This window comes from Pseudomonas sp. PAGU 2196, from assembly GCF_022179005.1.
GTDB classification, from domain to species: Bacteria; Pseudomonadota; Gammaproteobacteria; order Pseudomonadales; family Pseudomonadaceae; genus Aquipseudomonas; species Aquipseudomonas kermanshahensis.
Window position 1 is genome coordinate 1 of record NZ_BNTL01000030.1, and the last position, 55,491, is coordinate 55,491.

57 protein-coding genes (1 of these 57 only partly in view) are annotated in these 55,491 nt (G+C 63.6%); 25 read left to right on the forward strand and 32 right to left on the reverse strand.

Annotated features, from left to right (window positions below; genetic code table 11):
• Positions 1-180 precede the first annotated feature (180 nt).
• Together gudD and MFF34_RS22870 are read right to left on the reverse strand one after the other, a co-directional pair.
• Positions 181-1,536 carry a glucarate dehydratase gene (gene gudD, locus MFF34_RS22865; protein ID WP_238216618.1) on the reverse strand — a complete coding sequence of 452 codons (1,356 nt, stop codon included), beginning with the start codon at positions 1,534-1,536 and terminating at the stop codon, positions 181-183.
• Positions 1,537-1,554: 18 nt separating this feature from the next.
• Positions 1,555-2,907, reverse strand: a complete 1,353-nt coding sequence (locus tag MFF34_RS22870; protein ID WP_238216619.1) for an MFS transporter — start codon at positions 2,905-2,907, stop codon at positions 1,555-1,557.
• 255 nt (positions 2,908-3,162) lie between these two features.
• Between MFF34_RS22870 and MFF34_RS22875 the strand changes: the two genes are divergently transcribed.
• Positions 3,163-3,864: a FadR/GntR family transcriptional regulator gene (locus MFF34_RS22875; RefSeq protein WP_099430514.1), complete on the forward strand. Its 702-nt coding sequence runs from the start codon at positions 3,163-3,165 to the stop codon at positions 3,862-3,864.
• A 14-nt stretch (positions 3,865-3,878) separates the two neighbouring features.
• Here MFF34_RS22875 and MFF34_RS22880 read toward each other — a convergent pair whose 3' ends face one another.
• From MFF34_RS22880 to MFF34_RS22900, 5 genes are all read right to left on the reverse strand, one after another.
• Positions 3,879-4,889: an NAD(P)-dependent alcohol dehydrogenase gene (locus MFF34_RS22880; protein WP_238216621.1), complete on the reverse strand. Its 1,011-nt coding sequence runs from the start codon at positions 4,887-4,889 to the stop codon at positions 3,879-3,881.
• A 114-nt stretch (positions 4,890-5,003) separates the two neighbouring features.
• On the reverse strand, positions 5,004-5,594 hold the full coding sequence (locus tag MFF34_RS22885; protein ID WP_027595073.1) for an HAD family hydrolase: 591 nt from the start codon (positions 5,592-5,594) through the stop codon (positions 5,004-5,006).
• On the reverse strand, positions 5,591-6,460 hold the full coding sequence (gene tesB, locus MFF34_RS22890; RefSeq protein ID WP_027595074.1) for an acyl-CoA thioesterase II: 870 nt from the start codon (positions 6,458-6,460) through the stop codon (positions 5,591-5,593). The genes MFF34_RS22885 and tesB overlap by 4 nt, the downstream gene beginning before the upstream one ends.
• A 95-nt stretch (positions 6,461-6,555) precedes the next feature.
• Positions 6,556-7,125, reverse strand: a complete 570-nt coding sequence (locus MFF34_RS22895; protein WP_085272361.1) for a GNAT family N-acetyltransferase — start codon at positions 7,123-7,125, stop codon at positions 6,556-6,558.
• A complete protein-coding gene (locus tag MFF34_RS22900) occupies positions 7,122-7,307 on the reverse strand; it encodes a hypothetical protein (protein WP_099430516.1) in 186 nt (61 codons plus the stop codon). Before MFF34_RS22900 ends, MFF34_RS22895 begins: the two co-directional genes overlap by 4 nt.
• On the opposite strand from MFF34_RS22900, the gene MFF34_RS22905 reads away from it, so the two are divergent.
• The 3 genes from MFF34_RS22905 (at position 7,306) to MFF34_RS22915 (ending at position 10,380) form a co-directional block, all read left to right on the forward strand.
• The gene (locus MFF34_RS22905; protein ID WP_238216623.1) at positions 7,306-7,992 is read left to right on the forward strand and encodes a histidine phosphatase family protein; all 687 of its coding nucleotides are present in this window, start codon (positions 7,306-7,308) and stop codon (positions 7,990-7,992) included. The two genes, MFF34_RS22900 and MFF34_RS22905, sit on opposite strands and share 2 nt — an antisense overlap.
• Positions 7,993-8,069: 77 nt before the next feature.
• Positions 8,070-8,984: a histone deacetylase gene (locus MFF34_RS22910; RefSeq protein WP_099455374.1), complete on the forward strand. Its 915-nt coding sequence runs from the start codon at positions 8,070-8,072 to the stop codon at positions 8,982-8,984.
• 148 nt (positions 8,985-9,132) lie between these two features.
• Positions 9,133-10,380, forward strand: a complete 1,248-nt coding sequence (locus tag MFF34_RS22915; protein WP_238216625.1) for a TIGR03862 family flavoprotein — start codon at positions 9,133-9,135, stop codon at positions 10,378-10,380.
• Positions 10,381-10,524: 144 nt separating this feature from the next.
• On the opposite strand, the gene MFF34_RS22920 is transcribed toward MFF34_RS22915, so the two are convergent.
• From MFF34_RS22920 to MFF34_RS22935, 4 genes are all read right to left on the reverse strand, one after another.
• A complete protein-coding gene (locus tag MFF34_RS22920) occupies positions 10,525-11,856 on the reverse strand; it encodes a DEAD/DEAH box helicase (protein WP_085272358.1) in 1,332 nt (443 codons plus the stop codon).
• A 55-nt stretch (positions 11,857-11,911) separates the two neighbouring features.
• A complete protein-coding gene (gene yedA / locus MFF34_RS22925) occupies positions 11,912-12,832 on the reverse strand; it encodes a drug/metabolite exporter YedA (protein ID WP_027595081.1) in 921 nt (306 codons plus the stop codon).
• Positions 12,833-13,012: 180 nt separating this feature from the next.
• The gene (locus MFF34_RS22930) at positions 13,013-13,492 is read right to left on the reverse strand and encodes an NYN domain-containing protein (RefSeq protein ID WP_027595082.1); all 480 of its coding nucleotides are present in this window, start codon (positions 13,490-13,492) and stop codon (positions 13,013-13,015) included.
• 69 nt (positions 13,493-13,561) lie between these two features.
• The gene (locus MFF34_RS22935; protein WP_238216627.1) at positions 13,562-14,329 is read right to left on the reverse strand and encodes a DUF2076 domain-containing protein; all 768 of its coding nucleotides are present in this window, start codon (positions 14,327-14,329) and stop codon (positions 13,562-13,564) included.
• 166 nt (positions 14,330-14,495) lie between these two features.
• Here MFF34_RS22935 and MFF34_RS22940 point away from each other — a divergent pair, with 166 nt between their 5' ends.
• The 4 genes from MFF34_RS22940 to MFF34_RS22955 all read left to right on the forward strand — a co-directional run bounded on the left by MFF34_RS22940 (position 14,496) and on the right by MFF34_RS22955 (position 17,020).
• Positions 14,496-15,152: a YciC family protein gene (locus MFF34_RS22940; RefSeq protein ID WP_238216629.1), complete on the forward strand. Its 657-nt coding sequence runs from the start codon at positions 14,496-14,498 to the stop codon at positions 15,150-15,152.
• A 107-nt stretch (positions 15,153-15,259) separates the two neighbouring features.
• A complete protein-coding gene (locus tag MFF34_RS22945) occupies positions 15,260-15,790 on the forward strand; it encodes a hypothetical protein (protein ID WP_027595085.1) in 531 nt (176 codons plus the stop codon).
• Positions 15,791-15,919: 129 nt separating this feature from the next.
• Positions 15,920-16,411 (forward strand): hypothetical protein, encoded by a 492-nt coding sequence (locus MFF34_RS22950; RefSeq protein ID WP_238216631.1) that lies wholly within the window; start codon positions 15,920-15,922, stop codon positions 16,409-16,411.
• A gap of 120 nt (positions 16,412-16,531) precedes the next feature.
• Positions 16,532-17,020: a hypothetical protein gene (locus MFF34_RS22955; protein ID WP_238216633.1), complete on the forward strand. Its 489-nt coding sequence runs from the start codon at positions 16,532-16,534 to the stop codon at positions 17,018-17,020.
• A 10-nt stretch (positions 17,021-17,030) separates the two neighbouring features.
• On the opposite strand, the gene hrpB is transcribed toward MFF34_RS22955, so the two are convergent.
• Positions 17,031-19,559, reverse strand: coding sequence for an ATP-dependent helicase HrpB (gene hrpB / locus MFF34_RS22960; RefSeq protein WP_238216635.1), 2,529 nt, complete (start codon positions 19,557-19,559; stop codon positions 17,031-17,033).
• A 116-nt stretch (positions 19,560-19,675) separates the two neighbouring features.
• Here hrpB and MFF34_RS22965 point away from each other — a divergent pair, with 116 nt between their 5' ends.
• On the forward strand, positions 19,676-20,095 hold the full coding sequence (locus MFF34_RS22965; protein ID WP_027592641.1) for a hypothetical protein: 420 nt from the start codon (positions 19,676-19,678) through the stop codon (positions 20,093-20,095).
• Between the two features lie 25 nt (positions 20,096-20,120).
• Positions 20,121-20,990 (forward strand): cation diffusion facilitator family transporter, encoded by an 870-nt coding sequence (locus tag MFF34_RS22970; RefSeq protein WP_238216715.1) that lies wholly within the window; start codon positions 20,121-20,123, stop codon positions 20,988-20,990.
• A 124-nt stretch (positions 20,991-21,114) separates the two neighbouring features.
• Here MFF34_RS22970 and MFF34_RS22975 read toward each other — a convergent pair whose 3' ends face one another.
• Positions 21,115-21,966 carry a DUF6515 family protein gene (locus tag MFF34_RS22975; protein ID WP_238216637.1) on the reverse strand — a complete coding sequence of 284 codons (852 nt, stop codon included), beginning with the start codon at positions 21,964-21,966 and terminating at the stop codon, positions 21,115-21,117.
• Between the two features lie 397 nt (positions 21,967-22,363).
• Here MFF34_RS22975 and MFF34_RS22980 point away from each other — a divergent pair, with 397 nt between their 5' ends.
• A complete protein-coding gene (locus MFF34_RS22980) occupies positions 22,364-22,840 on the forward strand; it encodes an Lrp/AsnC family transcriptional regulator (RefSeq protein ID WP_003249795.1) in 477 nt (158 codons plus the stop codon).
• Positions 22,841-22,893: 53 nt separating this feature from the next.
• A complete protein-coding gene (locus tag MFF34_RS22985) occupies positions 22,894-23,097 on the forward strand; it encodes a DUF2788 domain-containing protein (protein WP_027592638.1) in 204 nt (67 codons plus the stop codon).
• Between the two features lie 85 nt (positions 23,098-23,182).
• On the opposite strand, the gene MFF34_RS22990 is transcribed toward MFF34_RS22985, so the two are convergent.
• The 4 genes from MFF34_RS22990 to MFF34_RS23005 all read right to left on the reverse strand — a co-directional run bounded on the left by MFF34_RS22990 (position 23,183) and on the right by MFF34_RS23005 (position 29,291).
• Complete coding sequence (locus MFF34_RS22990; protein ID WP_027592637.1) at positions 23,183-23,818, reverse strand: pseudouridine synthase; 636 nt, start codon at positions 23,816-23,818, stop codon at positions 23,183-23,185.
• Between the two features lie 6 nt (positions 23,819-23,824).
• On the reverse strand, positions 23,825-25,288 hold the full coding sequence (gene amn, locus MFF34_RS22995; RefSeq protein WP_027592636.1) for an AMP nucleosidase: 1,464 nt from the start codon (positions 25,286-25,288) through the stop codon (positions 23,825-23,827).
• A gap of 71 nt (positions 25,289-25,359) precedes the next feature.
• Positions 25,360-27,012 (reverse strand): acyl-CoA dehydrogenase family protein, encoded by a 1,653-nt coding sequence (locus tag MFF34_RS23000; RefSeq protein ID WP_238216639.1) that lies wholly within the window; start codon positions 27,010-27,012, stop codon positions 25,360-25,362.
• Positions 27,013-27,302: 290 nt separating this feature from the next.
• Positions 27,303-29,291, reverse strand: a complete 1,989-nt coding sequence (locus tag MFF34_RS23005; protein ID WP_238216641.1) for a hybrid sensor histidine kinase/response regulator — start codon at positions 29,289-29,291, stop codon at positions 27,303-27,305.
• 265 nt (positions 29,292-29,556) lie between these two features.
• Between MFF34_RS23005 and MFF34_RS23010 the strand changes: the two genes are divergently transcribed.
• The 4 genes from MFF34_RS23010 to MFF34_RS23025 all read left to right on the forward strand — a co-directional run bounded on the left by MFF34_RS23010 (position 29,557) and on the right by MFF34_RS23025 (position 33,027).
• The gene (locus MFF34_RS23010; protein ID WP_085272375.1) at positions 29,557-30,354 is read left to right on the forward strand and encodes a hydroxymethylpyrimidine/phosphomethylpyrimidine kinase; all 798 of its coding nucleotides are present in this window, start codon (positions 29,557-29,559) and stop codon (positions 30,352-30,354) included.
• A gap of 14 nt (positions 30,355-30,368) precedes the next feature.
• Positions 30,369-30,992: a thiamine phosphate synthase gene (gene thiE / locus MFF34_RS23015; protein ID WP_099455386.1), complete on the forward strand. Its 624-nt coding sequence runs from the start codon at positions 30,369-30,371 to the stop codon at positions 30,990-30,992.
• Positions 30,993-31,009: 17 nt separating this feature from the next.
• A complete protein-coding gene (gene hemL / locus MFF34_RS23020) occupies positions 31,010-32,293 on the forward strand; it encodes a glutamate-1-semialdehyde 2,1-aminomutase (RefSeq protein WP_085272346.1) in 1,284 nt (427 codons plus the stop codon).
• A 188-nt stretch (positions 32,294-32,481) separates the two neighbouring features.
• On the forward strand, positions 32,482-33,027 hold the full coding sequence (locus MFF34_RS23025) for a tetratricopeptide repeat protein (protein ID WP_027592628.1): 546 nt from the start codon (positions 32,482-32,484) through the stop codon (positions 33,025-33,027).
• A gap of 6 nt (positions 33,028-33,033) precedes the next feature.
• Here MFF34_RS23025 and MFF34_RS23030 read toward each other — a convergent pair whose 3' ends face one another.
• Complete coding sequence (locus MFF34_RS23030; RefSeq protein ID WP_027592627.1) at positions 33,034-33,360, reverse strand: DUF1820 family protein; 327 nt, start codon at positions 33,358-33,360, stop codon at positions 33,034-33,036.
• Positions 33,361-33,610: 250 nt separating this feature from the next.
• Between MFF34_RS23030 and MFF34_RS23035 the strand changes: the two genes are divergently transcribed.
• The 4 genes from MFF34_RS23035 to lnt are packed head-to-tail and all read left to right on the forward strand — an operon-like array spanning position 33,611 to position 37,466.
• A complete protein-coding gene (locus tag MFF34_RS23035) occupies positions 33,611-34,609 on the forward strand; it encodes a PhoH family protein (protein ID WP_027592626.1) in 999 nt (332 codons plus the stop codon).
• Positions 34,602-35,075, forward strand: coding sequence for an rRNA maturation RNase YbeY (gene ybeY, locus MFF34_RS23040; RefSeq protein ID WP_027592625.1), 474 nt, complete (start codon positions 34,602-34,604; stop codon positions 35,073-35,075). Before MFF34_RS23035 ends, ybeY begins: the two co-directional genes overlap by 8 nt.
• Positions 35,076-35,100: 25 nt before the next feature.
• A complete protein-coding gene (locus MFF34_RS23045) occupies positions 35,101-35,940 on the forward strand; it encodes an HlyC/CorC family transporter (RefSeq protein WP_027592624.1) in 840 nt (279 codons plus the stop codon).
• Between the two features lie 8 nt (positions 35,941-35,948).
• Complete coding sequence (gene lnt / locus MFF34_RS23050) at positions 35,949-37,466, forward strand: apolipoprotein N-acyltransferase (RefSeq protein WP_099430532.1); 1,518 nt, start codon at positions 35,949-35,951, stop codon at positions 37,464-37,466.
• Positions 37,467-37,530: 64 nt separating this feature from the next.
• Here lnt and MFF34_RS23055 read toward each other — a convergent pair whose 3' ends face one another.
• Together MFF34_RS23055 and MFF34_RS23060 are read right to left on the reverse strand one after the other, a co-directional pair.
• Positions 37,531-38,292 carry a YdcF family protein gene (locus MFF34_RS23055; protein WP_238216644.1) on the reverse strand — a complete coding sequence of 254 codons (762 nt, stop codon included), beginning with the start codon at positions 38,290-38,292 and terminating at the stop codon, positions 37,531-37,533.
• A gap of 132 nt (positions 38,293-38,424) precedes the next feature.
• On the reverse strand, positions 38,425-38,739 hold the full coding sequence (locus MFF34_RS23060; protein ID WP_027592621.1) for a hypothetical protein: 315 nt from the start codon (positions 38,737-38,739) through the stop codon (positions 38,425-38,427).
• A gap of 227 nt (positions 38,740-38,966) precedes the next feature.
• Between MFF34_RS23060 and leuS the strand changes: the two genes are divergently transcribed.
• From leuS to MFF34_RS23085, 5 genes are all read left to right on the forward strand, one after another.
• Entirely contained in the window at positions 38,967-41,573 is a 2,607-nt protein-coding gene (gene leuS / locus MFF34_RS23065; protein ID WP_238216646.1) for a leucine--tRNA ligase, read from the forward strand.
• Between the two features lie 60 nt (positions 41,574-41,633).
• On the forward strand, positions 41,634-42,239 hold the full coding sequence (lptE, locus tag MFF34_RS23070; protein ID WP_186677453.1) for an LPS assembly lipoprotein LptE: 606 nt from the start codon (positions 41,634-41,636) through the stop codon (positions 42,237-42,239).
• Between the two features lie 38 nt (positions 42,240-42,277).
• Positions 42,278-43,315 (forward strand): DNA polymerase III subunit delta, encoded by a 1,038-nt coding sequence (gene holA / locus MFF34_RS23075; RefSeq protein WP_027592618.1) that lies wholly within the window; start codon positions 42,278-42,280, stop codon positions 43,313-43,315.
• A gap of 126 nt (positions 43,316-43,441) precedes the next feature.
• Positions 43,442-43,606: an alternative ribosome rescue factor ArfA gene (gene arfA, locus MFF34_RS23080; protein WP_016501800.1), complete on the forward strand. Its 165-nt coding sequence runs from the start codon at positions 43,442-43,444 to the stop codon at positions 43,604-43,606.
• 60 nt (positions 43,607-43,666) lie between these two features.
• A complete protein-coding gene (locus tag MFF34_RS23085) occupies positions 43,667-44,986 on the forward strand; it encodes a lytic murein transglycosylase (protein ID WP_027592617.1) in 1,320 nt (439 codons plus the stop codon).
• An 83-nt stretch (positions 44,987-45,069) separates the two neighbouring features.
• On the opposite strand, the gene MFF34_RS23090 is transcribed toward MFF34_RS23085, so the two are convergent.
• The 12 genes from MFF34_RS23090 to nadD form a co-directional block, all read right to left on the reverse strand.
• The gene (locus MFF34_RS23090; RefSeq protein WP_238216648.1) at positions 45,070-46,008 is read right to left on the reverse strand and encodes an LD-carboxypeptidase; all 939 of its coding nucleotides are present in this window, start codon (positions 46,006-46,008) and stop codon (positions 45,070-45,072) included.
• A gap of 86 nt (positions 46,009-46,094) precedes the next feature.
• Complete coding sequence (gene lipA, locus MFF34_RS23095; protein WP_027592615.1) at positions 46,095-47,111, reverse strand: lipoyl synthase; 1,017 nt, start codon at positions 47,109-47,111, stop codon at positions 46,095-46,097.
• A gap of 2 nt (positions 47,112-47,113) precedes the next feature.
• Positions 47,114-47,761 (reverse strand): lipoyl(octanoyl) transferase LipB, encoded by a 648-nt coding sequence (lipB, locus tag MFF34_RS23100; RefSeq protein WP_027592614.1) that lies wholly within the window; start codon positions 47,759-47,761, stop codon positions 47,114-47,116.
• On the reverse strand, positions 47,761-48,036 hold the full coding sequence (locus MFF34_RS23105; protein WP_012312556.1) for a DUF493 domain-containing protein: 276 nt from the start codon (positions 48,034-48,036) through the stop codon (positions 47,761-47,763). The genes lipB and MFF34_RS23105 overlap by 1 nt, the downstream gene beginning before the upstream one ends.
• A gap of 75 nt (positions 48,037-48,111) precedes the next feature.
• On the reverse strand, positions 48,112-49,272 hold the full coding sequence (locus tag MFF34_RS23110) for a D-alanyl-D-alanine carboxypeptidase family protein (protein ID WP_238216649.1): 1,161 nt from the start codon (positions 49,270-49,272) through the stop codon (positions 48,112-48,114).
• Between the two features lie 194 nt (positions 49,273-49,466).
• Positions 49,467-50,471 carry a septal ring lytic transglycosylase RlpA family protein gene (locus tag MFF34_RS23115; protein ID WP_027592612.1) on the reverse strand — a complete coding sequence of 335 codons (1,005 nt, stop codon included), beginning with the start codon at positions 50,469-50,471 and terminating at the stop codon, positions 49,467-49,469.
• On the reverse strand, positions 50,471-51,481 hold the full coding sequence (gene mltB / locus MFF34_RS23120) for a lytic murein transglycosylase B (RefSeq protein WP_085272343.1): 1,011 nt from the start codon (positions 51,479-51,481) through the stop codon (positions 50,471-50,473). Before mltB ends, MFF34_RS23115 begins: the two co-directional genes overlap by 1 nt.
• 17 nt (positions 51,482-51,498) lie before the next feature.
• Positions 51,499-52,602: a rod shape-determining protein RodA gene (gene rodA / locus MFF34_RS23125; protein WP_050580719.1), complete on the reverse strand. Its 1,104-nt coding sequence runs from the start codon at positions 52,600-52,602 to the stop codon at positions 51,499-51,501.
• A 38-nt stretch (positions 52,603-52,640) separates the two neighbouring features.
• Positions 52,641-54,530, reverse strand: a complete 1,890-nt coding sequence (gene mrdA / locus MFF34_RS23130) for a penicillin-binding protein 2 (RefSeq protein ID WP_027592609.1) — start codon at positions 54,528-54,530, stop codon at positions 52,641-52,643.
• A 16-nt stretch (positions 54,531-54,546) separates the two neighbouring features.
• A complete protein-coding gene (rlmH, locus tag MFF34_RS23135) occupies positions 54,547-55,014 on the reverse strand; it encodes a 23S rRNA (pseudouridine(1915)-N(3))-methyltransferase RlmH (RefSeq protein ID WP_023382530.1) in 468 nt (155 codons plus the stop codon).
• A gap of 9 nt (positions 55,015-55,023) precedes the next feature.
• Positions 55,024-55,443: a ribosome silencing factor gene (gene rsfS / locus MFF34_RS23140; protein ID WP_027592608.1), complete on the reverse strand. Its 420-nt coding sequence runs from the start codon at positions 55,441-55,443 to the stop codon at positions 55,024-55,026.
• Between the two features lie 42 nt (positions 55,444-55,485).
• On the reverse strand, positions 55,486-55,491 hold the 3' end of the coding sequence (nadD, locus tag MFF34_RS23145) for a nicotinate-nucleotide adenylyltransferase (RefSeq protein ID WP_027592607.1). Its footprint extends 654 nt past the window's final position; 6 of the gene's 660 nt are visible here — the last part of the coding sequence; its start codon lies off the right edge, out of view; it ends in the stop codon at positions 55,486-55,488.

The following is a 55,491-nucleotide window of genomic DNA, read 5'->3' on the forward strand; positions in this document are numbered from 1 at the left end:
ATGCGAGGCCTCGAAAGCGTGCTGAGCAGCTTGCGCTGACCCTGTGTAGGAGCAGCCTTGTGCTGCGAAGAGGCCGGTGAGAGCAACCGCGATATGTGCCGTTTGCACTGGCCTCTTCGCAGCACAAGGCTGCTCCTACAGGGAGGGTGTGTTGGGCGCTTGGGCAGCGCTAGAAAGGGCTCAGCGCACCAGGCAAGGGCGCTTGTTGTCGAACTGCCAGCCCGGTATCAGAAACTGCATCGCCACGCTGTCATCCCGCGCCCCAAGGCCCATGTTGCGGTAGCACTCGTGCGCCTTGGCCAGCTGGTCTTCATCGATCTCCACACCCAACCCTGGGCGCGCTGGCACGCGCACATGGCCGTCGACGATACGCAGCGGCTCACGTGTCAGGCGCTGGCCGTCCTGCCAGATCCAGTGGGTGTCGATGGCGGTGATTTCACCCGGTGCGGCGGCAGCCACTTGGGTGAACATGGCCAGGGAGATGTCGAAGTGGTTGTTGGAATGCGAGCCCCAGGTCAGCCCCCAGTCATTGCACATCTGCGCCACCCGCACCGAGCCCTGCAAGGTCCAGAAGTGCGGGTCGGCCAGCGGGATGTCCACCGATTGCAGTTGGATCGCATGGCCCATCTGGCGCCAGTCGGTGGCGATCATGTTGGTGGCGGTGGGCAGCCCCGTGGCACGGCGGAACTCGGCCATCACCTCGCGGCCCGAGTAGCCGTTTTCGGCACCGCAGGGGTCTTCGGCATAGGCCAGCACGTCGTGCTTGTCACGGCACAGGGCGATGGCCTCTTTAAGCGACCAGGCGCCGTTCGGGTCGAGGGTGATGCGCGCATCGGGGAAGCGTTCGGCCAGGGCGGTCACTGCCTCCATCTCTTCCTCACCGCGCAGTACGCCTCCCTTGAGCTTGAAGTCACTGAAGCCATAGCGCTGCCTGGCGGCTTCGGCCAGGCGCACGACCGCTTCCGGGGTCAGGGCCTTCTCGTGGCGCAGGCGGAACCAGTCATCGTCCGCCTCCGCTTCGCTGCGGTAGGCCAGGTCGGTCTGCTGGCGGTCGCCGATGTAGAACAGGTAACCCAGCATCTTCACCGCCTCGCGCTGCTGCCCTTCGCCGAGCAGTGCGGCCATGGGCACGTTCAGGTGCTGGCCAAGCAGGTCGAGCAATGCAGATTCGATGGCTGTCACTGCGTGCACGGTGATGCGCAGGTCGAAGGTCTGCAGGCCGCGGCCGCCGGCATCGCGGTTGGCGAAGGCCTGGCGCATGGCGTTGAGCACGCGCTGGTAATGGCCGATGGGCTGGCCTACGACCAGGCTGCGGGCATCTTCCAAGGTCTGGCGAATCTTCTCGCCACCCGGCACCTCGCCCAGGCCGGTGTTGCCAGCGCTGTCGCGCAGCACTACCACGTTGCGGGTGAAGTACGGGCCATGGGCGCCACTGAGGTTGAGCAGCATGCTGTCGTGGCCAGCCACCGGGATCACGCGCAAATCGGTGACCACGGGGGTGGCGGTGTGAACGGCGGGAGTCGTCTGCATGTTCATGGTTTTATCTCGCAGTCATCAGTGGGTCTGGCCCAGGGCCGAAGGCGCCTTGAGCTCATCGGAAGGAGCGCCCTTTGGGCGAGTGCGTACGAAGAACACGGCGATGGCTGCCAGCACCGAGGTCACCGCCAGGCCATACAAGCCGCCTTGGATCGAGCCGGTCTGCTGCTCGAGCAGGCCGAAGGTGGTGGGGGCCACGAAACCGCCGAGGTTGCCGACCGAGTTGATCAGGGCAATCACTGCCGCCGCGATGCGGGCGTCCAGGTAGCCCTGGGGGATCGGCCAGAACAGCGACGAGGCCGACTTGAAACCGATGGCGGCAAAACAGATGGCGACAAAGGCGAACACCGGCCCACCGGTGGTGGACATGAACATGCCGATGGCGGCGACCACCAGCGCGGCGGCTACCCAGGCCTGCTGGAACTTCCAGCGTGCCGAGCCGGACGCGAAGGCGTACATCGCCAGGATCGAGATCAGCCAGGGGATCGAGTTGAAGAAGCCAACCTGCAGGTCGCTGAGGTCGCCCATGCGCTTGATGATGCTCGGCAGCCAGAAGGTCGCAGCATAAATGGTCAGCTGGATGCAGAAGTAGATCAGGCAGAACAGCACGATCTGGCGGTCTTTGAGCAGGCTCCAGGCCGAGGTCTTGACGCTACCGACAGCCTCCCGCTCACGCTGCTCGCGGTCGATGGTGTGCACCAGCGCATCCTGCTCGGCCTGGCTCAGCCACTTGGCATCCTGCGGCTTGGAGTCGAGCCAGAAGAACACGAAGAAGCACAGCGTTACCGAGGCCATGCCCTCGATGAACAGCATCCACTGCCAGCCATGCAGGCCAAGGCCCTGGATTTGCATCAAGACCCCGGCCAGCGGGCCGGAGATCAGCGACGCCAGTGCCGAGCCGCTGAGAAAAATCGCAATCGCCTTGCCGCGCTCGGCGCCGGGCAGCCAACGGGTGAAGTAGTAGATCACCCCAGGGAAGAACCCGGCCTCGGCGACGCCCAACAAAAACCGCAGCACATAGAACTGGGTTTCGGTCTGGACAAAGGCCATGGCCGTGGCCACCAGCCCCCAAGTGAACATGATGCGGGTCAGCCACAACCGAGCGCCGACACGCTGCAGGAGCATGTTCGAGGGCACTTCGAACAATGCGTAGCCGATGAAGAACAGCCCGGCGCCAAACCCATAGGCAGCAGCACTGATGCCCAGGTCGCTTTCAAGGTGCGGGCGGACGAAGCCGATGTTGACGCGGTCGAGGTAGTTGACGATGAACATGATGACGAACAGCGGCAGGACGTGGCGCTTGACCTTGGCCACGGCACTGGCCAGAGCGTCGCCTTCATTCCCGGCAGACGGAGCGAGGGTGTCGTTCACTTGCGGATCTCCCACTAGTTGTTTTTATGCGGGTTGTCTGACATGACAGTGGGGTGGAGCATAGGCCTCGCGCAGTTGTACGACAAGATCGATAACGTCGACAAAAGTACAAAATACAAGCTGTAAAAATGACTATTTGCTGCGAACGTTCAAAAACAACCGCGCACGAGGCAGCCTTCTCGATCAGAAAAATCAGCGAAAAATATTTTTGTGTTTTAACTTGTCGTACAAGCTATCGATACCACGGAGCACACCATGGACTCAGCACACCCCCGCGTGCGCGGCCACAGCCGCGCCCACGACCTGGTCTCCAGCCTGACGCAGCAGATTTTGCTGGGCACCTTCAAGCCAGGCGACAAGCTGCCCTCGGAAAACACCCTGGTGCGTGAACATGGGGTCAGCCGCACCGTGGTGCGCGAAGCCTTGTCGAAGCTGCAGGCCTCAGGGCTGGTAGAGCCCCGCCACGGGATCGGTACCTTCGTGATAGAGCGCCAGCCCCAGGCGGGACTGCGCGTTGGCGCCGAAAACGCCGCCAGCGTGCGCGACCTGCTGGAGCTGCGCATCGGCCTGGAAGGCCAGGCCGCCGCCCTCGCCGCAGTGCGCCGCGACGACGGGCACGTGGCACGCATGCGCCAGGCGCTGGACGACTATCAAGACTTGGCGGCCGCTGGCGACAGCTGCATAGAGGCCGACCGGCGCTTTCACCTGCTGATCGCCGAGGCCACCGGCAACCTGTATTTCAGCGAAATGATGGCCCAGCTCGGCAGCGGCCTGATCCCCCGCAACCGCATGGCCCTGGCCGAACGCGCCGGCGCCAAGCTGGCCAGGCATGCGTACCTGGCCAATTTGGAGCATGAGGCGATACTCAATGCCATCCGCCGCCAGGACCCGGATGCGGCACGGGCGGCGATGTGCCTGCACCTGTCCAATAGCCGCGACAGATTACTGCCTGAGTGAGCCTGTAACGGCGATTACCAGGTCAGGCAGATCTTGCCGAAATGCCGATTGCTCTCCTGGTAGCGGAACGCGTCGACGATCTGCTCCAGTTCGAAGTGCTTGTCCACCACCGGCCGCAGGCCATTGGCATCGATCGCTCGCACCATCGCCTGCTGCTGCGCACGGCTGCCGACCAGCACGCCCTGCAGGCGGATCTGCCGCACCAGGGCCTGGACCAACGGCAACTGCCCCGCTACCCCGGTGAGAATGCCGATCAACGACACATGCCCGCCGATGCGCGTGGCAATCATCGACTGCTCCAGGGTCGCCGGCCCGCCCACTTCGATCACATGGTCGACCCCGCGGTTGTGGGTCAGCTCACGCACCTTCTCACCCCAGGCCGGGGTGCTTTTGTAGTTGATCAGGTGGTCGGCGCCGAGGGCCTTGAGGCGCTCGAGTTTGGCATCGCTGGACGAGGTCGCGATCACCGTGGCACCCGCCAGCTTGGCGAACTGCAAGGCGAAGATCGACACCCCGCCCGTGCCCTGCACCAGCACGGTATCGCCGGGCTTGAGGTGGTCATCGCTCATCAAGGCACGCCAGGCCGTCAGCCCTGCGGTGGTCAGCGTGGCTGCCTCGGCGTGGCTGTAGCCCTTGGGCGCCAGGGTGAAGGCGGTGGCGCGGGCAGTGACCTGTTCACGGGCGTAGCCGTCGAGGCCATCACCGGGCACCCGGGCAAACCCTTCGACATTGGCCTGGCCGTCGAGCCAGTCTGGGAAGAAGGTGCTGACGACGTTGTCGCCCACCTGAAACTCGCTGACACCCGGCCCCACTGCCGTGACTTCGCCGGCACCGTCGGCCATGGGGATACGCCGCTCGCTCGGCCCCCACATGCCGCTGACCACGGCGAAGTCGTGGTAGTTGAGGGAACTGGCGTGCAGACGCACAGTGATTTCGCCGGCCTGTGGCGCAGGCGCCTCGCAGGTGCCGACCTGGACTTTGTCGTAGCCGCCGCCAGGTTGGACGTAGATGGCCTTGCTGCTCATGGCTGGGTCTCCATTCAGGGAAAAACTGCGGTTCAGCATAGCCACTGCAGGCTGCCTCCTCCCGTGTGGGAGCGGGTTTACCCGCGAAGAGGCCCGCACTGCCAATACAAAAAATCAGCCAAGCATCGCGCGCAACGCTCGGCAATCCGCCGCATGCCAATCCACCAGATGCGGCCACGGGTTATCCGGCAAGTTGACCAATACGGTACGCGCCCCGGCCGCACGCCCACAATCCAGGTCAAAGCGATAGTCACCCACCATCACCAGTTCGCTGGGCGCCACACCCCACGCCTCTGCAATCTTCAGCAGGCCATCCGGGCTAGGCTTGGGTTCGGCCTCATCACGGCCAAGCACATGCTCCACCGGGAAGCAGTCAGCCAGGCCGATGGCCTCCAGGGTGACATGCGCCAACTCCCGGGCATTGCGGGTCAGGATCGCCAGCCGGCAGCCACGCCCGGCCAGTTCGCGCACCAGCTCCACCGCCCCCGTCGCGGCCGTCGACGCCAGCGCCAGGTCGCGCTCATGCTCCAGCAGCCAGGCGTGCTTGGCCGCCGCTTGCGCCGCCGGCAAGGCCGCCAGGTGGGTCAGTATGTCGTCTTCAGGCGGTATCTCCAGCGCTTCGCGAATCGCCGCAAAGTCATGCACCGCCACGGTCAGGGTGCCGTCCATGTCGAACACCCAGTTACGTACCTCGCCCAGGCTCATGCCCAGTCCTTGCGATGGCGAATCAGGCCTTCCTGGCTCGACGACGCCACCAGTTGCCCGGCCTGGTTGAAGATGCTGCCACGGCAGAAGCCACGGGCATTGCCGGCCCACGGGCTGTCGGTGGCGTACAGCAACCACTCGTCGGCGCGCAGGTTGCCATGGAACCACAGCGAATGATCGAGGCTGGCGATCTGCATGTCGCGCTGCCACACCGATTTGCCATGGGGCAGCAAGGCGGTGGTCAGCAGGCCGAAGTCAGAGGCATAAGCCAGCAGGTACTTGTGCAGCGCAGGCACGTCCGGCAGGTTGCCGTCGGCACGGAACCAGGCGTATTTCACGGGGTCGCCAGGCTTGGGGTTGAACGGGTCACGCTCGGTCACCGGGCGGATCTCGATCGGCTTGGCGCACAGCACTTTGTCGCGGATGCGCTCAGGCAGGTGCTCGGCCATGGCACTGGCCAGTTCGACTTCGCTGGGCAGGTTTTCCGGGCCGACCACATCGGGCATCTGCGCCTGGTGCTCGAAGCCCTCTTCGTCGTACTGGAACGACGCGCTGCAAGTGAAGATGGTGTGGCCCTTCTGGATCGCCGTCACCCGCCGGGTGCTGAAGCTGCCGCCGTCACGCACGCGGTCTACCGAATAGACCACCGGCAAACTGGCGTCGCCAGGGCGCAGAAAGTAACCGTGCAGCGAATGCACATGGCGCGCATCTTCAACCGTCTGGCTCGCCGCCGACAATGACTGGCCCAGCACTTGCCCGCCGTACAACTGGCGGAAGCCCAGGTCCTGGCTGCGTCCACGGAACAGGTTCTCCTCGATGGACTCGAGGCTCAACAGGTCGACCAGGTCGTCCAACACATGACTCATCGGGGGTTCTCCTAGCAAGGCAACACGGCTCTACAGCGCTTTCATGAAGGCGAATGATACAGGGTTTGTCATTCGCACCGCGCATGCCCATCCATTCAGCCGCGCAGGGTCTGTTCCCAGTGTGCGCGGTCGATGCGGTACAGCACATGAGGGCGCAACGGGTGGCCGGCAGGCAGGCGCGGGTGTTCGAAACTACCGCTCGGGTCCTGCTGCATGCCGATGGCCTGCATCACTTTCTGCGAGGGCAAGTTGCTCTCACTAGTGAACGACACCACCTCGTCCAGGCGCAATTGGGCGAAGGCACAACGCAGGCAGGTCCAGGCCGCTTCACTGGCAAACCCCAAGCCCCAGTGGCGACGCGCCAGGCGCCAGCCGATTTCTACCGCGGGCGCAAAATCGGCATCGAAGCTGACGTTCAGCAGCCCGGTCATGCCGATGAAGGCGCCGCTGTCTTTGCGCTCCAGCGCCCACAGGCCAAACCCATGCTCATTGAAATGGCCACGGATTCGACCAATCAGCGCAGCCGCCTCCAGGCGCGTCAGGGGTGCCGGAAAATACTGCATCACGTGCGGGTCGGCGCACAGCGCGGCGAACTCGCGCAGGTCGTCGTCGTGCCATTGCCGCAGCACCAGCCGTGCGCTTTCCAGGTGAAGAATCGGGGTCATCGGGCATGCTCCGGTTTTGCTGTCTTGCAGTTTACAGCGTAGGCGCGGGCGACGGTTTCACTCAAGCGGCGGCGCCTGAATGCAATTTTCACAACGCCTTCACCGCCACCCGACAGGCCGCTCACCAGAATGTCGCCAGCCACGACCACACCCGGCGCGGCCATGCCATCGGAGTCACGCATGCTATCGAGCAATACCCTAGGCCACCCTGCCATCCACGCCCGGCGCAAGCGACGTTTGTCACGCAAGGCCCTCGGTGCCGCTTTGGGCCTGTGCATGGTCGTGGCGGCGTTGACCACCTGGCTGGCAACGAGGACGCACATCGTGGACCTTGGCAACGAGCAACAGTTGAGTGACAGCGGCCTGCTGCAGGATTGGGCCGAAGGCGCAGTGATCGTGATGATCCGCCATGCCGAACGCTGCGACAGCGCACCCGGGCCCTGCCTGGACGACCCCACCGGCATCACCGTGGCCGGCACCCAGGCGGCCAGCCGCGTCGGCCAGGGTTTGCACACGCTGGGTTTAAGCAGTGCCGATGTGCTGAGCAGCCCTAAAGTGCGGACTCGCCAGACCGCGCACTTCATTCTGGGCCAGGCCGTGCCGAGCGCTGCCTGGCTGGAGAGCTGCGACAACCAGTTCGCCGATGAAGCCCTGGCGCGCAAACGCCCTGGTCACAATCTGGTCTTGGTGACCCACAACGGTTGCATCGACCACTTCCAGCGCCAGCAGCGTGTAGTCGGCGGGGAACGGGAAAGCGGCTATGCCAGTGCGCTGTTCGTGTCGGTCGACGGCAACGGCAAGGCGCGGATTCTCGGGCGCTTGAACGAGCCGGATTGGCAGCGGGTACTGGCCAGCACCGGCAAATGACACGCTAATGCCACAAGCCGGTTGCACGGCGCCCCACAACTGGCAAGATCAGCACTGGCCCCGATTGCGAACCGACCATGCCGTTGCCGCTGATCTACCACGATGACTACAGCCCGGAATTCCCCGCCGAGCACCGCTTCCCGATGGACAAGTTTCGCTTGCTGCGCGACCACCTGGTCGACAGCGGCCTGACCCGTGACCAGGACCTGTTGCGCCCGCAAATCTGTCCCAACGACATCCTTGCCCTGGCCCACGACCGAAGCTACATCGAACGCTACATGAGCGGCGACCTGTCCCGCGAGGACCAGCGTCGCCTGGGCCTGCCCTGGAGCGAGGCGCTGGCCCGGCGCACCGTGCGTGCCGTGGGCGGTTCGCTGCTGAGCGCCGAGCTGGCGCTGCAGCATGGCATCGCCTGCCACTTGGCCGGCGGCACCCACCACGCCCATTACGACCACCCAGCAGGCTTTTGCATCTTCAACGACCTGGCCGTCATCAGCCGCTACCTGCTGGAAGCTGGGCGGGTGCACCGGGTGCTGATCTTCGACTGCGACGTGCACCAGGGCGACGGCACCGCGCGAATTCTGCACGACACCCCCGATGCAATCACCGTGTCCCTGCACTGTGAACAGAACTTCCCGGCCCGCAAGGCCCAGAGCGACTGGGACATCCCCCTGCCCCGTGGCATGGGCGACGCGGCCTACCTCAAGGTGGTGGATGACGCCCTCAACTACCTGTTGCCGCTCTACCAGCCAGACCTGGTGCTGTACGACGCCGGCGTCGATGTGCACAAGGACGATGCCCTGGGCTACCTGCAGCTGACCGATGAGGGCCTGGCGGCACGCGATGAGTTGGTGATGCGCCAGTGCCTGGGCCGCGACATTCCGGTGGTGGGCGTGATCGGTGGCGGTTACAGCAAGGACCGCGTGGCCCTGGCACGGCGCCACGGCATCCTGCACCACAGTGCGGCGCGAGTCATAGGTTGTTCACAATGACTGTGGAACCGCCTGTGGATAAGCTGCTGGAAAGCGGCTGCAGCCCTTAAGCTGCGCCACCTGCAGAGTATTGATCATTTTTTGACCAGTGCTTCCACCTACCGGCCTGCGCTAGAATGCGCGCTCTTTTCCACAGCCTGCCGCCCCCATGCCCGATCTACACCACTGCACCCCTCCCCTTGTCGCCGTCATCGGTGGCGGCCCCGCCGGCCTGATGGCCGCCGAAGCGCTGGCCCAGGCGGGCTTGGCGGTCGAGGTGTTCGATGCCATGCCCTCGGTCGGCCGCAAGTTCCTGCTGGCAGGTGTCGGCGGCATGAACATCACCCATTCCGAGCCCTACCCGGCCTTTGTCGCGCGCTACGCCGAACGCCAAGGCGAGATTGACGGCCTGCTGCACGGCTTCGATGCCGACGCGCTGCGCCAGTGGATTCACGGCCTGGGCATCGAAACCTTCGTCGGTACCTCGGGCCGGGTCTTCCCGCGCGACATGAAGGCCGCGCCCTTGCTGCGCGCCTGGCTCAAGCGCCTGCGCGACAGCGGTGTAGTTATCCACACCCGCCATCGCTGGCTGGGTTGGCATGACGATGGCAGCCTGCGGATCGCTTATCCACAGGGTGAACGCCAGGTACACGCGGCCGCCGTGGTGCTCGCACTGGGTGGGGGTAGCTGGGCGCGCCTGGGTTCGGACGGTGCGTGGCAGCCGCTGCTGGCTGAGCGGGCTGTGGATATCTCGCCCTTGCAGCCGAGCAACTGTGGGTTTGAAGTCGAAGGCTGGAGCACCTTGCTCAAAGACAAGTTTGCCGGCGCACCGCTGAAGAACATTGCCCTGAGCGTGCCCGGCAGCCTGCCGCGTAAAGGTGAGTTCATCCTCACTGCGCAAGGTGTCGAAGGCAGCCTGGTGTATGCCTGGTCGGCGCCGGTGCGTGAGGCCATCACGCGTGACGGCCGGGGTGTGCTGCTGCTCGACCTGCTGCCGGACAAGGCTGTGGATAACATCGCCCAGGCATTGGCCAAGCCACGCGGCTCGCGCTCCATGGCCAAGCACCTGCACAGCCAGTTGGGCATCGATGGGGTCAAGGCGGCATTGTTACGGGAGCTGACCGATCAGGCCACGTTCGCCGATCCACAGGCGCTGGCGCGGGCCATCAAGGCGTTGCCGATCACCTTGGTGCGTACCCGGCCGCTGGATGAGGCCATCAGCAGTGCTGGCGGGGTGCGTTTCGAGGGGCTGAGTGAGGGGTTGATGGTCAAGGCATTGCCGGGGGTGTTCTGTGCCGGCGAGATGCTGGACTGGGAGGCGCCGACCGGGGGGTATTTGCTGACGGCATGTTTTGCCAGCGGGCTGCGCGCCGGGCGTGCGGCCGCGCAATGGGTGGCGGGGCTGCCTGACAGGTAGCTGCCGCCCAACTTTGTGGGAGCGGGCTTGCCCCGCGAATGAGGCCACGCAGTGCATGGCACCGGCTTCGCAGGTGTTCGCGGGGCAAGCCCGCTCCCACACGGCCCCTGCAAAATCAATTAAATCTACGGCCCCCCGGCGATATCAAGGCTTACGCTTACGCGGCCCACCATTGAAGCTCGGCACCTTACGCACCGCTTTCACTGACGGCGCCGGGCTCGCCGCCTCGGCACTGTCCATCCAGCGCCCCAAACCACGCTTCGCGCTGTTCTCTTTCGGCTTTTTAGGCTTTTTCGGTTTCTTGATCACCTGGCCACTGGCATCGGTCATCGGCACGCGGTGCTCTGGGATAAAGTCCGGCTCTTCATGCCGCGGCAAGGTCTGGCGGATCAACGTCTCGATCGACGCCAGCATCTGCACTTCGTCGGCACACACCAGCGAAATCGCCTCCCCTTTGTTGCCGGCGCGGCCAGTGCGGCCAATGCGGTGCACATAGTCTTCAGCAACGATCGGCAGGTCGAGGTTGACCACCAGCGGCAGGTCGTCGATATCCAGCCCGCGCGCGGCAACATCGGTCGCCACCAACACCTGGATCTCACGGGCCTTGAAGGTATCCAGCGCACGCTGACGCGTGGCCTGCGGGCGATCGCCATGGATGCCGTCGGCGTTGATACCCTCGCTCAACAAGCGCTCCACCAACTGGTCGACACCGTTGCGGGTCTTGGCAAACACCAGCACCTGGCTCCAGCGCTGCTTGCGCAGCAAATGGCAGAACAGGTCGGCCTTGCGCTTTTTGTCCACAGGCACCAACCACTGTTTGACGGTGTTGGCGGCGGCATTGCGGGGGCTCACTTCAATGCTCAGCGGGTCGTTCAGGGCCAGGCCGGCGAGGACCCGGATCTGGTCCGAGAAGGTCGCGGAAAACAGCAACGTCTGGCGCTTGCGCGGCAGCGCGGCGTACACCGACTGCAGCTCTTCGGCAAAGCCCAGGTCGAGCATGCGGTCGGCTTCATCGAGCACCAGGGTCTGCACTTGGTTGAACTTCACCGCGTTCTGCCGGAACAGGTCGAGCAAGCGGCCCGGGGTGGCCACCAGCAGGTCGACGCCACGGCGCAGGCGCATCATCTGCGGGTTGATGCTCACCCCGCCGTACACCGCATAGGTGCTCAACGGCAGGTTCTCGGCATACTCGCGCACATTGTTGTGCACCTGCTCGGCCAGCTCGCGGGTCGGTACCAGCACCAGCGCGCGGATCGAGTTGCTGGCAACCTTCTCACCTTCCAGCGCCAGGCGCTGCAGCACCGGCAGGGCAAAGCCTGCGGTCTTGCCGGTGCCGGTCTGGGCCGCAGCCATCAGGTCGCGGCCGGCCAGCACGGCGGGGATGGCCTGGGCCTGGACCGGGGTCGGGGTGGTGTAGTCCAGCTGCTGCAGGGTACGCAGCAAGGGTTCGATCAGGCCGAGTTTGGCGAAATTCATGGCAATACCGTCAGGGGGTTCAGCGAAGGCGGCAAGTTTACCGCAACACCCCCGTCTACTTGCAGATTTCGCCCTTCAACGGTTGCGCAGGCGCTGGTGCCTTGCGCCACTGAGGTAGGCCGATAAGCACCACTGCGCCAATGATCACCGCCATGGCCACGCATTCTTCGGCGCCGATCTGTTCGCCGGCGAAGACGATCCCCAACAGCACCGCCACCGCCGGGTTGACGTAGGCATAGCTGGTCGCAGCCGCCGGGCGCACATGCTTGAGCAGGTACATGTAGGCACTGAACGCCAGGATCGAGCCGAAGAACACCAGGTAGGCCAGCGCGCCCCAACCGGCAGCGGTGGGCATCTGGGTCATGCGCTCGCCCGACAGCACACTGCCCAGTAGCAACACGGCACCGCCCACCAGCATTTCGGCGGCACTGGCCATCGGCCCCTGCGGCAGCGGCAAGCTTTTGCTCCATACCGAACCAAATGCCCACGAGGCCGCCGCGAACAGAATCAGTGCCGCGCCAATCGGGCTTGCCTGTAAGTTGGAGCCGAGGTTGAGCAGTGCGATACCGGCCAGCCCGAGGCCGATCCCCGCCCATTCGAGCCGCGAGTTGCGGTGGCCGAACAGCAGGCCGAAGAGCAGGGTGAACAACGGCACCGTCGCTACCGCCAAGGCCGCCACGCCGGACGCCACACCGGCGTGTTCGGCCACGGTCACGCCGCCGTTACCACAGCTGAGCAACAGAAAGCCGATTGCCCCTGCGGCCCGCCATTGCGGCCAGGTCGGCGCCGGCACACCGCGCCAGCGCAGAAAGCCATACAACAGGCCCCCGGCGATCAGAAAGCGCACGCCTGCCATGAGCATCGGTGGCCACGATTCGACGCCGATGCGAATGAACAGGTAGGTGGACCCCCAGACCAGGTACAGGGCCATGAAGGCACCGATGAGCAGGAGTGGGAAGCGGCGGGAGGCAGGCATGGCTAAGTACTCGAAATCCGTTTACGGGTGACTTAGTTTAGAAAGGTCACTGCGTAAACTTAAGTTACAAAACCGGAATAAATGAGCGACACACTTGGTGGGGGTGCGTTGAGTTTGTGGGTAGGCCTGGGTGGTTGGCTTTAGGTTTTTGGGGTGTTTGAGATCGAGCGCCGCCCGCGCTCAATGCCGCAACAACAACCGCCCCTCAATAGGCACATAACGGCTAGCCGCACGGATCAGTGACATCGCCGTAAGCCCTGGCACGCCATACACCACCGCTTCGGCACCATGGCGCTGGATAACCCGCTCCAGCAACAAATCGAAGTCGCCATCACCGGAGGCCAACACCACCTGGTCCACGCGGCTGGCGGCGTCGATCACATCCAGGGTAATGCCCACATCCCAGTCACCTTTGGCCGAGCCGTCGCTGCGCTGGATGTACGGTTTAAGGCGTACCTCGAACCCGAGGTTGCGCAAGATCTGCTGGAATTGCTGTTGCTTGCTGTCACCGCGGTCGATGGCATAGGCCACGGCTTCGACGATCTGCCCTTCACGGCTGACCTCGGCCCACAACGCGGCGTAGTTGAAATGGCAGCCATGCGCCTGGCGCACGGTGTAGTAGAGGTTCTGCACGTCGGCGAACAACGCGATCTTTTTCACGGGAACCTCATGGTCTGATGGAACCGGGGCTGCCGTGCAGCCCCAAATGCCAGCAGTATGCCAGACCCGTCAGACGTAGGAATCGTCGTCGGAGAAGAACCCGCCGTCACCACCGCCGTAATCGGTATCGGCGTAACCGCTCTGGTCATTGCCCCAACCGCCGTTGTCGGCCACCTGCTGCTGCCCGCCCTGGTCGCTCCAGCCGCCGCTGTCGCTGGCCGGTGTCGGCTCTTCCTTGATCACTTCCACCACTTCCTCTGGCTGCGAGTTGTGGTTGAACAGGCTGCTGATCCCTTGGGCCAGCAACACCCCGCCGGCCACGCCGGCAGCGGTCTGCATCGCACCGCCGAGGAAGCTGCTGGCGCCCCCTCGCGCTGGCGCTGCGCCGAAGCCAGCTTGCTGCTGTTGCTGCGGTTGCTGCGGGTTGAAGCCCGGCGCCGACGGTTCACGCCAGCCACCCCCGCCAGCAACGGGCGCCGAGGGGCGCTGCGGTTGCACGGCCGGTGGCGTGTTACGCCCACCCGAACCAAAGATGCTCGACAGAAAACCACCGCCACCGTTGCTGGTGGGGCTACTGTTACCGGCGCGGCTGGCTTCGACCTGTGCGCGAGCTTGCTGAAGCTCCGCCTCCAGTTGCTTGTTCTGCTCGTCAAGGCGCTTGATCGCGGCTTCTTGCACGAGGATCGCCTGGGCCATGTAGTAAGGCGCTGCCGGCTGCTGGCGCACATGCGCCTCGATGCACGCCTGGGCCTGCGCGTCACGCGGCTGGCTCGGGTCTTCCGCCTGCTTGATGCGGCCGAACAGGCTATCGATCAGGGTTTGTTCTTCAGTGTTCATGAAGCTACCTCATGGGGAAGCGGGACAACGGACAGCGTCAAAGATGGGGCGTTCAGGCACTGGATTCAATCACCTCGGCGGTGAAACTTTTTTCAGCAAGTGACAGCTAAACGCCTGCTTTGGGCTAAAGTACACCCCTGCTTTTACTGCCATGCGATGTTGACCGATGAATCCGCTGAGCGTTCTGCGCGACTCCCTGTACTTCTTCCGCCGCCACCTGCCGAACATCCTCCCGCTGTGCCTGCCGCTGGTGGTGCTCGAAGCCTTGCTCACCCAGCTGCTGTACCGGCAAATGGGCGACCAGGCGTCGCCGGCCTACGGCATGCTGGTCAGCTTGCTGTTGTACCCGCTGTACAGCGCGGCGCTGATCCTTTACCTAGACACCCGCAGCAATGGCCAGGAAATCGCCAAGCGCGACCTGTTTGCCCGGGCCGTGCAACTGTGGCCGCAGCTGGCCCTGCTGATTCTCATCAGCTCCCTGCTGATCATGGCCGGCCTGGCGTTGTTCATCTTCCCGGGCGTGTGGATCATGATCAACCTGGTGTTCGCCGAGTACCTGCTGGTACTGCGGGGCCTGCCGGTGGTGCAGTCGATGCGCGAAAGTGCACGGATGACCACCGGCAACTTCCTGCGCATCATGATTTGCGTGCTGGCGGTGCTGGCGCCGATCTGGCTGATCGACGGGCTGCTGCTGATGGCCTTCCCAGCGCCGTCACCCGGCATGGAACTGGCCATGGACAGCCTCAGCGGCTTCTTGCAGCTGTTCAGCACCGTGGTGCTGTACCGCCTGTTCACGCTGCTGGAGGCTGACTCCGGCGCCTGATGCCAGGCACCTCGCACAAAGCGGGCTCCGTGGAAAACCTGCAGGCTGCCAGCATTGTCGAACATCAGTGACCGTGGTGGCTCCCGACCTTCCAACACGGAGCCTCCATGTCCACTACCACGGCTAACACCCACTGGGCAGAACAGGCCGAGATTTTCCTCGGCACGTTCCAGGTACTCGACTCGGCAACCCCGCTCGAAAACGTTGCGCAAGAGACGTTCAAATCCGTCTACCTCAGCCTGTTCAAAGACGCCGATCAGAAGGTGATAAGCGGCCAAAGTGATTGGGTGATTGCTGGCCATCAGCAGCCTGCCAGCGTCTTTCGTTTTCTGTTTCACTCGAAAACGTCGAATCGCCTGCACTTCATGATCACCGGCAGTGGAGCGGACCACGACAAGACGATGGGGATCAGCCGCAACGGTTACCTGGGGCTGTACCAATACGCCAGCGTGTCCGACCCCTTCAAGCTTGAACCGCTGCATTGGAGCGACGACAGCTTGATATGCCGTTGGCGCGACCATCAAGGCCATTCAGTTAGGCTCCACCACAATCCCAAAGTGACCGCACCTAACTTTTCTTACCTGAGAGTGCTTGAGGGTAAAGAATCCATTTTCCGCCTCACGCGGGTTCGCACCTAAGCGACAGGCAGAACTTTCAATCTATTTCTCCGAATCTTTTCTGGTAGCGCAGAACAGCCGTGAAAAGGTTCACGCTGCCCCCACCTGCCATGCCTGTCTAACGTGCGTGCTTCGACGAGGAGACAGGCAATGACCGACAATCAACAAGACCGTTTCTGGGCGGATGGCCATTCATTCGTAGGTAAGATTTACCTGCTGGATGCAACCGGCAAGGTGCCCGTGCATATCTTCAAAAGCCATCACGACTTCAGCTTTGGCGTAGACATCAACACCGACGATGGCTGGCTCAAAGTCGGTGGCAGTGCCGCTGCGCCGGCGTTTCTTTTCAGGTTTCACTCAAAAACCGAAGCCCGCCTGCACTTCACCGTCGCCCTGGCCGCCAATAGCCGCCGCCAACTGGGGATGAACAGCAGTGGTTACCTGGGACTGTACGAACAGGACGCCTCGCTGGATTACTGGAAACTCCAGCCGCTGTCATGGGCCAAGAATGAGCTGCGCTGTTACCTGCGCGATCATCAGGGCCACCAGGTCAAAAGCACACACGACTCCGGGGCGAAGTTCGCCTACCTCACCACCGGCGCCGGCACGCCCCATGAGTTCCTGATCGAAAAAGCGACCTAGTGGCGCGATCACGCTGCCTGCCATGAGGCACACTTCGCCCACGGGAAAACCCTTCAAGCTTCATCGCTGCTCGGCCATGGCTCTAGTGTGCAAAGCCCTCATTCTCTGCGAGAAAGCACCATGGACGAAGACATCCAGGCGAGCCACGCCAAGTCGTTTCGCGGCAAATTGTACATGCGGTCGGGCGGCCGTAATATTCCGCTGCGGTTGAGCCGCAGCAGCGACAATCCCACCTGGGGCACACCCGAAGAGGACTGGCTGCAAGTTGGAGGACGAGAAGATTCGCCAACTGTGGACTTCCATTTCGACTCCCAGACCGAGGATCGACTGCATTATCACCTCTGCATTCCATGGTATCCGCGCACCAAGAAACTGGGCGTTAGCCGCAACGGCTACCTCGGCTTCTACTGGAACGCCGAGGTGACCGACTTCTGGAAAATCGAACCCTTGCACATGACCGAGGAAGGCCTTGTTTGCTATCTACGTGACCACAGGGGCCACCGGGTTGGCGCCCTGCACAATGATCCGCATTACAACGGGGACCGGATTGCATTTCTCAACGTAGAGGAAGGCGTGGTCGCCACCTTACTGCTCAAGCAGACCGGTTGAAGGCAGTAGGTCAGGTACCCCGCGGTTTGGCCCGCGCCGTGGCCTCGGCCACCAGCGGGTCATCCGGCCAATAGTGCTTGGGATAACGGCCCTTGAGGTCCTTCTTCACCTCGGCATAGGTCGTGCGCCAGAAGTTGGCCAGGTCCTGGGTCACTTGAACGGGCCGGCGTGCTGGCGACAGCAGGTGCAACTTGACCTGCTGTCGCCCTTGGGCGATGCGTGGCGTGTCTGCCAGGCCAAATAGCTCCTGCAGGCGCACGGCGAGGATGGGCGGGTTTTCACTGTAGTCCAGCCGTATGTGCGAGCCGGACGGCACGGCCAGGTGCGCCGGCGCCCATTCGTCGAGGCGCTGCGGCAAAGGCCATGGCAACAGGTTGCGCAACATCGACGACAGGTCCAACGCGGCAAAATGACTCAAGCGGGACACCTTGCCCAGGTAGGGTTGCAGCCAGCCTTCCAGTGTCGCCAGCAGGGCTTCGTCGCTCAAATCTGGCCATTCACTTTGCCCGGCATTGTCCAGGTCCAGCTGACGTAACAACGCCACCCGCGCCTGCCACTGGCGCAACTCGGGTGTCCAGGTCAGGAGGTTCAAGCCTTTACGCCGTACCAGGCCGAGCAGGGCCCTGGCGCGGGCGTCGTCGTCCAGGCCAGGCAACGGCTCGCGGCTGAGCACCAGCTCGCCGACCTTGGTCTGGCGCTCGGCGCGCAGCACCTGCTCGCGGTCGTCCCAGTCGAGGATATCAATACGCTCGACCTGCTCGGCCAGCACGTCGTCCAGCAGTGCAGGGTCGAACTCGGCAGCCAGGTAAATGCGTTCTTCCCGCTGGCCTTGGCGGCTGCCCAGGTCGGCAACCACCAGCCAGGGGCATTTCATCAACGCATCGACCTCGGCGAAAAGGGCCGCGCGGCCATTGGCCAGGCGATACTCGGCACCGCCCTCGCGGCGCTGCTGGGCAACCCGGTCTGGGTAAGCCAGCGCCAACAGTGCGCCCAACCAGCGCGGATGATCAGGGTCGGCAACCCCAGCACCCGTCTTGCCACGCAGCAGCCCACGGTACTGGCGGGCCAACTGCCGCGTACGCTGCACGCCGCCCTGCCCGCCTCGGGCTGTTTTGCTTTCACCGCTGATCAGCGCCAGCCGGCTGTGCAGGTCGGCGCCACCCCCGCGCTGGATATCACGCTCACCCAACAAGGCCGCGACATCACAGGCCATGGCCGCCAAGCCCAGACCCTGCCCGCGCAGCAGCAAATGGGCGATACGTGGGTGGGCCGGCAGTTCGGCCATGGCCTGGCCGTGCTCGCTGAGGTTGTCGCGGCTGCCCGCCTTGAAGGCACTGAGCCGTGCCAACAGGTCCTGGGCCTGGGAGAACGCCGCCGCGGGCGGCTGGTCCAGCCAGCGCAGTTGATCAGGCGTGACGCCCCACCGGGCCAGTTGCAAGGCCAGGCCGGCGAGGTCGGCCTGGAGGATTTCTGCGCTGCCATGCGCCGCCAACTGGTCATGCTGGGCCTCGGACCACAGCCGGTAGCACACCCCCGGCTCCAGGCGGCCAGCCCGGCCGGCGCGCTGGGTGGCGCTGGCGCGAGAGATACGCTGGGTGTCGAGCCGCGTCATGCCGCTGCCGGGGTCGAAGCGCGGCACCCGTGCCAAGCCGGCATCAACCACCACGCGCACGCCGTCGATGGTCAGGCTGGTTTCGGCGATGTTGGTGGCCAGCACCACTTTGCGCTTGCCGGCAGGGGCTGGGTCGATCGCCGCACGCTGGGCATTGAGGTCGAGCTCGCCGTGCAATGGGCAAAGCAGGATGTCGGAACGTTCGCCCAGCATGTCCTGAAGGCTCTGATGAACGCGGCGGATTTCGGCCTGGCCAGGCAGGAACACCAGCACGCTGCCGGCCTGGTCCGCCAGCGCATGGAGCACACACTCGACGACCCGCGGCTCGATGAACTCGCCCGGCTGGAACGGCCGACCCCAGCGGATATCCACCGGGTACATGCGGCCTTCGCTGCTGACCACCGGCGCATCGTCGAGCAGCCGCGACAGCCGCTCGCCCTCCAGCGTCGCCGACATCAGCAAGATTTTCAGGGGCGGTTCGTCACGTAGCAGTTCACGCCCATTGAGGCTCAAGGCCAAGGCCAGGTCAGCGTCCAGGCTGCGTTCGTGGAACTCGTCGAAGATCAACAGCCCCACGCCATCCAGCGCGGGGTCTGCCTGCAAGCGGCGGGTGAGGATACCCTCGGTGACCACCTCGATGCGGGTCTTCGGCCCGACCTTGCTGTCCAGGCGAATACGATAGCCCACGGTCTCCCCGACCTTTTCACCCAGCTCGCTGGCCAGCCTTTCGGCCGCCGCGCGGGCGGCCAAGCGGCGTGGTTCGAGCATCACGATGGTTTGCCCAGCCAGCCACGGCGCGTCCAGCAATGCCAAGGGCACACGGGTGGTCTTGCCGGCGCCGGGCGGTGCTTCGAGCACGGCTTCGTCGCGGTTTTCCAGGGCCTGGCGCAAGGCGGGCAAAACAGTATCGATCGGTAATGAAATCATGGTGGTCCTCGAACAGTCGGGCGAGTATAACGGCGAACCCAGCCTGCTCTATCATGGTCTTAGCATCAGGTGCTGGCGCTTCGCTTGCCCTGCTGAATACCTTTTCGGAGATTTACATGCGTATCCCATCCCGTGTCATCGGCGGCGCCCTCATCGTCACCTTGCTGACCCAGCTGACGGCCTGCGGCACGCTGTTTTACCCAGACCGTCGCGGCCAGATCGACGGCAAGATCGACCCCGTGGTCGCCGCCATGGATGCCATCGGCATTCTCTTCTACGTGATCCCCGGGCTGATCGCCTTCGGCATCGACTTTGCCACCGGCGCCATCTACTACCCGGGTGGCCGCACAGCCCAGGTCGCCCCAGAGAAACTGCGCGAAGCGGTAAGCCCGGACGGCAAGGTCGACAACCTCAAGCTGCAGGCCATTCTTGAAAGCGAACTGGGCCAGCGCCTGCCGCTGAACGACCCACGGCTGATCCAGCACCGTGGCAGCGTCGAGCAACTGGCCGCCTACCAGCTGGTACCGGCTGCCTGACCCAGACAAGGACATCGCCCCGGCAATGATCACCCCGGCTGAACACCAGCGCCTGCTGCGCCTGGCCACCCGCGCGTCACTGGCGGTGGCCAGCATCCTGGTCGTGAGCAAGGCGCTGGCCTGGTGGCTGAGCGGCTCGGTCAGCCTGTTGGCCGGGTTGACCGATTCGGCACTGGACGCCGTCGCCTCGTTCCTCAACTTGCTCGCCGTGCATTACGCCCTGCGCCCGGCCGATGATGACCATCGCTTTGGCCACGGCAAGGCCGAGGCCTTGGCGGGTATGGCCCAGGCGCTGTTCATCGGGGTCAGTGCGGTGCTGATCGGGGTGCAGGCAGTCGAACGCCTGCAAACCCCACAACCCTTGGGTGACACGGGCGTCGGCATCGCGGTCATGCTGCTTTCACTGGCCCTGACCGTTGCCTTGCTGGCGTTGCAGCACAAGGTCATACGCCTGACCGGTTCCACTGCGGTGCGCGCCGACTCCCTGCACTACCGCTCAGACCTGCTGCTGAACGGCAGCATCTTGCTGGCGTTGCTGCTGACTCAATTTGGCTGGTCGCAACTGGATGCTTTATTCGGCCTGGGCATTGCCTTCTACATTCTCTGGAGTGCGCTGCAGATCGCGCGGGAGAGCACCGCCATCCTGATGGACAAGGAGCTGCCGGGCGATGTGGGCGAGGCGATGTCCGCCTTGGTGCTGGCCATCCCTGGCGTGAAGGGGGTGCATGATGTGCGTACACGGGTCTCGGGCAACCAGTGGTTCGTGCAGTTGCACCTGGAGTTGCCGGGCGAGCTGGCGCTGCATGAGGCGCACAGTCTGTGCGTGGCGGCATCGGAGGTGATTCGCCAGCGTTATCCACAGGCGGATGTGATGGTGCACGCGGACCCGGTGTAGGAGCGGCCTTGCGTCGCGAAAGGGGCGCGTAGCGGCCCCAGGTTTGCGACGCGGCAGAAATCGCTGGGGCCGCTACGCGCCCCTTTCGCGACGCAAGGCCGCTCCTACAAAGGCCGGTTCAGGCTCAGTTGATGCTGTAACCCCGCCCGCTGAAACAGGCGCCCAGCGCACGCCGGTAGGTATCGGTCACATTCAAAGGGGGTGCATAGGCCGCCGTCGCTGGGTCAAAGCCTGACTGGCTCACCGCCCAACGGTGGCACTGGTAGCGGTCCTGTTCCTGCTGTTCCTGCCCCTGGCCATACATCGGATAAGCCACCACATCATAGCCACCCCCTGCCGGAGCCATTGGCGCAGGCGCGGGTGCAGCCATCGGCGGATTGACCACCACATACTCGCGGCTGTCCGCCAGGTACTGGTAATAGGTATCGGCCACCAGGAAGAACAGCGCCCCACCCAGCCACACCTCACGGGCATACGCCGGCAGGTACTCCACCCGCGCACCATAAGGCGGTGCCACGACGATGTAACTGCCGCCGTGCGGTCGATACCAATAGCCGCCCGAATAGAAGTAGTCGTGCCCGCGGTAAGGCACCTTCCAGTAGCGATCCGGGAAGCGGTCGATGGTCTGCCCTGGGCGATACTGCGGCCCTGGCCCCCAGCCATTGCCATGGCCGTCCGGGCGCCCCTGCCAGTCACCGCCCGGCCGCTGCCCCGGCCCACCGGCTTGCCAATAGCGGTTATCGCCATTGTGCCGGGGGATGTCCTGGTAATAGCCCTGGCGCGGTGGCTGCGTCTGGCGTACTTCGTCGCGCGAGTTGAGCGGGGAGCGGCCTGCGGCGGCGCCGTTCGGGTCCTGTGGCCCGTTGCCGCCATGGCCCCCGCCATGCCCCTCATCAGGCCCCTGCGCCACAGCGCCAAGGCTGATGCTCAACGTAACCAAACCAACACCTGCCCACTGCCAGATGCGCGACTTCATGGTGCCCCTCTCGATCAAAATGACTGCAGCCGCTGCCAGTCTACCGCGCCGGCCACACCGGCAACTTAAAATCGCGGACATGAAAAAAGGGAGGCCGTTGGGCCTCCCTTTGGGAATTGTCGTCCGTGCTCGGCACTTGTGGCGCCGGCTCACCTCACGCCGTCTTCTGGACGGTGTGTAGCCCGGGGGCCTGGCGGATCCTGTTGGATGGCTGGGCCGCGACCGCTCGCCTAGAGCGCGTCGCCGTGGACTGATGTCCGGGCAGTGATTCTGTGGATAAAGATACCGGGCAGAGGGCGACAGAGGATTGCGAAGATTGCTCAGATAAATAGCACTTGCGCAATTTTTCACCTTAGATTGATAATTCATCGCAATCTGAACAGAAAAGGCATATTCCATGAGCAAACTTGACCGCTACGACCTGAGCATCCTCGCCGAACTGCAGCGCGATGCGCGCATTTCCAACCAGGAGCTGGCCGAACGCATCGGCTTGTCGCCTTCGCCGTGCTCGCGTCGGGTCAAACAACTCGAGGACGACGGCTACATCTCGCGCCAGGTTGCCCTGCTCGATCGCAAGAAGCTGGGGTTGAGCCTGACCGCCTATGTACTGATCGGCATGGACCGCCACACCCCAGAGCGCTTCGAGACCTTCGAGGCCGCCATTCGCAACTTGCCCCAGGTGCTTGAATGCAGCCTGGTCACCGGTATGGACGCCGACTACCAGCTCAAGGTGGTGGTACCGGACATGGACCACTATCAAAAATTGCTACTCGGCAGCCTGACCCGCATCGAAGGCGTCACCAGCGTGCGTTCGAGCTTCGTGCTGAACCAGGTACTGGCCAGTACCGAGCTTCCATTGACCCATCTGCGTTGAATACTTAATCGCCCGGCGTATGATCGAGCGCTCAGCCTGCCTGGAGAACACTGATGGATCCCGCCGTATTCGAAGAATGGATGATGATCATCCTCGTCACCGTGTTGATCGGTTTCATGGGCTTTATCGTCTGGGACCTGGCGAAAAAGTCCAAGGCCGGGCGGTTCGGCACCCTGATCCTGTTCTTCGTGCTGGGGCTTGGGGTTCTGGCCTTTATCATCAAGAGCGTGGTGGTGGCGTTTCTGGAGGGTGTGTAGGCGCAGCCTTGTGCTGCGAAGGGGCCCCGTCGCTCGCCAAGTTCTGGGTCAAACATACCGGCCCTTTCGCAGCACAAGGCTGCTCCTATCGAGGTAGCTTGGCTGGCACTTCGCGCCAACAGCCTTGGTCCAACCCGTCCAACGTCCAGTCGCCAATCCGCACCCGCACCAGGCGCAAGGTAGGCAACCCCACCGCCGCCGTCATCCGCCGCACCTGGCGGTTGCGGCCTTCGCGAATCACCAGCTCCAGCCAATGGGTCGGCACGCTCTTGCGAAAACGTACCGGCGGGTTGCGCGGCCACAGTTCAGGTTCATCCAGGCGGCGGGCCTCGGCCGGCAAGGTCGGGCCGTCATTGAGCATCACCCCCTCGCGCAGGCGTTGCAACTGCTCGTCGCTCGGTTCACCTTCCACTTGTACCCAGTAGGTCTTGGCCAGCTTGTGCTTGGGGTCGGCGATGCGCGCCTGCAGGCCGCCATGGTTGGTCAGCAGCAGCAGGCCTTCACTGTCGCGGTCCAGCCGCCCGGCCGGGTAGACGCCCGGGATGTCGATGAAGTCCTTGAGGGTCGCGCGCCCTTCACCATCGCTGAACTGGGTCAGCACGTCGAACGGCTTGTTGAACAGGATCAAACGCGGCTCGGCCGGCGGCGCCTTGGGCTGGCGACGCGGGTCGGCAGGCCGCGCCTGAGGGCGGCGCGGCTTGGAACGGGGTGGCAGGGGCATGGATCCTCAGCGGAACGGCGGCTCATCGAAGCTGCGCAGTTTACGCGAGTGCAACGAATTGAGCTCGGTACGTAGCAGGTCGAGGGCGGCAATGCCGATCTTCAAATGCTGGCTGACCGCCCGGTTGTAGAACGCGTTGGCCGAGCCTGGCAGCTTGATCTCGCTGTGCAGCGGCTTGTCGGAGACACACAGCAACGTGCCGTACGGCACCCGCAACCGGTAGCCTTGGGCGGCAATGGTGCCACTCTCCATGTCCACCGCCACCGCACGTGACAGGTTGATCAATGGCCGCTCCTGGGCCCAGCGCAGTTCCCAGTTACGGTCGTCGTAGGTCAACACAGTGCCGGTGCGCAGGCGCTTTTTCAGCTGTTCGCCGCGCTCACCGGTTACTTGTGCTGCTGCCTCCTGCAAGGCCATCTGCACCTCGGCCAGGGCCGGGATCGGAATGTTTGGCGGCACCACACGGTCAAGAATGCCGTCGCGCCGCATGTACGCGTGCGCCAGCACATAGTCACCGATGGTCTGCGACTGACGCAGGCCGCCGCAGTGGCCGATCATCAGCCAGCAGTGCGGGCGCAGCACGGCCAGGTGGTCGGTGATGTTCTTGGCATTGGAAGGGCCGACGCCGATGTTGACCAAGGTCACGCCGTCGCCGTCGGCGGCGATCAGGTGGTAGGCCGGCATCTGGTAACGGTGCCAGACCACGCTGGCCACCAGGGCCTGGGTTTCGCCATGGTCCATGCCTTTTTCGATCACCACGTTGCCCGGCAGCACCATGCGTACGAAACGCGGGTCGTCACGCAGTTGCTCAAGGCCATGGCTGATGAACTGGTCGACATAGCGGTGGTAGTTGGTCAGCAAAATCCACGGCTGTACATGCCGCCAGTCGCTGCCGGTGTAGTGCACCAGGCGACGCAGCGAGAAGTCGACACGCGCGGCATCGAACAGCGCCAGCGGCAGGGTTTCGGTGCTGTCCCAGTCGTACAGGCCATCGGCGATATTGTCGGTGGCTGCCGACAGGTCGGTGCTGGGGAACACCCGCGCCAGCTGGGCGGCGGTGATGCCGCTGCCGGCCAGCTCGTCGCCCTGGTCGACCACGTACGGGTACGGGATGTTCTGCTCGCTCACACCCACTTCCACCGTCACGGTGTAGTCGTGCATGAGCGGGCGCAGTTGCTCGAGCAGATAGCCACGGAACGCGGCTGGCTGGGTGACGGTGACGCTGTAGGTGCCGGCGACCTGGACCTTGGCGTAGGCACGCGTGGTGGCCGCGACCTCACCCTGGCTGTAATAGGTCAGGCGCAGCGCGGGATAACGGAACAGCCCGCGCTCGTCGGCATCGGGCTCGGTTCGGTCCTTGAGGTAGCGCTTGAGGGCTTGGCTGAGGGCACCGGTGGCCTGTTCATGCAGGGCCGCCAGACGGTCGACGGCCTGTTCTGGGGTATCAACGACTACAAAAGCGTGGCTCACACTGTGCTTCCTGTCTGGACATGCATGTGGACCATCTTGCCTGCCTTCGTGGGTAAATACACCCCCATTGATCAGTCTTGCCAGACCGGCGTGGCCCTTGCCACCAGCGCCTGAACATCTACACCCCGCGGCAGCGCGCCATAGGCCCGACCACCACCGGCCAGGCGGCTGCCGATGAACGCATCGCTGACCATCGCATTACCCGCCTCCAGCAGCAACTTGGCCTGCAGCGCCAGTGCAATGTCCTCGGTCAGCTGACGGGCGCGGTACTGGATGTCGGTGGTGTCGGCGAACGCCCCCTTGAGGTTGCCAATGTGCGCAGCCAGCCGTGGGTCGCCATGGCCATCACCCAGCTCGGCGAACAGCGCGTCCAGCACCCCCGGCTCCTTGGACAGCGCCCGCAACACATCCAGGCACTGCACATTGCCCGAGCCTTCCCAGGTCGAGTTGACCGGTGCTTCGCGGTACAACCGCGGCAGGATGCTGTCTTCGACATACCCGGCCCCGCCCAGGCATTCGGCGGCCTCGTTGATCATTGCCGGGGCACGCTTGCAGATCCAGTACTTGCCCACTGCTGTGACAAGCCGGGCAAAATGCGCCTGCTGCGGGTCATCGAGCTGCTCCAGGGCCTGCCCCATGCGCAGGCTCAGGGCCAGCGCCGCCTCGCTCTCCAGCGCCAGGTCGGCCAGCACGTTCTGCATCAGCGGCTGCTCGTTCAATACCCGGCCGCCGACCTTACGGAACGCGCAATGATGGGCGGCTTGGGTGAGGGCCTGGCGCATCAGGGCACTGGAGCCGACCATGCAGTCGAAACGGGTCATGGCGACCATCTCGATAATGCTCGGCACACCCCGCCCTTCTTCACCCACCATCCACGCCAGGGCGCCCCGAAACTCGACTTCACTGGACGCGTTGGAGCTGTTGCCCAGCTTGTTTTTCAAGCGCTGGATATAGAACTGGTTGCGGTTGTCATCCGGGCGATGGCGGGGCAACAGGAAGCAGCTCAGGCCTTTTTCGGTCTGGGCCAGGGTAAGAAAGGCATCGCACATCGGCGCCGAGCAAAACCACTTGTGCCCGACCAGTTCATACGCCTGGCCAGGGCCCGGCGCACCGACCGGGTAGGCGCGCGTGGTGTTGGCACGCACGTCGGTGCCGCCCTGCTTCTCGGTCATGGCCATGCCCAGGGTAACCCCGGCCTTGTGCCGGTCCCCGACGTTGCGCGGGTCATATTCGCAGGCCAGGATTTTCGGCAGCCAGTACTCGGCCAGTTCGGGCTGAAGGCGCAGCGCCGGCACGGCGGCGAAGGTCATGGTCAGCGGGCAGCCAGTGCCAGCTTCGGCCTGGCTGTGCAGGTAGGTCATCGACGCGCGCGCCACATGCGCACCAGCACGGGGTTCTGCCCATGGCAGAGAAGGCAGACCGTGCTCGACGGCAGTGCGCATCAGCTCGTGGTAGGCCGGATGGAACTCGACCAGGTCGATACGGTGGCCATAACGGTCGTGGCTGCTGAATTCCGGCTTGTGCGCGTTGGCCAAGAAGCCCGCAGCCATCAGCGGCCCACCAGCCAAGGCACCGTAGGCATCGATCCGCGACTCGGCCCAGCCAGCGCCAAAACGCCGCGACCACTCCTGCAAGGGTTGGTCAAGGCGGTACAGGTTGGCGCCGTCGAGAGACGGCGGCTGGTTGGTGACTTCGTGGGTTTCAGCGTACTGGTGCAGGTTCATTGGCAGCTCCTGGATCCGTGCAGGCCTGAAAGTCCCAGTGAAGCACTCCCTGGGGGTCAGTCAAAGTGACAAAAATGACTAATCGGGATGGCATTTGGCTGGAGTTGTTGTAGGTCGCGGGGGCAAGTTTTGAGAATGCATCAGGGCTGATAGGTGTTCGCCACTACACATTCAGCGCCTATAAGATCGAGCGCCGCGCGGGCGGCGCTCGATTTCCCAGGCGCTAAACTTCCCGTGGCGGGCGCCTGTCAGCCCCAAACGCGTCCTGCCCGCTATCGATACACCTACTACTAGAAGGAGCGACGCGTCTGCTGAGAGTGCGGAGGCAACTGCACCTGCGATATCGCGACTTTCATCGTCAACTCGAACCTGCTCCCCAACCCGCGCGTAGATTCATGCGACAGCGTGGCCCCCAGCAACTCGCCCATCTGCCTGCAAATCGACAAGCCGATGCCCAGCCCGCCATAACGCCGGGTCATGGAACCATCAACCTGGAAAAAACGCTGGTAAAGCGTGGCCTGATCGAGATCATCGAAGCCGATACCACTGTCACTGACCGTGAAGGTAAGCGCCAGGTTGTCCGGCCCCAGGCGCTGGCCACGCACCTGCAGCATGACCCCGCCCTGATCGGTGAACTTCAGGCCGTTGTCCAGCAGGCAACCCAGGCAACGGGCCAGTTTTTGCGCATCGGACAGCAGCGCGTCTGGCAGATCGGCAGGTATGTCCAGGCTCAGGTACAACCCTTTACCCAGCGCCTGGCCAGCGTGCGCGGCGCGCAAGCCTTGCAGCATGTTACGCAGGCTGAAGGGCGCGGCCTGCGCACGCAAGCGGCCGCCCTGCAGCTCGGAGAGGGTGAGGATGTCGTCGACCATGTCCATCATGCTCTGCGCCGACGTGACCGCTGTGCGATGGTACTGGGCCATTTCGGCCTCCATCGGCAGGGTGTGCATCAGCTCAAGCGAGCCGATCACACCATTCATCGGGGTGCGCAGTTCATGGGTGACCGTGGCCAGGAACTCGTCCTTCAAGCGGTTGCTCCTGGCCAGTTGCAGGTTCAACTGCTCCAGGGTTCGACCGGTTTCACGCAGGGTCTGCGCCTGTTGCTCGCGCAGGCTGTTGATACGGTCGGCCAGCGCCAGCGACAGCAGCGCCACCTCCAGCGCCGAGCCCAACTGGCTGGCATACATGGTGATGAACACGTTCGGCAGGTAACCGAGCACCATCAAGGTGTTGACCAGCCCGCCCAGCAAAAACGCCGACCAGGCGATGATGAACCAGCGCGCCACGCGCAAACCGCGCGACCAGGCATACACGCCAGCGGCAAAGATGCTGACGGTGAACAGCAACGCCAGCACCGTGGCCATGCGCAGGGCGATGCCATACGGCATGCTCACGGCCAAGACCATCACCAACCCACCGCCCAGCATCAGCAGTTGCAACAACCGGTCGAAGCCACGGCTGATCTTGCCCAGTTGCAGAAAATGCCGGGCGAACTGACAGCCGAACAAACCGGCAGCGCCAATGAACAAGGGCGTCGAGGCATTCGCCCACCAGGGGCTGTCCGGCCAGAAGTAGGCGACCCCCGCACCATTCACCGAAACCTGATAAAGACCGAACGAGGCGATGTAGAGGATGTAGTAGAGGTAGCTGACATCCCGCACGCTGAGGTAAATGAACAGGTTGTACACCAGCATTACCAGCAACACGCCGTAGATCATGCCCAGTACGTACAGGCGCGTGGGCTGGTCCTCCATGTAGGCCTCGGCCGACCATAGCGCCAGCGGCGCCTGCACCGACCCCTGGCTGTGCAAGCGCAAGTAGACGGTAGTCGCCTGGCCTGGGGGCAGCGGCAACTCGAACAGGTAGTTGTTCTGCCGGATCTGCCGGCTGGCGTAAGGCAAGGCGTCGCCCGTGCGCTGGGCCAGGCGGTAGGTACCGGTGCTGTCGGGCAGGTACAACTCGAGGTGATCCAGGGGTGGGTAGGCCAGTTCCAGCAGCCATTGGCGGGGGGTGGCAGTGGCCGACGGCAGGTAACGCAGGTCGATCTTCAACCAGAACACCGACGTGGAATAACCAGCGTTCAACACAGGCTCATGATGGGCCCGAAAGTGTTTGGCGAACGTGGGCTCACTGACTTGGGCAATGCTGGTACTGCCATCAGGGTCTTCGAAGACCTGAAGGGTTTCGCCCAGCGGAAGATGGCGGGTAGCGTCGTCGAAGTCGACCGCAACGGCCAGCACGGGCAACAAGCCCAGAAGCACAATCAGCAAATAGCGCATACAGCCCCAGCATGGCCTGTCCGGTCGCGTCGCGGTTGCCTCCCATCCGTTTGAGACGACGTAATCCGGCAGAACCCGTTTGTCGAGTTATCCGAGCACTCTAGCATAGCTTTCCTACCTGGCAATCGGCCATCTCGAATTGCGGCCAAAAGGCTCTAAATCAATACTTTCAGCAGAACAACACACCTGAATCTGACCAGTCGATCAGCAAAACTCGTTTGTAGGACGATCCCCACAAATGGGTTTGGTGGTAAGCTCGCCGCCCATGAATACCTACAGCTCCCGCCCCGTTGTCCTCTGTCTCTCCGGCCACGACCCCAGTGGCGGCGCCGGCTTGCAGGCAGATATCGAAGCCCTGATCGCCCAAGGCTGTCACGCCGCACCTGCGGTGACCGCCCTGACCGTCCAGGATACCGTCAATGTTTCCGACTTCCGCGTGCTCGACCGTGAGTGGGTGCTGGCCCAGGCCAACGCCGTGCTGGCTGACTCCACGGTAGCGGCCGTCAAGCTGGGCATGCTCGGTTCGATCGACATGGTCGACACCGTCGCCGAACTGCTTGCCGCCCACCCGCACCTGCCGCTGGTCTGCGACCCGGTGCTGCGTGCCGGTGGCGGTGGCCGCCTGGGCAAGGACGAAGTGGGCTACGCCGTGCGCGAACGCCTGCTGCCGCTGGCGACCATCGCCACGCCGAACCTGCCGGAAGCGCGCATTCTCGCCGAGCTGCCTGAAGGCACTGCCGACGAGTGTGCCGAGAAACTGTTGCCGTTCTGTAGACACCTGTTGATTACCGGGGGTCACGGCGACGAAGACGAAATCCACAACCGCCTGTACAGCCGCGACGGCCAACGCCTGACCTGGACCTGCCAACGCCTGCCAGGCAGCTACCACGGTTCCGGTTGCACCCTGGCCAGCGCCCTGGCCGGTCGACTGGCACTGGGCGAAGCACTGCAAAGCGCTGTGCGCAGCGCCCTGGATTACACCTGGCGCACCCTGCGTGACGCCGAGCAACTGGGCAAGGGCCAGTACGTGCCGCGCCGCCTGCCCCTGGATTTCTGCTCCTGATACGAGGCTTTCAGATGAAGCTACGCGGTCTGTACGCAATCACCGACAGCCAGCTGCTCGCCGGCCGTTTTCTGTCCCATGTCGAAGCGGCCCTGGACGGCGGGGTGCGACTGTTGCAGTACCGCGACAAGAGTGACGACGCTGCGCGTCGCCTGCGCGAGGCCGAAGCCTTGAAGCAACTGTGCGAGCGCTACGACACCCAGCTGATCATCAACGACGACGCTGAACTGGCCGCACGCCTGGGTGTCGGCGTGCACCTGGGCCAGACCGACGGCCCGCTGACCCCGGCCCGGGCGTTGCTGGGCCGCGACGCCATCATCGGCTCGACCTGCCACGCGCAGCTCGACCTGGCCCGCCAGGCCGCCAGCGAAGGCGCCAGCTATGTGGCCTTCGGTCGCTTTTTCAACTCCGTGACCAAGCCGGGCGCACCGGCCGCCAGCCTCGACCTGCTGGAACAGGCCCGCGCCCAGGTCAAGCTGCCGATCGCCGTGATCGGCGGCGTCACCCTCGACAACGCTGCCCCGTTGGTCGCCCATGGCGCCGACCTGCTGGCGGTGATCCACGGCCTGTTTGGTACCGATAGCGCGCAGGAAGTCACCCGCCGCGCCCGTGCCTTCAACGCCCTGTTCGCTTCCTGATTTCGAGAGAAGATCCCATGTCCCGTTCCGAAACCCTGTTCGCCCAAGCCCAGAAGCACATCCCGGGCGGCGTCAACTCGCCCGTCCGCGCGTTCAAGAGCGTTGGCGGCACGCCGTTGTTCTTCAAGCACGCCGAAGGCGCCTATGTCGTTGACGAAGACGACAAGCGCTACGTCGACTACGTGGGTTCCTGGGGCCCGATGATCCTCGGCCACGGCCACCCTGAAGTGCTCGACGCGGTGCGCAACCAGCTGCAACACGGCCTGTCCTACGGCGCCCCGACCGCCATGGAAACCGAGATGGCCGACCTGGTCTGCTCGCTCGTGCCGTCGATGGAAATGGTCCGCATGGTCAGCTCGGGTACCGAAGCCACCATGAGCGCCATCCGCCTGGCCCGTGGCTACACCGGCCGCGACGCCATCATCAAGTTCGAAGGCTGCTACCACGGCCACTCCGACAGCCTGCTGGTGAAAGCCGGCTCGGGCCTTCTGACCCAAGGCGTGCCAAGCTCGGCGGGCGTGCCGGCGGACTTCGCCAAACACACCCTGACCCTGCCGTTCAACGACATTGCCGCGGTCGAAAAAACCCTGGCTGACGTCGGCCAGACCGTGGCGTGCATCATTGTCGAGCCGGTGGCCGGCAACATGAACTGCGTACCGCCAGCCCCGGGCTTCCTCGAAGGCCTGCGCGAGCAGTGCGACAAGCACGGCGTGGTGTTGATCTTCGACGAAGTGATGACCGGCTTCCGCGTCTCGCTGGGCGGCGCCCAAGGCTACTATGGCATCACCCCTGACCTGTCGACCTTCGGCAAGATCGTCGGCGGCGGCATGCCGGTCGGCTGCTTCGGCGGCAAGCGCGAGATCATGGGCTGCATCGCCCCGCTGGGCCCGGTCTACCAGGCCGGTACCCTGTCGGGCAACCCGCTGGCCATGGCCGCCGGCCTGACCACGCTGAAACTGATCAGCCGCCCAGGCTTCCACGCCGAACTGACCGATTTCACCAGCCGCATGCTCGACGGCCTGCAACAGCGTGCCGATGCCGCTGGCGTACCGTTCGTCACCACGCAGGCGGGTGCCATGTTCGGCCTGTACTTCAGCGGCGCCGATGACATCGTCACCTTCGACGACGTGATGGCCAGCGATGCGGATCGCTTCAAGCGCTTCTTCCACCTGATGCTCGACGGTGGCGTGTACCTGGCGCCAAGCGCGTTCGAGGCGGGCTTCACCTCCATCGCCCATGGCGACAAGGAGCTGCAGATCACCCTGGATGCGGCTGAAAAGGCCTTTGCTGCACTGAAGTAAACCGCCACATTTGCCCCTGTAGGAGCGCCCTTACAGCCCTTTCGCGACGTAAGGCCGCTCCTACACAATCAGCTGACTTCCCCAACCCGACAGAATTTCGCGTAAAACTTTGTAAGGTTGGCGCTGCTTATCCCATAATGTGCCACCAGAGACATTGGCCGCAGCTTTGCAGAGGTAAGTCGATCCCCATGAACCGCACCGGCCGCGCCCTGACCCTGGGCTGCCTGTTGCTTCTTCAGCCCCTGCTGGCCCTGGCGGAGGGTGGTAACTCATTGCTGATTCCAGCGACGAGCCGCTGCACCCTGAATGTTCAGCCAGAAGACCTCGCCAATGCCCTCAAGGCCTGCGAGCAGACGGCGACGACGGGGGATGCCCAGGCGCAGTTCGAACTGGGCGAGTACTACTACACCCAGACGCCCAAAGACCTGAACAAGGCCCTGAACTGGTTTCAGCAGGCCTCGTTGCAAGGCCACGCCCAGGCCCAATACCGGCTTGGCGCCATGTTCTTCCGCGGCGAAGGGGTCAAGGCCAATAACGTGCAGGCCTACATTCTGCTGAAGATGGCCGCGGTCAACGGCGCCGAAGATGCGCTGGACATGGCCGACGAAGTGACCGAGCAGATGCCCCGCGACGAGCTGGAACACGCGACCCAGGTGCTCGGCCAGATCTTCCGCAAGTACCTGCTTGAACTGCAGAACGCCGAAGGGCGCTCGCCGTTCTCGCCACTTCCCTGAAACGCCCTACTTCTCTGGCATCGGCATGGGGAATGGCATTACATTGCCGCCGCCCTTGGCCTCGCTGATCTTCGCCGTGCCCAAGCGCTCGACCTCGTCGATGCGCACGATCGAATGCATCGGCACGAAGCTGCGGATCACGCCCTCGAACTGGCTCTTGAGCTTCTCTTCGCTGGGGTCGACCACCACCTGGGTGCGCTCGCCGAAGACGAACTCCTCGATTTCCAGGAAGCCCCACAGGTCGCTCTGGTAGATCTGCTTGGCATACATCTCGAAGACCTGCCCCTGGTTGAGGAAGATCACTTTATAGATGGCGGGTTCGCGTTTGCTCATGGTTGGCGGGATAACACATGCGTAAGAAAAGGTGCGCATCATAGCAGTGCCGGCCTATTCGCGGGTAAACCCGCTCCCACAGGCTCTCCACCGGCCTTGAAACCTGCGCAGTACCTGTAGGAGCGGGTTCACCCGCGAATAGGCCAGAACAGGCCCTACATACCGTTGAACGTTTCAGTGCTTTCGCCACTGCCATTCAAGGGTTATTCTTGAGCTCACACCCATTGCCGTCGGGCGGCTAAAAACGACCTTGAACGCACCCATAGAACCTCATCGTTTCATCCTCGAACCTTTCGAGGCCCACCGTTTCGCCAACTTGTGCGGCCAGTTCGACGAGCACCTGCGCCTCATCGAGCAACGCCTGGCCATCGAGATCCGCAACCGCGGCAATCAGTTCGAACTGATCGGCGAACCCAAGACCACTTCCGCTGCCGAGCAACTGCTGCGCCGCCTCTACCGCGAGGCCAAGGCCACCGACTTGTCGCCAGAAACGGTCCACCTGTACCTGCAGGAGTCGACCGTCGAGAACATCGACAACCCGGCGGTCAACGAGGTCAGCGTCTCGTTGCGCACGCGCAAGGGCAACATTCGCCCGCGCGGTGTCAACCAGCAGCGGTACGTCAAGGAAATCCTGGCCAACGACATCAACTTCGGCATCGGCCCGGCCGGTACCGGCAAGACGTACCTGGCCGTGGCCTGTGCCGTAGATGCCCTGGAGCGCGAGCAAGTGCGCCGCATCCTGCTGGTACGCCCGGCAGTCGAAGCGGGCGAAAAGCTCGGCTTCCTGCCCGGTGACCTGGCACAGAAGATCGACCCGTACCTGCGCCCGCTGTACGACGCCCTGTACGAAATGCTGGGCTTCGAACACGTGGCCAAGCTGATCGAGCGCCAGGTGATCGAGATCGCCCCGCTGGCCTACATGCGTGGCCGTACCCTGAACAACAGCTTCATCATCCTCGACGAAAGCCAGAACACCACGCTCGAGCAGATGAAGATGTTCCTCACCCGCATCGGCTTCGGCTCGACGGCGGTGATCACCGGTGACATCACCCAGGTCGACCTGCCCCGTGGCACGAAGTCGGGCCTGGCGCATGTGATCGAGGTGCTCCGGGACGTTCCGGGTATCAGCTTTACCCATTTCCAACCCAAAGATGTGGTTCGTCACCCACTGGTGCAACGCATCGTCGAGGCCTACGACCGTTTCGAAGGCCGTCAGGCCAAGCCAGAGGCACCCGGCAAAGATGCTTGAACTTGACTTGCAACGGGCCACGGACGCCGCCGCCCCTGACGATGCTGCCTTCCGCCGCTGGTGCGAGCTGGCCCTGCGCCAGCGCAGCGCCGACTCGGAAATGACCATCCGCCTGGTCGACGAAGCCGAAGGCCGCGAGCTGAACCACACCTACCGGCACAAGGACTACGCGACCAATGTGCTGTCGTTCCCGGCCGACGTGCCTGATGACCTGCTCGACATCCCCCTGCTGGGCGACTTGGTGATCTGTGTGGCGGTGGTCGAGCGCGAGGCCGCCGAACAGGGCAAAACCCTGGAGGCCCACTGGGCGCACCTGGTCATCCACGGCTGCCTGCACTTGCTCGGCTACGACCACATCGACGATGACGAAGCCGAGGAAATGGAAGCCCTGGAACGAGAATTGCTGGCAGAACTGGGTCACCCTGACCCGTATGCCGACGATGAAGACGAAACCATCACACACTGATACTGCAAGGATCACGAGAACCGCCATGAGCGAAGATCGATCGAGCAACGGGCAAAAGTCCTGGCTGGGTAAACTGACCCAGGCTTTTGCCCATGAGCCGAAAAACCGCCAGGAGCTCCTTGAGCTGCTGCGCGAAGCCCATCAGAACAAGCTGCTCGACAGCGAAGCGCTGACCATTGTCGAAGGCGCCATCCAGGTTGCTGACCTGCAGGTGCGCGACATCATGGTGCCGCGCTCGCAAATGATCAGCATCAAGGCCAGCCAATCGCCTCGCGAGTTCCTGCCGGCGGTGATCGACGCCGCGCACTCGCGTTACCCGGTGATCGGCGAAAGCCACGATGATGTGCTGGGCATCCTGCTCGCCAAGGACCTGCTGCCGCTGATCCTCAAAGAGAACGGCGACAGCTTCAACATCAAGGACCTGCTGCGCCCGGCCACCTTCGTGCCGGAGTCCAAGCGCCTGAACGTGCTGCTGCGCGAGTTCCGTGCCAACCATAACCACATGGCCGTCGTCATCGACGAATACGGCGGTGTGGCAGGCCTGGTGACCATCGAGGACGTGCTTGAACAGATCGTCGGTGACATCGAGGACGAACACGACGTCGAGGAAGACAGCTACATCAAGCCGCTGCCCAGCGGCGACTTCCTGGTCAAGGCGCTGACCCCGATCGAGAACTTCAACGAGTTCTTCGACAGCACCTTCTCCGATGACGAATTCGACACCGTGGGCGGCCTGGTGATGAGCGCGTTCGGGCACCTGCCCAAGCGCAACGAAACCACCGAGATCGGTGCCTACAAGTTCCGCATTCTCAATGCCGACAGCCGGCGGATTCACCTGCTGCGCCTGACACCGATCACCCGCTAAGGACAATCATGCGTTGGATCACCCGCCCCGGCTGGCCCGGTAACCTGCTGGCCATGGCGGCCGGCGCTTCCACCCTCCTGGCCCTGGCGCCGTTCGACATCTGGCCGCTGGCCCTGTTGTCCATCGCCCTGCTTTACCTTGGCCTGCGCGAGCTCAGCCCGCGCCAGGCCATGGGCCGCGGCTGGTGTTTCGGCTTTGGCCTGTACGGCGCCGGCACCTGGTGGATCTACGTCAGCATGAACACCTACGGCGGCGCTTCGCCGCTGCTGGCGATCCTGCTGCTGCTGGCGTTCTTCGCCGCCCTTGCCTGGTTCTTCGCACTGCCCACGTGGCTGTGGGCGCGCTGGCTGCGGCGCAACGAGGCGCCGCTGGCCGATGCCTTGTGCTTCGCTGCCCTGTGGCTGTTGCAAGAGGCCTTCCGGGGCTGGTTCCTGACCGGCTTCCCCTGGCTTTATGCGGGCTACAGCCAGCTCGATGGTCCCTTGGCGGGCTTGGCGCCGCTAGGCGGCGTGTGGCTGATTTCCTTCACCCTGGCGCTTAGCGCTGCCTTGCTGTGCAACCTGCATCGGCTACGCGCCCGGCCCTCGTTCCTGGCCGTCGCCGGCGTGCTGTTGCTCGCCCCGTGGGTACTGGGCATGGCCCTCAAGGGGCACGCCTGGACCAAGCCTGCGGGTGATCCGCTCAAGGTGGCCGCCATCCAAGGCAACGTCGAGCAGGAGGTGAAATGGGACCCCGCGCACATCGACGCACAGCTGGCGCTGTACCGCGACATGACCTTCACCTCGAAGCCCGTAGACCTGCTGATCTGGCCCGAAACCGCGGTCCCGGTGCTCAAGGACCAGGCCCAGGGCTACATCGACGTGATGGGCCGCTTTGCCGCCGAGCGGCATTCGGCGCTGATCACCGGCGTCCCCGTACGTGAGGTGGTGCACCACCAACGCCGCTATTACAACGGCATCACCGTGACCGGCGAAGGCGACGGCACCTACCTCAAGCAGAAACTGGTGCCGTTTGGCGAGTATGTGCCGCTGCAAGACATGCTGCGTGGCGCGATCGAGTTCTTTAACCTGCCCATGTCGGACTTTGCCCGGGGCCCCGAAGACCAGCCGCTGTTGCAGGCCAAGGGTTACCAGATCGCGCCGTACATCTGCTACGAAGTGGTCTACCCCGAGTTCGCGGCGAGCCTGGCGGCGCGCAGCGACCTGCTGCTGACCATCAGCAACGACACCTGGTTCGGCACCTCCATCGGCCCCCTGCAACACCTGCAGATGGCGCAGATGCGGGCACTGGAAGCCGGCCGCTGGATGATCCGCGCCACCAACAACGGCATAACCGCGCTGATCGATCCGTTCGGGCGCATTACCACGCAAATTCCGCAGTTCCAGCAGGCGGTGCTGTATGGCGAGGTGGTGCCGATGCAGCAATTGACGCCTTACCTGCAGTGGCGCTCGTGGCCGCTGGCGATCCTCTGTGTGCTGTTGCTGGGCTGGGCGTTGCTGGCCGGGCGCATCGCCAAGACCGTTTGAGTTCTCCTGCACCGGCCTCTTCGCGGGTTTACCCGCGAAGAGGCCAGCACAAGCAATACAAGGCTCAATAGAACAACCGATACCCCAGCAACCCAACGGCTTCATTGAGCAACTGCCCGCTTTGCCACATGGCCCGGCTCTCCGGCAGCAACCCACCGAACGGCCGTGCATGATCACGCCCGAGGAATCCCACCGACGCCGGCACCACTTCGAACCCGGCCTGCTCGAAGCTCCAGCGCGAGCGCTGCATGTGCCACGCCTGGGTCACCACCACCACCCGGCGGATACCCAACGGCTGCAACACCTTGGCGCTCATCTGGGCATTTTCCCAGGTCGTGCGGCTGTCCTCTTCCTTCCACTTCACCTGCACCGCGAAATCCTCATGCAGGCGGTCCGCCATCAACCGCGCCTCGCTCGGCGGCGTGCCGTAGTGCAAGCCACCGCTGGTCAGCACCGGCAACCCCGACGCCTTGGCCAGCCGCGCAGCAAAGCGCATGCGCTCAAGGGCCGTTGCCGTAGGCTGGTCATCCCCACCCCAGGCCGGGTCACCGCGCTCACGCCCGGCACCTAGCACGACGATGGCATCCGCCCTGCCGGCAAGGCCCGCCCACTCGCTGACCTGCAAAGGCGGTTCGGTTTCCAGCAACCGTGCCGACTCCTGCAGCACCAGGGGCAAACTCATCAGCCACAGGCCACCCAGCCCCACTGCAAAGCACAGCGCCGCCAGCCGCGGGCGGCGGGTACGCAGCCACCAGGCGGCCAGCAGCAGCAGGAACAGGACGCCCGGCGGCATCAGCCATTGCTTGATGAAGAATCGAATGGGCATCGGCTACACCTCCATGGAAGGCGTGCAGCCTAAGAGGATCGACGCCGGGCAACAAGTGTGCGGCCGGCGACGATCGTGAGAAGTGTATTGAAGAACCGGCGCGCGATGGCCTGCGCCTGGCGTCCTGAACGGCTAACGATGCGGCAGCGTCCTGGATCTCGCCGTGCTGGCGGGGCGTTTCTTGTCCTTGAGCCAGATGATCTTGGCCGATGTCGGCTCCGCTTGCGGGTAACTGCCGGCACAGGCATTTTGGCGCTCCGGAAGGGATTCCAGGTAGGCCTTGATCACTTCGAACTCTGCGTGGCTAAGGCCGCGCAACTCCAGCTCGGCTGGACTCTCGTCGCGCAATCGTACCGACGTCCGGGCAACTTCCAATGCCAGGCCAAGGCGGTCGATCAGGCGTTCGTAAAGCTCCGGTTTGATTGCGGGTAGCTGCGTCTCTCCCATCCGTTCACCTCATTGAAGATAAAAATATCTCCCCCCACACCTGAGCTTAGCGTCACTCTAAAAAGCAGCCGTTTGCCGCGACCAGCGGGCATTCGCAATCAAGGTTTCCCACGATGCGCAGCGCTGCTGTATGCTACGGCGTTCACTCTAAACGACACCGGAGTACCGGTTGCAGCGAGGTTCCGCTGCCTGGAACAAGGTCTCTTCTCTCTCAGCCAAAAGTAGCCATGCACGAACAATACACGCCCCGTGATATCGAAGCCGCCGCCCAGAACTTCTGGGACGAGCAACAATCGTTCGCTGTTACCGAACAGCCAGGCAAAGACACCTACTATTGCCTATCGATGTTCCCGTACCCGAGCGGCAAGCTACACATGGGCCACGTGCGCAACTACACCATCGGTGACGTGATTGCCCGCTACCAGCGCATGCTGGGCAAAAACGTCTTGCAGCCGATGGGCTGGGACGCCTTCGGCATGCCCGCGGAAAACGCGGCGATGAAAAACAACGTCGCCCCGGCCAAGTGGACGTACGAAAACATCGACTACATGAAGACCCAGCTCAAGAGCCTGGGCCTGGCCATCGACTGGGCACGTGAAGTCACCACCTGCAAGCCGGACTACTACCGCTGGGAACAGTGGCTGTTCACCCGCCTGTTCGAAAAGGGCGTCATCTACCGCAAGAACGGTACCGTGAACTGGGACCCGGCCGACCAGACCGTGCTCGCCAACGAGCAGGTCATCGACGGCCGCGGCTGGCGTTCGGGCGCGCTGATTGAAAAGCGCGAAATCCCGATGTACTACTTCCGCATCACCGACTACGCCGACGAGCTGCTCGAGAGCCTCGACGAACTGCCGGGCTGGCCTGAACAGGTCAAGACCATGCAGCGCAACTGGATCGGCAAGTCGCGCGGCATGGAAGTCCAGTTCCCGTTCGACCAGGCCACCATCGGCCACGAAGGCACCCTCAAGGTCTTCACCACCCGTCCTGACACACTGATGGGCGCCACCTACGTCGCGGTCGCCGCCGAACACCCGCTGGCCACCCAGGCTGCCCAAGGCAACCCGGCGCTGCAGGCGTTCATCGACGAGTGCAAGAGCGGCAGCGTCGCCGAGGCCGACATGGCCACCCAGGAGAAGAAGGGCATGCCCACTTCCCTGCTGGTCGAACACCCGCTGACCGGCGAGAAGCTGCCGGTCTGGGTCGCCAACTACGTGCTGATGCACTACGGCGACGGCGCCGTGATGGCCGTGCCGGCCCACGACGAGCGCGACTTCGAATTCGCCCGCAAGTACAACCTGCCGGTCAAGGCCGTGGTGCGCACCAGCGAAGGCGACGAAGTCGGTAACGAATGGCTGGCCGCCTACAACGAGCACGGCCAACTGATCAACTCCGGCGAGTTCGACGGCCTGGACTTCGCCGGCGCCTTCGACGCCATCGAAGCCGCCCTGATCCGCAAGGAACTCGGCAAGTCGCGCACCCAGTTCCGCCTGCGCGACTGGGGCATCAGCCGTCAGCGTTACTGGGGCTGCCCGATCCCGATCATCCACTGCCCGTCCTGCGGCGACGTGCCGGTGCCGGAAGACCAGCTGCCGGTCACCCTGCCAGAAAACGTGGTACCGGACGGTGCCGGCTCGCCGCTGGCGCGCATGCCCGAGTTCTACGAATGCACCTGCCCGAAATGCGGCACGGCGGCCAAGCGCGAAACCGACACCATGGACACCTTCGTCGAGTCGTCCTGGTACTTCGCCCGCTACGCCTCGCCAAACTACGACCAAGGCCTGGTCGACCCTAAAGCCGCCAACCACTGGCTGCCGGTCGACCAGTACATCGGCGGTATCGAGCACGCGATCCTGCACCTGCTGTACGCGCGCTTCTTCCACAAGCTGATGCGTGACGAAGGCCTGGTCACCTCGAACGAGCCGTTCAAGAACCTGCTGACCCAGGGCATGGTGGTCGCCGAGACCTACTACCGCGTTGCCAGCAACGGCGGCAAGGACTGGTTCAACCCGGCCGATGTCGAGATCGAACGTGACGCCAAGGCCAAGATCATTGGCGCCCGCCTGAAGACCGACGGCCTGCCGGTAGAAATCGGCGGCACCGAGAAGATGTCGAAGTCGAAGAACAACGGCGTCGACCCGCAATCGATGATCGAAGCCTACGGCGCCGATACCTGCCGCCTGTTCATGATGTTCGCTTCGCCGCCCGACATGAGCCTGGAGTGGTCCGATTCCGGCGTCGAAGGTGCCAGCCGCTTCCTGCGTCGAGTCTGGCGTTTGGCCCAAGGCCACGTCAGCCAGGGCCTGCCGGGCAAGCTGGATGTCGCCACGCTGGACGACGCGCAAAAGGTCATCCGCCGCGCCATCCACGCCGCGATCAAGCAGGCCAGCACCGACGTGGGCCAGTACCACAAGTTCAACACCGCCATCGCCCAGGTGATGACCGTGATGAACGTCCTGGAAAAGGCCCCGCAAGCCACTGAACAGGACCGTGCCCTGCTGCAGGAAGGCCTTGAAGCCGTCACCCTGCTGCTGGCGCCGATCACCCCGCACATCTCCCACGAACTGTGGAAGGCGCTGGGCCACGACCAGGCGGTCATCGATGCTGGCTGGCCAGCCGTCGACGAGAGCGCACTGGTACAGGACAGCATCGTCCTGGTGGTGCAGGTCAACGGCAAGCTGCGTGGCCAGGTCGAAATGCCGGCCGCCGCCAGCCGCGAGGAAATCGAAGCCGCCGCCCGCAGCAACGAGAATGTCCTGCGCTTCATCGATGGCCTGACCATCCGCAAGGTCATCGTGGTACCGGGCAAGCTGGTCAACATCGTCGCCAATTGATGGCACGCCCGCCCGCAGGTTCTGCGGGCGGGCGGTACAGGCCCAAGAGGGAGCAACAACATGATCAAACGCAATCTGCTGGTAATCGGCCTGGCCGTCGTGCTCAGCGCCTGCGGTTTCCAGCTGCGTGGCACCGGCACCACCGAGCTGAGCGTCAAAGAGATGGACGTCAGCGCGCGCAATGCCTATGGCGAAACCGTAACCCAGCTGCGCCAGGTCCTGGAGCGTAACGGCGTCAACCTGCACGCGGGCGCACCTTACCGCCTGGTGCTGACCAACGAGCAGGAAAACGAACGCGCCGCGACCTACACCGGTGGCAGCCGCTCGGCCGAGTACGAGCTGACCACGGTACTGAACTACAGCATCCAGGGCCTGAACAACCTGGAACTGCTCAGCGACAAACTGGAAATGCGCAAGGTCTACGTGCGTGACGGTTCCAACATCACCGGTTCCGAGCAGGAAGCAAAACGGGCACGTGACGAAATGCGCCGCGACCTGGTCAACGCCATGGTCGTACGCCTGCAGATGCTGACCCCGACGCAACTCGACGAGCTGCAGCGTAAAGCCGACGAACGCGCCCAGGCTGAAGCCGCCGCGCTGGAAGCGGCACGCCGTCAGCAGGCGGAAACGCCTCAGCAGTCGCCACTGGAAGTTCCGGGCAACTGAGCCCGTGCGGGGCACCTTAGGTGCCCCGCCTGTTTCCGATGAAACTCGCCCCCGCCCAACTCAACAAGCACCTGCAAGGCGCCCTGGCACCGGTTTACGTGGTCAGCGGCGACGACCCATTGCTGTGCCAGGAAGCCGCTGACGCCATCCGCGGCGCCGCACGCCAACAAGGTTTCGACGAACGCCAGGTGTTCAGCGCCGACGCCAATTTCGACTGGGGCACCTTGCTCCAGGCGGGCGCCAGCCTGTCCCTTTTCGCCCAGCGCCGCCTGCTGGAACTGCGCCTGCCCTCCGGCAAGCCCGGTGACAAGGGTGCTGCAGCCTTGATGGAATACTGTGCCAGGCCGGCCGAAGACACGCTGCTGCTGATCAGCCTGCCCAAGCTCGACGGCAGCGCGCAGAAGACCAAGTGGGGCAAGGCCCTGATCGAAGGCGCCCATTGCCAGTTCATCCAGATCTGGCCGGTGGATGCGCACCAGTTGCCGCAGTGGATCAACCAGCGGCTGTCGCAGGCCGGCCTTTCGGCTCAACGCGATGCCGTGGACCTGATCGCCGCCCGGGTCGAAGGCAACCTGCTGGCTGCCGCCCAGGAAATCGAAAAACTCAAGCTGCTGGCCGACGGCAACCAGATCACCGTCGAGACCGTACAGGCGGCGGTCGCCGACAGCGCCCGCTTCGATGTCTTCGGCCTGGTCGATGCCATTCTCAATGGCGAAGCCGCGCACGCCCTGCGCATGCTTGAAGGCCTGCGCGGCGAAGGCGTGGAGCCGCCGGTGATTCTGTGGGCACTGGCGCGCGAACTGCGCCAACTGGCCGGGCTGGCCCAACAGTTCAGCCAGGGCGTGCCGCTGGACAAGGCCTTCAGCCAGGCGCGGCCACCGGTGTGGGATAAACGCCGACCACTGGTCAGCAAAGCCCTGCAGCGCCTCTCGGCGCAGCGCTGGGCCCAGCTGTTGCAGGATGCCCAGCGGATCGATGCGCAGATCAAGGGCCAGGCCGAGGGTTCGCCCTGGACCGGGCTGGCACGGCTGTCGCTGCTGATGGCCGGGCAGCGGCTAGCGCTCCCTTCCGAGTAATAGTCTAAGCCGCTGTCGCCGGCTTGCCGGCGATAGGGCCTTCGAATCATATACACAATCAATTGGCCCTCCCCCACCCAGCGGCCTACAGTGCGCCCCGAAAGCCACCCATCGGGAATCCGCACCATGAGCAAAAAACCGAAGAAGCACGGCCCCAACAAGGCCAAGTCGATCGTCGCCCAGCCACTGTTCCGCTGCCGCCAGGAACAACCGGACAAGGGCAAAGGCAGCTACCGCCGCGAAGCCTTCCAATCGAGAGATTGGGAGGCTTCTTACTTTTTGGCGGCATGAAAGCATCGAAAGCGCAGGCATGGTATGGTCGTCACCTGACCTGAAATTCTGGATCTGTGCATGCTCCTCAGCCTTCTCCCCCGTTGGAAATCCCGCCAGCTGATCGCGGCCTCCAGCTTCATCCTGCTCGTCGCCTGCGCGGAAAAACCCACCGCCGCCGATGCCTTGCCGCTGGCACCTGCCCAGCCCGCCCCAGTGGTGAACGTGCCTGGTGCAACGCCCGACGCCAGTGCTACTGAGATCCAGCCCCTGCAAACCTTCGCGCAATGGCAGGCTGGCTTCCGCCAACAAGCCTTGCAGGCTGGCATTTCGCCAAACACCTTCGACCGTGCGTTCCTCGGTGTCACCCCCGACATGGACGTGATCAAGGCCGACCGCAGCCAGCCAGAATTCACCCGCCCGGTGTGGGAATACCTGGAAGGCGCACTGTCGCCACTGCGCGTGCGCAACGGCAAGAAGCTGATGGAGCAGAATGCAGAACTGTTGACCCGCATCGAGCAGCGCTATGGCGTGGACCGCCAAGTGCTGGTTTCGGTCTGGGGCATGGAGAGCAACTTCGGCCAGTTCCAGGGCAGCAAGTCGGTCATTCGCTCACTGGCGACCCTGGCCTACGAAGGCCGCCGCCCCCAATTCGCCCAAGACCAGCTGATTGCCGCCCTGCAAATCCTGCAGAACGGTGATATCCAGCCAGAGGCCATGCGTGGCTCGTGGGCTGGTGCCATGGGCCAGACCCAGTTCATCCCGACCACCTACAACACCCATGCAGTGGATTTCGACGGTGATGGCCGCCGGGATATCTGGAACAGCACCCCCGATGCCCTGGCCTCCACAGCGCACTACCTGCAGAGCTCTGGCTGGAAACGCGGCCAGCCTTGGGGCTTTGAAGTGCAAGTGCCGGCCGGGTTCGACTTTTGGCTGGCCGACGGGTCGCTGCGCAAGCCGGTGAGCGAGTGGCTACAACTGGGCGTGAAGCTGCCAGCCGGTACTCAGCTGCCCGCCAACAGCAATCAGCTGTCTGCCGCCCTGCTGCTGCCTGCAGGTGCACGCGGCCCGGCGTTCCTGGTGCTGGACAACTTCCGCGCCATACTCAAGTACAACAACTCGTCGTCCTACGCACTGGCCGTAAGCCTGTTGGGTGACCGGTTCTCGGGGTGGGGCTTCATTGCCGGCAGCTGGCCGAAAGAGGACCTGCCTTTGAGCCGCAGCGAGCGCATGGAGCTGCAACACCTGCTCAACGCTAGCGGGCATGACGCGGGCAACGCCGATGGCATCATTGGCGCCAACACCCGCAAGGCCATTCGCAATGCCCAGCAGGGGTTGGGATGGCCGGCGGATGGGTATCCAACCCATAAGCTGCTCGAGAGCCTGCGTCAGCAGTAATACCCTTGCGGCCGTTCGCGGGTGAACCCGCTCCTGTAGGAGCTGGCTTGCCTGCGATGGGCTGCAAAGCAGCCCCGACAATCTCAAGCCTTGAACAAATCCTGCTGCAACACCAGCCTCATCTCCCCACTGTCCAGCACCACCTCAGCCCCCAGCGGCAAGCACACGTTCGGATCACAATGCCCACTGCGCCACCCGGCCAGCACCGGCACGCCCAGGGGCCCGAAAATGTCCTGCAGCAGCGGCGTCAACGCCGCCACGGTGATCCCGGCAAAATCCCCCACCAGCACCCCCTTCACCCCCGCAAGCTTGCCCGCCAGGCGCAACTGGGTCAGCAAACGATCCACCCTGAACAACGGCTCGTTGACGTCTTCGATAAACAGAATACAGCCCTGCGTATCGATCTCTGCCACCGTTCCCAGGGTCGCCCCCAGCATCGACAGGTTGCCCCCCAGCAAACGCCCGCGGGCAACCCCCGGCACCACGCAGCTCAACGCAAAGTCGGCCGGATGCGCGATCGTATCCCCCGCCCCCACCTGCCCAATCAGTTGCGCCAGCAGCGACGACTCGGTCGGCTCGAGTTTGGCGCCCAACAGGTCGGCATTCAGCATCGCCCCGTGGAAGGTCAGCAACCCGGCTTTGCGCTGGATAGCCGTGTGCAGCGCGGTGATGTCGCTGTAGCCGATCAGCGGCTTGGGGTTGCAACGAATCAGGTCAAAGTCGAGGCTGTCGAGCAGGCGCATGCTGCCATAGCCGCCGCGCATGCACAGGATGGCGTCGATGGCCGGGTCAGCAAAAGCATCGTGCAGGTCCTGCAGCCGCTGCTGATCGGACCCCGCCAGGTAGCCCTGCGCCTGCTCAACGCCCGGGTAAATACGGCAGCGGTAGCCACGCTCGGTGAACCACTGGCTGGCCTTTTGCGCATCCAGCCACGCCGGCCCGGCCGGGGCGACGATGGCAAAGCAGGCGTTCTCCCCCAGGGCAGCGGGCAGGCGGGATTCAACGGTTTCAGCGCAATTCATCGCAACTCCTTGCAGTGCAGGGCACACAAACAAAAATGCCGATGCGGCCTTTCGGCGCGCATCGGCACGGGTGCTTCAGACCAGGCTCAGAGCTTGATCTTGGCTTCGTGAGCCTGCTGGTCAGCGTGGTACGAAGAACGCACCAGCGGGCCGGAAGCTACGTTCTTGAAGCCCATCTTGTAGCCTTCTTCGGCGAACCAGGCGAAGGTATCCGGGTGCACGAAACGCTGCACCGGCAAGTGGCTGCGCGACGGCTGCAGGTACTGGCCGAGGGTCAGCATGTCGATGTCATGCTCGCGCATGCGGTGCATCACTTCGATGACTTCTTCGTCGGTCTCGCCCAGGCCGAGCATCAGGCCCGATTTGGTCGGTACGTGCGGGACCATCTGCTTGAACTTCTGCAGCAGGTCCAGCGACCAGTCGTAGTCCGACCCCGGACGCGCGGCCTTGTACAGGCGCGGTACGGTTTCCAGGTTGTGGTTGAAGACATCCGGCGGCTCTTGCGCGGTGATCTCCAGGGCCACGTCCATACGGCCACGGTAGTCCGGGACCAGGGTTTCCAACTGCACGCCCGGCGACAAAGCGCGGATCTCGCGGATGCAGTCGGCAAAGTGCTGGGCACCGCCATCACGCAGGTCGTCGCGGTCCACCGAAGTGATCACCACGTACTTCAGGCGCAGGTCGGCGATGGCGACGGCGAGGTTCTTCGGCTCATCGAGGTCCAGTGGCTTCGGTCGGCCGTGGCCAACGTCGCAGAATGGGCAACGACGGGTGCAGATGTCACCCATGATCATGAAGGTCGCAGTACCGCCCGAGAAGCACTCGCCCAGGTTCGGGCAGGAGGCCTCTTCGCAGACGCTGTGCAGCTTGTGCTTGCGCAGCAGTTGCTTGATGCGGTCTACCTCGGGCGAGACCGGGATGCGCACGCGGATCCAGTCAGGCTTTTTCGGCAGTTCATCGGTAGGGATGATCTTTACCGGGATGCGCGCGACCTTGTCGGCACCACGCAGTTTGACCCCAGCTTCCACCTTCTTCGGCGCTGGGCGCGGGGTGGCATCCTGGGTAGGTATCAGGTTCGGCACGGCTTCTTGCACAGTTGTCATATTCAGTCGATTCCGCCCGTGAGGGTCGTCTGCTCAGCGTAGTCGAGGTGCTTGACCAGCTGTCCGCGCAGCCTTGTCCTGACCTCGTTGAGTTCGATCGGGCCTGCCAGATCGCGTAGCTGGGTCATGGCCAGCCCCGCATAACCGCAGGGGTTGATTCGGCGGAATGGCGCAAGGTCCATGTCCACGTTCAGGGCAAGGCCGTGGAACGAACGGCCGTTGCGGATTCGCAGGCCGAGGGAGGCGATTTTCGCTCCATCGACATAGACACCCGGGGCGTCGGGCTTAGCCGCCGCCTGGACATCGTAACTGGCAAGCAGGTCGATCAGGGTCTGCTCGATGCGGCTGACCAGCTCACGTACCCCAAAACCCAGCCGCCGCACATCCAGCAGCAGGTAGGCCACCAGTTGCCCGGGGCCATGGTAGGTCACCTGGCCACCGCGGTCGGTCTGCACCACCGGGATATCACCCGGAATCAGCAGGTGCTCGGCCTTGCCGGCCTGGCCCTGGGTAAAGACCGAAGGGTGTTCGACCAGCCAGATTTCATCCTGGCTGTCGGGCCCTCGCTGCTCGGTAAAGCGACGCATGGCTTCCAGCACCGGTTCATAGGGCTGCAGGCCAAGATCGCGAAAACCGAGACAGGCGGACATCAGAGCACCATTTTCACGATGCCGGTAGCGCGCAGGGCGCTGTTGATATCGTGCAGCTGGTTCTCGCTCTCGGCAACGATGTGCAATTGCACCGTGGTGTACTTGCCTTCCTTGCTCTGGCGCTCGGCCAGCGTGGCGAGGTCGACCTTGGCGTGTTTGCTGAGGACTTCGATGACCATGTCCTTGAAACCGACAACGGTATCGCCGATGACCTTGATCGGGTAGTCGGCGCAGGGGAATTCGATTTTGTGCGACTTGACGTCAGGTTCGCTCATAGCGGAAACGGCCTCGTAAGCCGTGGCAACAACAACGCTCCCGCCTGAACAGCGGGAGCGTGGCAGGTCACGTTATCAGTTGAACAACCCGTAGAAGAATAGACGGATGCTATCCCACATACGGCGGAAGAAACCACCTTCCTCGACGCCATCGAGGGCGATCAGGTCGGCGCTGTGAACCACGTTCTCGTCCAGTTTGACTTCCACTTTGCCGATCACGTCACCTTTGGCGATCGGTGCGGTGAGCTGCGGGTTCATGGTCATCGAAGCCTGAAGGCGCTTCAATTGGCCTTTAGGCATAGTCATGGTCAGGTCGTTGGCCAGGCCAGCTTTAACCTGGCTGGTGGCGCCCTTCCAGACTGGAGCCTGGGTCAGCTCGGTGCCTTTCTGATAGAAGGTCTGAGTTTCGAAGAAGCGGAAGCCGTAGGTCAGCAGCTTCTGGGTCTCGGCAGCACGGGACTGCTCGCTGTTGGTACCGAACACCACGGCGATCAGGCGCTGGCCGTCACGTACGGCCGAAGCCACCATGCAGTAACCGGCTTCGTCGGTGTGGCCAGTTTTCAGGCCGTCGACGGTCTTGTCACGCCACAGCAGCAGGTTGCGGTTCGGCTGCTTGATGTTGTTCCAGAAGAACTCTTTCTGCGAGTAAATCGCATAGTGGGCCGGGTCGACGTCGATGATCGCGCGCGCCAGCAGGGCCATGTCGTGCGCCGAGGAGTAGTGCTCGGGGTTCGGCAGGCCGGTCGGGTTCATGAAGTGGCTGTTGGACATGCCCAGGTCAGCGGCCGTCTTGTTCATCATGTCGGCGAAGGCGTCTTCGCTGCCGGCAATGTGCTCGGACAGGGCGACGGACGCATCGTTACCTGACTGGATGATGATGCCGTGCAGCAGGTCGCTGACAGTCACCTGGCTGCCGACCTTGATGAACATGCGCGAACCACCGGTACGCCAGGCGTTTTCGCTGACGGTAACCGGGTCGTTTTCACCGATCTGGCCGCGGCGAATGTCCAGGGTGGCGATATAGGCAGTCATCAGCTTGGTCAAGCTGGCTGGCGGCAGGCGCTCGTCACCGTTGTTCTCGACCAGCACGTTGCCGCTGGACGCGTCCATGAGTACGTAGGACTTGGCTGCCAGTTGCGGTGGTGCCGGCATCATCTGCTCTGCCGCGAAAGCAGCAGGCGTGATCATCAGCAGTACGGGCAGGCAAAGTCGTTTGGCAAGGTTGGTGATGTTCATCCGTCTCTCGAAAATCGCTAATGGTCTGAGATGTTGCCTGGGCCACATCGTGTGCCCAGCGCCAGTCAGTCTAGTTTTTAAGGCCTTGGGCCGAGCCCGCACACTGCGGCTTTATGTCGCTGCGGGCAAAAGCGGACATTGTACATGCCCGCGCCCGTCAATTCATGACAAAACCGACAGTTTGGCCGGTGCGGTCAGTCAGCTGTGACCAGCTTGGCCTGCCCCAAGTTCGCCAGGCGAATGCTGTTCTGCGCTTGCTGGATCTCGCCCTGGCTGCTGATCGGCCCCAAACGCACGCGGTGCAAGGTTTGCTGGTTACGCACGATGGAGCTGATGAACACCGGCGCGCTGACCATAGTGCTCAGTTTCGAACGCAGCAGTTCGGCGGCGTCCGGGTTGGCGAAGGCGCCCACCTGCAAGAAGCTGCCGCCGTTGCCTGCCGGCACATTGTTGCCGCCGACTTGAACGGGCACTACGGGTGCAGCATGCTGCTGGGGTGGCGGGGTCCACTGCTCGACACGGCCGGTGCTGGCCGGGATCGACTGGGTCTGGGCAACCTGGGGCTCCTTCAGCACCAACGGTGGCTGCTGGCCACGCTGGGCCCACCATTGTTGCGGGTCGATACCTTCGACGCGCACATGCGCGGTGCCGATTTCGGCGTAGCCGAGCTTCTTCGCCGCCGCGTAGGACAGGTCGATGATACGGTCGGAGTAGAACGGGCCACGGTCGTTGACCCGCAGGACCACACTGCGGCCGTTGGCCAGGTTGGTCACCCGCACATAGGCCGGTAGCGGCAAGGTCTTGTGCGCCGCGCTCATGCCGTACAGGTCATAAAGCTCGCCGTTGGCCGTGTTCTGCCCGTGAAACTTGGTGCCATACCACGACGCGGTACCCTCGGCGCGGTAGTTGCGCGAGTCCTGCATCGGGTAGTAGGTCTTGCCCAGTACCGTGTAGGGGTTGGCCTTGTAGTTGCCGGTGTGCACGGTCGGCGTGGCGTCGGGGATCTTGTTCACGTCCACGTCCCACCACGGCGCACCGTCCTTGTGGGCACGGTTGATGTCCAGACCGGGCTGGGCGCGGACTGTATTACCGCTTTTCTGGGTGGTGGTCGGGCGGCTGGAAGAGCAGCTGACCAACAGCATGCCGACAGTCATGCAGGTCAGCAGCTTGAAGGTAGTGGCAGAGATGATTGCGCGCATTACTTGACGCCCCGTGCTTGGACCAGCTGTTCCGAAAGCTGATGCACCGCCATGGCGTACATCACGCTGCGGTTGTAGCGAGTGATCGCGTAGAAGTTCTTCAGGCCCATCCAGTACTCGGGGCCGTTTTCGCCCTCCAGGCGGAAGGCGGTGACCGGCAGATCATCGCGCAGCGCATCATGACTCGACCAGCCCAGCGCCCGCAACTCCCCGACAGTCTTCACCGGCTCGATACCCGTGGTCAGGCCTTCATCAACCCGCTCGCCCTGCACCCTGGCGCGGCTGACCACGCCTTCGCCGGCCACCCAGCCATGGCGCTTGAAGTAGCTGGCTACGCTGCCGATGGCATCGTCCGGGTTGTTCCAGATATTGATGTGGCCATCGCCGTCGAAGTCCACGGCATAGTTGCGGAAGCTGCTCGGCATGAACTGCGGCAAGCCCATGGCGCCTGCGTAGGAGCCTTTGAGCGTGAGCGGGTCAAGCTGCTCGGCACGGGCCAGCAGCAGGAACTCGCGCAACTCCTTGCGGAAGAATTCGGCCCGCGGCGGGTAGTCGAAGCCCAGCGTCGAGAGGGCGTCGATGACCCGGTAATTACCGGTATTGCGGCCGAAAAAGGTCTCTACGCCGATGATCGCGACGATGACTTGCGCCGGCACCCCGTATTCCTGCTCGGCCCGCGCCAACACCGCTTCGTGCTGGCGCCAGAAGTCCACACCGCGGGCGATGCGCGCGTCGGTGATGAACATCGGACGGTAGTCCTTCCACGGCTTGACCCGTTCGGCCGGCCGCGAGATGGCATCGAGAATTGACTGTTTACGCTGGACCTCACGGAACACGCCCATCAGCTGCTCGCTGGCAAAGCCGTAGTCGCGGGTCATTTCGCCAACGAACTCGGCCACTTGGGGCGAGCCTTCGTAGTCGCCGGCATGGGCCAGCTGGACAGCGCCGAACAGGCCCACCGCGCCGATCCACGGCGCACAACGGGCAGCCCAGTTACGCACTGCTTGCATGAAATTCTTCACCTTATTCAAACCTGTGCGATCCATTTGCGGTGCGTATGGATCGACATCAGAACGCCAAACGCTGACAGCAGCGTCACCAACGAAGTTCCGCCATAGCTGATGAAGGGCAGCGGCACGCCCACCACGGGCAGAAGGCCGCTGACCATACCGATATTGACGAACACGTATACAAAGAAGGTCATCGTCAAGCTGCCCGCCAGCAGCTTGCCGAACAGGGTCTGCGCCTGGGCCGTGATCATCAGGCCGCGACCAATCAGCAGCAGGTAGACGATCAGCAGCAGGCAGATGCCGACCAGGCCGAACTCCTCACCGAGCACGGCGATGATGAAGTCGGTGTGGCTCTCGGGCAAAAAGTCCAGGTGCGACTGGGTGCCCAGCAACCAGCCCTTACCGAATACCCCGCCCGAACCGATCGCAGCCTTGGACTGGATGATGTTCCAGCCGGTGCCCAAGGGGTCGCTTTCCGGGTCGAGGAAGGTCAGTACGCGCTGCTTCTGGTAGTCGTGCATGACGAAGAACCACATGGCCACCGCCACCGGCACCGCCGCCGCTACCACACTGACAATCCAGCGCCAGCGCAGCCCGCCCATGAACAGCACGAACGCACCGGAGGCCAGAATCAACAGCGCCGTGCCCAGGTCGGGCTGACGAACGATGAGGATGAACGGCACGCCGATCAGCACCAGGCTGATCGCCACATGCTTGAGGTGTGGCGGCAAGGTGCGCTTGGACAGGTACCAGGCGATGGTCGCCGGCATGATGATCTTGAGAAATTCCGAGGGCTGGAAGCGAATCACCCCGGGGATGTTGATCCACCGGGTGGCGCCCATGGCGTTGTGGCCCATCACGTCCACCACCACCAGCAACAGCACCCCGGTGACGTAGGCCAATGGCACCCAGCGCGCCATGAACCGCGGCTCCAGTTGGGCGATGACGAACATCGACACCAGGCCGATGCCGAACGAAGTCGCCTGCTTGAGGAGCAGGTCCCAGTTCTTGCCACTGGCCGAATACAGCACGAACAGGCTGCCGGCCGCGAGGGTCAGGAGGATGACCAGCAACGGGCCATCGATATGGATGCGCTGCAGGAAGCTGGCGCGCCGACGCATCACATCCTCGCTGGAGAGCATGCGATCGAAATTGTTCATCACAGGGCCGATTCCTGGGTAACGGTGGCGGGAGCGAACTCGGACTTGAGCCGGCCATGCTCGTCGAGCAACCAGGCGTCCATGATCTGGCGCACCACGGGCGCGGCGACGCCAGAGCCGGATTCGCCGTTCTCGACCATCACCGACACCACGATTTTCGGGTCGTCGGCCGGGGCGAAGGCGACGAACAGGGCGTGGTCGCGGTGGCGTTCCTGAAGTTTGTTGCGGTCGTATTTCTCGCCTTGCTTGATCGCCACCACCTGGGCGGTACCGCTCTTGCCGGCGATGCGGTACTGGGCGCCGGCAGCAGCCTTGCGCGCGGTACCACGGGCGTTGTGCATCACCTGCTCCATGCCGTGGGTCACCTTGGCCCAGTCCGACTTGTCACGCAGGATGATGTTTTCCATTGGGTTCTCGTCCACCGGCGGTTGGCCTTCGATGGTCTTGGCCAGGTGCGGGCGGTTCCACACGCCTTTGTTGGCGATCAACGCGGTGGCCTGGGCCAGCTGCAGCGGCGTGGCCTGCATGTAGCCCTGGCCGATCCCGAGAATCAGGGTTTCGCCGGGGAACCAGGCCTGGCGGCGGGTGGCACGCTTCCATTCGCGAGACGGCATCAGGCCGGCGGATTCTTCGAACATGTCGAGCGAAACCCGCTGGCCGATGCCGAACTTGTTCATGTAGCTGGACAAACGATCGATGCCCATCTTGTGGGCAAGGTCGTAAAAGTAGGTGTCGTTGGAGCGCATGATCGCGGTATCCAGGTCGACCCAGCCATCGCCAGAGCGGTTCCAGTTACGGTATTTGTGATCGTAGTTGGGCAGTTGGTAATAGCCTGGGTCGAACACCCGGCTGCCGGCATTGACCACGCCACTGTCCAAACCGGCGATGGCCACCGCAGGCTTGATGGTCGAGCCAGGTGGGTACAGCCCGCGCAGTACGCGGTTGAACAACGGCCGGTCGATCGAATCCCGCAGCTCGGCATAGGCCTTGAAGCTGATGCCGGTGACGAACAGGTTAGGGTCGAAGCTTGGCTGGCTGACCATCGCCAGCACTTCGCCGGTACGCGGATCGAGCGCAACCACCGCGCCACGACGGCCACCCAAGGCGGCCTCGGCGGCTTCCTGCAGCTTGATGTCGAGACTCAGGACGATGTCCTTGCCAGGCTTGGGGTCGGTACGCTTGAGCACCCGCAGCACGCGGCCGCGGGCGTTGGTCTCGACTTCCTCGTAACCGACCTGGCCGTGCAACGCATCCTCGTAGAAACGCTCGATACCGGTCTTGCCGATATGGTGCGTACCGCTGTAGTTCACAGGGTCGAGGGTTTTCAGCTCTTTCTCGTTGATACGCCCGACATACCCCACCGAGTGCGCAAAATGCGCACCTTGCGGGTAATGCCGCACCAACTGCGCGACCACTTCCACGCCGGGCAGGCGGAACTGGTTCACCGCCACCCGGGCGATCTGCTCTTCGCTCAGTTCGAACAGGATGGGCACCGGCTCGAACGGCCGACGGCCCTGGCGCATGCGCTTCTCGAAGAGGGCGCGGTCGTCGTCAGTCAGCTCCAGCACTTCGACGATATTGTCCAGCACTTCCTGCCAGTTACCCGCACGTTCACGGGTCATGGACAGGCTGAAGCTGGGCCGGTTATCGGCGATGATCACCCCATTGCGGTCGAAGATCAGCCCACGGGTCGGCGGGATCGGCTGCACATGCACCCGGTTATTCTCCGACAACGTCGAGTGATAGTCGTACTGGATGATCTGCAGGTAATACAGCCGCGCGATCAAAACGCAGATAAGCAGCATGATCGCCACTGCGCCGACCACGACGCGGTTACGCACCAGGCGGGCGTCTTTCTCGTGGTCCTTGAGACGGATCGGCTGCGACATCGGACTGCTTACAGGCTCATTTGTGGTAAGGGTGCCCGGACAACACGGTCCAGGCGCGATAGATCTGCTCGCCGATGAGTATCCTTACCAACGGGTGCGGCAACGTCAGCGGCGACAGCGACCAGCGTTGCTCAGCGCGTGCGCAAACCTCAGGCGCCAGCCCTTCCGGGCCGCCCACCATCAAATTCACCGTGCGCGCATCCAGGCGCCAGCGGTCCAGCTCGGTCGCCAGCTGCTCGGTACTCCAGGGCTTGCCATGGACCTCGAGGGTGACGATGCGTTCCCCAGGCTGAACCTTGCTCAGCATGGCTTCGCCCTCCTGACGGATCAGGCGAGCGACGTCGGCATTCTTGCCACGGGTATTCAGCGGGATTTCCACCAGCTCAAGCGACAGCTCCGGGGGCAGGCGCTTGGCATATTCATGCCAACCGTCCTCGACCCACTTGGGCATGCGCGAGCCGACCGCGATCAGGCGCAGACGCACGACGCTTCCTTATTCCCGGTCTTTGAGCTTGTCGGAGTACTCGTGGGCGTGGTCCGGGCTGTGGTGCTTGCCATCGGCGGCACGGCTTTGCTCGGCACCCTGCCACAGGCGCTCCAGGTCGTAGAACTGGCGGGCAGCGGCGGTCATCATGTGCACGATGACATCGTTCAGGTCCAGCAGCACCCAGTCGCTGTCGCCCTTGCCTTCTTCACCCAGGGGTTGGGCACCCTTGGCCTTGACGGCTTCACGGACCTTTTCGGCCATCGCGTTGATCTGGCGGTTGGAGGTACCGGTGGCAATGATCATGTAGTCGGTCAGGCTGTGCTTTTCACGCACGTCGATGACCTGGATATCCTGGGCCTTGACGTCTTCCAGCGCTGCCTTGGTCACTTGGACCAGTTCTTCGCCGTAAATTTTCTGCTTGGTCATATAAAACTCGTTCAACTTGTTGGATGAGGTGCCGGAGCACCGTCAGTT

Excerpts from the sequence above, each read along its gene's own strand:
- gudD (WP_238216618.1), bottom strand. The coding sequence starts at position 1,536 with ATGAACATGCAGACGACTCCCGCCGTTCACACCGCCACCCCCGTGGTC.
- MFF34_RS22875 (WP_099430514.1), top strand. The coding sequence starts at position 3,163 with ATGGACTCAGCACACCCCCGCGTGCGCGGCCACAGCCGCGCCCACGAC.
- MFF34_RS22880 (WP_238216621.1), bottom strand. The coding sequence starts at position 4,889 with ATGAGCAGCAAGGCCATCTACGTCCAACCTGGCGGCGGCTACGACAAA.
- MFF34_RS22885 (WP_027595073.1), bottom strand. The coding sequence starts at position 5,594 with ATGAGCCTGGGCGAGGTACGTAACTGGGTGTTCGACATGGACGGCACC.
- tesB (WP_027595074.1), bottom strand. The coding sequence starts at position 6,460 with ATGAGTCATGTGTTGGACGACCTGGTCGACCTGTTGAGCCTCGAGTCC.
- MFF34_RS22895 (WP_085272361.1), bottom strand. The coding sequence starts at position 7,125 with ATGACCCCGATTCTTCACCTGGAAAGCGCACGGCTGGTGCTGCGGCAA.
- MFF34_RS22905 (WP_238216623.1), top strand. The coding sequence starts at position 7,306 with ATGCTATCGAGCAATACCCTAGGCCACCCTGCCATCCACGCCCGGCGC.
- MFF34_RS22900 (WP_099430516.1), bottom strand. The coding sequence starts at position 7,307 with ATGCGTGACTCCGATGGCATGGCCGCGCCGGGTGTGGTCGTGGCTGGC.
- MFF34_RS22910 (WP_099455374.1), top strand. The coding sequence starts at position 8,070 with ATGCCGTTGCCGCTGATCTACCACGATGACTACAGCCCGGAATTCCCC.
- MFF34_RS22915 (WP_238216625.1), top strand. The coding sequence starts at position 9,133 with ATGCCCGATCTACACCACTGCACCCCTCCCCTTGTCGCCGTCATCGGT.
- MFF34_RS22920 (WP_085272358.1), bottom strand. The coding sequence starts at position 11,856 with ATGAATTTCGCCAAACTCGGCCTGATCGAACCCTTGCTGCGTACCCTG.
- yedA (WP_027595081.1), bottom strand. The coding sequence starts at position 12,832 with ATGCCTGCCTCCCGCCGCTTCCCACTCCTGCTCATCGGTGCCTTCATG.
- MFF34_RS22935 (WP_238216627.1), bottom strand. The coding sequence starts at position 14,329 with ATGAACACTGAAGAACAAACCCTGATCGATAGCCTGTTCGGCCGCATC.
- MFF34_RS22940 (WP_238216629.1), top strand. The coding sequence starts at position 14,496 with ATGAATCCGCTGAGCGTTCTGCGCGACTCCCTGTACTTCTTCCGCCGC.
- MFF34_RS22945 (WP_027595085.1), top strand. The coding sequence starts at position 15,260 with ATGTCCACTACCACGGCTAACACCCACTGGGCAGAACAGGCCGAGATT.
- MFF34_RS22950 (WP_238216631.1), top strand. The coding sequence starts at position 15,920 with ATGACCGACAATCAACAAGACCGTTTCTGGGCGGATGGCCATTCATTC.
- MFF34_RS22955 (WP_238216633.1), top strand. The coding sequence starts at position 16,532 with ATGGACGAAGACATCCAGGCGAGCCACGCCAAGTCGTTTCGCGGCAAA.
- hrpB (WP_238216635.1), bottom strand. The coding sequence starts at position 19,559 with ATGATTTCATTACCGATCGATACTGTTTTGCCCGCCTTGCGCCAGGCC.
- MFF34_RS22965 (WP_027592641.1), top strand. The coding sequence starts at position 19,676 with ATGCGTATCCCATCCCGTGTCATCGGCGGCGCCCTCATCGTCACCTTG.
- MFF34_RS22970 (WP_238216715.1), top strand. The coding sequence starts at position 20,121 with ATGATCACCCCGGCTGAACACCAGCGCCTGCTGCGCCTGGCCACCCGC.
- MFF34_RS22975 (WP_238216637.1), bottom strand. The coding sequence starts at position 21,966 with ATGAAGTCGCGCATCTGGCAGTGGGCAGGTGTTGGTTTGGTTACGTTG.
- MFF34_RS22980 (WP_003249795.1), top strand. The coding sequence starts at position 22,364 with ATGAGCAAACTTGACCGCTACGACCTGAGCATCCTCGCCGAACTGCAG.
- MFF34_RS22985 (WP_027592638.1), top strand. The coding sequence starts at position 22,894 with ATGGATCCCGCCGTATTCGAAGAATGGATGATGATCATCCTCGTCACC.
- MFF34_RS22990 (WP_027592637.1), bottom strand. The coding sequence starts at position 23,818 with ATGCCCCTGCCACCCCGTTCCAAGCCGCGCCGCCCTCAGGCGCGGCCT.
- MFF34_RS23000 (WP_238216639.1), bottom strand. The coding sequence starts at position 27,012 with ATGAACCTGCACCAGTACGCTGAAACCCACGAAGTCACCAACCAGCCG.
- MFF34_RS23005 (WP_238216641.1), bottom strand. The coding sequence starts at position 29,291 with ATGCGCTATTTGCTGATTGTGCTTCTGGGCTTGTTGCCCGTGCTGGCC.
- MFF34_RS23010 (WP_085272375.1), top strand. The coding sequence starts at position 29,557 with ATGAATACCTACAGCTCCCGCCCCGTTGTCCTCTGTCTCTCCGGCCAC.
- thiE (WP_099455386.1), top strand. The coding sequence starts at position 30,369 with ATGAAGCTACGCGGTCTGTACGCAATCACCGACAGCCAGCTGCTCGCC.
- hemL (WP_085272346.1), top strand. The coding sequence starts at position 31,010 with ATGTCCCGTTCCGAAACCCTGTTCGCCCAAGCCCAGAAGCACATCCCG.
- MFF34_RS23025 (WP_027592628.1), top strand. The coding sequence starts at position 32,482 with ATGAACCGCACCGGCCGCGCCCTGACCCTGGGCTGCCTGTTGCTTCTT.
- MFF34_RS23030 (WP_027592627.1), bottom strand. The coding sequence starts at position 33,360 with ATGAGCAAACGCGAACCCGCCATCTATAAAGTGATCTTCCTCAACCAG.
- ybeY (WP_027592625.1), top strand. The coding sequence starts at position 34,602 with ATGCTTGAACTTGACTTGCAACGGGCCACGGACGCCGCCGCCCCTGAC.
- MFF34_RS23045 (WP_027592624.1), top strand. The coding sequence starts at position 35,101 with ATGAGCGAAGATCGATCGAGCAACGGGCAAAAGTCCTGGCTGGGTAAA.
- lnt (WP_099430532.1), top strand. The coding sequence starts at position 35,949 with ATGCGTTGGATCACCCGCCCCGGCTGGCCCGGTAACCTGCTGGCCATG.
- MFF34_RS23055 (WP_238216644.1), bottom strand. The coding sequence starts at position 38,292 with ATGCCCATTCGATTCTTCATCAAGCAATGGCTGATGCCGCCGGGCGTC.
- MFF34_RS23060 (WP_027592621.1), bottom strand. The coding sequence starts at position 38,739 with ATGGGAGAGACGCAGCTACCCGCAATCAAACCGGAGCTTTACGAACGC.
- leuS (WP_238216646.1), top strand. The coding sequence starts at position 38,967 with ATGCACGAACAATACACGCCCCGTGATATCGAAGCCGCCGCCCAGAAC.
- lptE (WP_186677453.1), top strand. The coding sequence starts at position 41,634 with ATGATCAAACGCAATCTGCTGGTAATCGGCCTGGCCGTCGTGCTCAGC.
- holA (WP_027592618.1), top strand. The coding sequence starts at position 42,278 with ATGAAACTCGCCCCCGCCCAACTCAACAAGCACCTGCAAGGCGCCCTG.
- arfA (WP_016501800.1), top strand. The coding sequence starts at position 43,442 with ATGAGCAAAAAACCGAAGAAGCACGGCCCCAACAAGGCCAAGTCGATC.
- MFF34_RS23085 (WP_027592617.1), top strand. The coding sequence starts at position 43,667 with ATGCTCCTCAGCCTTCTCCCCCGTTGGAAATCCCGCCAGCTGATCGCG.
- MFF34_RS23090 (WP_238216648.1), bottom strand. The coding sequence starts at position 46,008 with ATGAATTGCGCTGAAACCGTTGAATCCCGCCTGCCCGCTGCCCTGGGG.
- lipA (WP_027592615.1), bottom strand. The coding sequence starts at position 47,111 with ATGACAACTGTGCAAGAAGCCGTGCCGAACCTGATACCTACCCAGGAT.
- lipB (WP_027592614.1), bottom strand. The coding sequence starts at position 47,761 with ATGTCCGCCTGTCTCGGTTTTCGCGATCTTGGCCTGCAGCCCTATGAA.
- MFF34_RS23105 (WP_012312556.1), bottom strand. The coding sequence starts at position 48,036 with ATGAGCGAACCTGACGTCAAGTCGCACAAAATCGAATTCCCCTGCGCC.
- MFF34_RS23110 (WP_238216649.1), bottom strand. The coding sequence starts at position 49,272 with ATGAACATCACCAACCTTGCCAAACGACTTTGCCTGCCCGTACTGCTG.
- MFF34_RS23115 (WP_027592612.1), bottom strand. The coding sequence starts at position 50,471 with ATGCGCGCAATCATCTCTGCCACTACCTTCAAGCTGCTGACCTGCATG.
- mltB (WP_085272343.1), bottom strand. The coding sequence starts at position 51,481 with ATGCAAGCAGTGCGTAACTGGGCTGCCCGTTGTGCGCCGTGGATCGGC.
- rodA (WP_050580719.1), bottom strand. The coding sequence starts at position 52,602 with ATGCGTCGGCGCGCCAGCTTCCTGCAGCGCATCCATATCGATGGCCCG.
- mrdA (WP_027592609.1), bottom strand. The coding sequence starts at position 54,530 with ATGTCGCAGCCGATCCGTCTCAAGGACCACGAGAAAGACGCCCGCCTG.
- rsfS (WP_027592608.1), bottom strand. The coding sequence starts at position 55,443 with ATGACCAAGCAGAAAATTTACGGCGAAGAACTGGTCCAAGTGACCAAG.